General features: G+C 62.7%; 55 protein-coding genes and 1 pseudogene (1 of these 56 only partly in view). 28 read left to right on the plus strand and 28 right to left on the minus strand.

Going from position 1 to position 55,461, the window contains the following annotated elements; genetic code table 11:
- The 10 genes from AC07RZ_RS06025 to AC07RZ_RS06070 all read left to right on the plus strand — a co-directional run.
- A partial coding sequence (locus AC07RZ_RS06025) for an ExbD/TolR family protein (protein ID WP_494667278.1) occupies positions 1 to 237 on the plus strand: 237 nt, incomplete at its 5' end.
- 174 nt (positions 238 to 411) lie between these two features.
- Positions 412 to 1,317 (plus strand): glucosamine kinase nucleotide-binding domain-containing protein, encoded by a 906-nt coding sequence (locus tag AC07RZ_RS06030; protein ID WP_494667279.1) that lies wholly within the window; start codon positions 412 to 414, stop codon positions 1,315 to 1,317.
- Entirely contained in the window at positions 1,311 to 2,045 is a 735-nt protein-coding gene (locus tag AC07RZ_RS06035; protein ID WP_014006962.1) for a GntR family transcriptional regulator, read from the plus strand. Before AC07RZ_RS06030 ends, AC07RZ_RS06035 begins: the two co-directional genes overlap by 7 nt.
- Complete coding sequence (gene nagA, locus AC07RZ_RS06040; protein WP_494667280.1) at positions 2,042 to 3,208, plus strand: N-acetylglucosamine-6-phosphate deacetylase; 1,167 nt, start codon at positions 2,042 to 2,044, stop codon at positions 3,206 to 3,208. Before AC07RZ_RS06035 ends, nagA begins: the two co-directional genes overlap by 4 nt.
- A gap of 7 nt (positions 3,209 to 3,215) precedes the next feature.
- A complete protein-coding gene (locus AC07RZ_RS06045) occupies positions 3,216 to 4,226 on the plus strand; it encodes an SIS domain-containing protein (protein ID WP_144738642.1) in 1,011 nt (336 codons plus the stop codon).
- A gap of 72 nt (positions 4,227 to 4,298) precedes the next feature.
- Positions 4,299 to 5,849, plus strand: a complete 1,551-nt coding sequence (locus AC07RZ_RS06050; RefSeq protein WP_494667281.1) for a glycoside hydrolase family 3 N-terminal domain-containing protein — start codon at positions 4,299 to 4,301, stop codon at positions 5,847 to 5,849.
- A gap of 1 nt (position 5,850) precedes the next feature.
- Positions 5,851 to 7,161 (plus strand): MFS transporter, encoded by a 1,311-nt coding sequence (locus AC07RZ_RS06055; protein WP_494667282.1) that lies wholly within the window; start codon positions 5,851 to 5,853, stop codon positions 7,159 to 7,161.
- Between the two features lie 15 nt (positions 7,162 to 7,176).
- On the plus strand, positions 7,177 to 8,079 hold the full coding sequence (locus AC07RZ_RS06060; protein ID WP_494667283.1) for a glycoside hydrolase family 16 protein: 903 nt from the start codon (positions 7,177 to 7,179) through the stop codon (positions 8,077 to 8,079).
- 14 nt (positions 8,080 to 8,093) lie between these two features.
- On the plus strand, positions 8,094 to 9,257 hold the full coding sequence (locus tag AC07RZ_RS06065; protein WP_494667284.1) for a glycoside hydrolase family 18 protein: 1,164 nt from the start codon (positions 8,094 to 8,096) through the stop codon (positions 9,255 to 9,257).
- 133 nt (positions 9,258 to 9,390) lie between these two features.
- On the plus strand, positions 9,391 to 9,720 hold the full coding sequence (locus tag AC07RZ_RS06070) for a hypothetical protein (protein ID WP_144738638.1): 330 nt from the start codon (positions 9,391 to 9,393) through the stop codon (positions 9,718 to 9,720).
- 123 nt (positions 9,721 to 9,843) lie between these two features.
- Here AC07RZ_RS06070 and AC07RZ_RS06075 read toward each other — a convergent pair whose 3' ends face one another.
- Together AC07RZ_RS06075 and AC07RZ_RS06080 are read right to left on the minus strand one after the other, a co-directional pair.
- Complete coding sequence (locus AC07RZ_RS06075; RefSeq protein WP_494667285.1) at positions 9,844 to 11,115, minus strand: glycosyl hydrolase family 18 protein; 1,272 nt, start codon at positions 11,113 to 11,115, stop codon at positions 9,844 to 9,846.
- Positions 11,116 to 11,379: 264 nt separating this feature from the next.
- Positions 11,380 to 11,757, minus strand: coding sequence for a hypothetical protein (locus AC07RZ_RS06080; protein ID WP_494667286.1), 378 nt, complete (start codon positions 11,755 to 11,757; stop codon positions 11,380 to 11,382).
- Between AC07RZ_RS06080 and bcaP the strand changes: the two genes are divergently transcribed.
- Positions 11,756 to 13,159, plus strand: coding sequence for a branched-chain amino acid transporter BcaP (gene bcaP / locus AC07RZ_RS06085; protein WP_494667287.1), 1,404 nt, complete (start codon positions 11,756 to 11,758; stop codon positions 13,157 to 13,159). The genes AC07RZ_RS06080 and bcaP overlap by 2 nt on opposite strands.
- 631 nt (positions 13,160 to 13,790) lie before the next feature.
- On the opposite strand, the gene AC07RZ_RS06090 is transcribed toward bcaP, so the two are convergent.
- The 3 genes from AC07RZ_RS06090 to argA form a co-directional block, all read right to left on the minus strand.
- Entirely contained in the window at positions 13,791 to 16,553 is a 2,763-nt protein-coding gene (locus tag AC07RZ_RS06090; protein WP_494667288.1) for a M16 family metallopeptidase, read from the minus strand.
- Positions 16,554 to 16,750: 197 nt separating this feature from the next.
- A complete protein-coding gene (locus tag AC07RZ_RS06095; RefSeq protein WP_038487255.1) occupies positions 16,751 to 17,023 on the minus strand; it encodes an oxidative damage protection protein in 273 nt (90 codons plus the stop codon).
- 122 nt (positions 17,024 to 17,145) lie between these two features.
- On the minus strand, positions 17,146 to 18,456 hold the full coding sequence (gene argA / locus AC07RZ_RS06100) for an amino-acid N-acetyltransferase (RefSeq protein WP_092393506.1): 1,311 nt from the start codon (positions 18,454 to 18,456) through the stop codon (positions 17,146 to 17,148).
- Between the two features lie 173 nt (positions 18,457 to 18,629).
- Between argA and AC07RZ_RS06105 the strand changes: the two genes are divergently transcribed.
- Positions 18,630 to 19,139, plus strand: a complete 510-nt coding sequence (locus AC07RZ_RS06105) for a hypothetical protein (RefSeq protein WP_494667289.1) — start codon at positions 18,630 to 18,632, stop codon at positions 19,137 to 19,139.
- Positions 19,140 to 19,159: 20 nt separating this feature from the next.
- Here AC07RZ_RS06105 and AC07RZ_RS06110 read toward each other — a convergent pair whose 3' ends face one another.
- Complete coding sequence (locus AC07RZ_RS06110; protein ID WP_494667290.1) at positions 19,160 to 19,504, minus strand: copper-binding protein; 345 nt, start codon at positions 19,502 to 19,504, stop codon at positions 19,160 to 19,162.
- Between the two features lie 404 nt (positions 19,505 to 19,908).
- Here AC07RZ_RS06110 and AC07RZ_RS06115 point away from each other — a divergent pair.
- Positions 19,909 to 20,142, plus strand: a pseudogene (locus tag AC07RZ_RS06115) (nickel/cobalt efflux protein RcnA); the annotation flags it as partial.
- 22 nt (positions 20,143 to 20,164) lie between these two features.
- Here AC07RZ_RS06115 and AC07RZ_RS06120 read toward each other — a convergent pair.
- The gene (locus AC07RZ_RS06120; protein ID WP_494667498.1) at positions 20,165 to 21,289 is read right to left on the minus strand and encodes an MFS transporter; all 1,125 of its coding nucleotides are present in this window, start codon (positions 21,287 to 21,289) and stop codon (positions 20,165 to 20,167) included.
- Positions 21,290 to 21,517: 228 nt separating this feature from the next.
- Between AC07RZ_RS06120 and AC07RZ_RS06125 the strand changes: the two genes are divergently transcribed.
- Positions 21,518 to 22,111, plus strand: coding sequence for a glycine zipper 2TM domain-containing protein (locus AC07RZ_RS06125; protein WP_494667291.1), 594 nt, complete (start codon positions 21,518 to 21,520; stop codon positions 22,109 to 22,111).
- Positions 22,112 to 22,174: 63 nt separating this feature from the next.
- Here AC07RZ_RS06125 and AC07RZ_RS06130 read toward each other — a convergent pair whose 3' ends face one another.
- From AC07RZ_RS06130 to AC07RZ_RS06160, 7 genes are all read right to left on the minus strand, one after another.
- A complete protein-coding gene (locus AC07RZ_RS06130; RefSeq protein WP_494667292.1) occupies positions 22,175 to 22,522 on the minus strand; it encodes a copper-binding protein in 348 nt (115 codons plus the stop codon).
- Between the two features lie 26 nt (positions 22,523 to 22,548).
- Complete coding sequence (locus AC07RZ_RS06135; protein ID WP_494667293.1) at positions 22,549 to 23,034, minus strand: cupredoxin domain-containing protein; 486 nt, start codon at positions 23,032 to 23,034, stop codon at positions 22,549 to 22,551.
- A 43-nt stretch (positions 23,035 to 23,077) separates the two neighbouring features.
- The gene (locus AC07RZ_RS06140; RefSeq protein ID WP_144738630.1) at positions 23,078 to 24,469 is read right to left on the minus strand and encodes a copper oxidase; all 1,392 of its coding nucleotides are present in this window, start codon (positions 24,467 to 24,469) and stop codon (positions 23,078 to 23,080) included.
- Between the two features lie 33 nt (positions 24,470 to 24,502).
- The gene (locus tag AC07RZ_RS06145; RefSeq protein ID WP_494667294.1) at positions 24,503 to 25,918 is read right to left on the minus strand and encodes a TolC family protein; all 1,416 of its coding nucleotides are present in this window, start codon (positions 25,916 to 25,918) and stop codon (positions 24,503 to 24,505) included.
- Between the two features lie 128 nt (positions 25,919 to 26,046).
- A complete protein-coding gene (locus AC07RZ_RS06150; RefSeq protein WP_494667295.1) occupies positions 26,047 to 26,478 on the minus strand; it encodes a hypothetical protein in 432 nt (143 codons plus the stop codon).
- A 47-nt stretch (positions 26,479 to 26,525) separates the two neighbouring features.
- Complete coding sequence (cueR, locus tag AC07RZ_RS06155) at positions 26,526 to 26,915, minus strand: Cu(I)-responsive transcriptional regulator (protein WP_494667499.1); 390 nt, start codon at positions 26,913 to 26,915, stop codon at positions 26,526 to 26,528.
- A gap of 4 nt (positions 26,916 to 26,919) precedes the next feature.
- Positions 26,920 to 29,349, minus strand: coding sequence for a heavy metal translocating P-type ATPase (locus tag AC07RZ_RS06160; protein ID WP_494667296.1), 2,430 nt, complete (start codon positions 29,347 to 29,349; stop codon positions 26,920 to 26,922).
- A gap of 201 nt (positions 29,350 to 29,550) precedes the next feature.
- On the opposite strand from AC07RZ_RS06160, the gene AC07RZ_RS06165 reads away from it, so the two are divergent.
- A complete protein-coding gene (locus tag AC07RZ_RS06165) occupies positions 29,551 to 30,156 on the plus strand; it encodes an amino acid synthesis family protein (protein WP_494667297.1) in 606 nt (201 codons plus the stop codon).
- Between the two features lie 112 nt (positions 30,157 to 30,268).
- Positions 30,269 to 30,466, plus strand: a complete 198-nt coding sequence (locus tag AC07RZ_RS06170; protein WP_494667298.1) for a heavy-metal-associated domain-containing protein — start codon at positions 30,269 to 30,271, stop codon at positions 30,464 to 30,466.
- 89 nt (positions 30,467 to 30,555) lie between these two features.
- On the opposite strand, the gene AC07RZ_RS06175 is transcribed toward AC07RZ_RS06170, so the two are convergent.
- From AC07RZ_RS06175 to AC07RZ_RS06185, 3 genes are read right to left on the minus strand one after another with little or no spacing between them, the layout of a single operon-like run.
- The gene (locus AC07RZ_RS06175; protein WP_494667299.1) at positions 30,556 to 31,224 is read right to left on the minus strand and encodes an alpha/beta hydrolase; all 669 of its coding nucleotides are present in this window, start codon (positions 31,222 to 31,224) and stop codon (positions 30,556 to 30,558) included.
- Positions 31,225 to 31,272: 48 nt separating this feature from the next.
- On the minus strand, positions 31,273 to 32,238 hold the full coding sequence (locus AC07RZ_RS06180) for an MBL fold metallo-hydrolase (protein WP_494667300.1): 966 nt from the start codon (positions 32,236 to 32,238) through the stop codon (positions 31,273 to 31,275).
- Positions 32,231 to 33,247, minus strand: a complete 1,017-nt coding sequence (locus AC07RZ_RS06185) for a TRAP transporter substrate-binding protein (protein ID WP_494667301.1) — start codon at positions 33,245 to 33,247, stop codon at positions 32,231 to 32,233. Before AC07RZ_RS06185 ends, AC07RZ_RS06180 begins: the two co-directional genes overlap by 8 nt.
- Before the next feature lie 276 nt (positions 33,248 to 33,523).
- Between AC07RZ_RS06185 and AC07RZ_RS06190 the strand changes: the two genes are divergently transcribed.
- Positions 33,524 to 34,159 (plus strand): hypothetical protein, encoded by a 636-nt coding sequence (locus tag AC07RZ_RS06190; RefSeq protein ID WP_494667302.1) that lies wholly within the window; start codon positions 33,524 to 33,526, stop codon positions 34,157 to 34,159.
- Between the two features lie 3 nt (positions 34,160 to 34,162).
- Here AC07RZ_RS06190 and mog read toward each other — a convergent pair whose 3' ends face one another.
- Positions 34,163 to 34,795 (minus strand): molybdopterin adenylyltransferase, encoded by a 633-nt coding sequence (gene mog, locus AC07RZ_RS06195; RefSeq protein WP_494667303.1) that lies wholly within the window; start codon positions 34,793 to 34,795, stop codon positions 34,163 to 34,165.
- Positions 34,782 to 35,381, minus strand: coding sequence for a ribosome biogenesis factor YjgA (gene yjgA, locus AC07RZ_RS06200; protein ID WP_144738622.1), 600 nt, complete (start codon positions 35,379 to 35,381; stop codon positions 34,782 to 34,784). Before yjgA ends, mog begins: the two co-directional genes overlap by 14 nt.
- Positions 35,382 to 35,457: 76 nt before the next feature.
- On the opposite strand from yjgA, the gene pmbA reads away from it, so the two are divergent.
- The 8 genes from pmbA (at position 35,458) to tal (ending at position 44,494) form a co-directional block, all read left to right on the plus strand.
- Positions 35,458 to 36,822 (plus strand): metalloprotease PmbA, encoded by a 1,365-nt coding sequence (gene pmbA, locus AC07RZ_RS06205; protein ID WP_144738621.1) that lies wholly within the window; start codon positions 35,458 to 35,460, stop codon positions 36,820 to 36,822.
- A gap of 70 nt (positions 36,823 to 36,892) precedes the next feature.
- Positions 36,893 to 37,177 carry a hypothetical protein gene (locus AC07RZ_RS06210; RefSeq protein ID WP_494667304.1) on the plus strand — a complete coding sequence of 95 codons (285 nt, stop codon included), beginning with the start codon at positions 36,893 to 36,895 and terminating at the stop codon, positions 37,175 to 37,177.
- A 96-nt stretch (positions 37,178 to 37,273) separates the two neighbouring features.
- The gene (locus AC07RZ_RS06215; RefSeq protein ID WP_494667305.1) at positions 37,274 to 38,821 is read left to right on the plus strand and encodes a sugar ABC transporter ATP-binding protein; all 1,548 of its coding nucleotides are present in this window, start codon (positions 37,274 to 37,276) and stop codon (positions 38,819 to 38,821) included.
- A 64-nt stretch (positions 38,822 to 38,885) separates the two neighbouring features.
- On the plus strand, positions 38,886 to 39,872 hold the full coding sequence (locus AC07RZ_RS06220) for an ABC transporter permease subunit (protein ID WP_342830355.1): 987 nt from the start codon (positions 38,886 to 38,888) through the stop codon (positions 39,870 to 39,872).
- Positions 39,873 to 40,014: 142 nt separating this feature from the next.
- On the plus strand, positions 40,015 to 40,902 hold the full coding sequence (locus AC07RZ_RS06225) for an ABC transporter substrate-binding protein (protein WP_342830373.1): 888 nt from the start codon (positions 40,015 to 40,017) through the stop codon (positions 40,900 to 40,902).
- A 74-nt stretch (positions 40,903 to 40,976) separates the two neighbouring features.
- Complete coding sequence (locus AC07RZ_RS06230; RefSeq protein WP_494667500.1) at positions 40,977 to 41,966, plus strand: LacI family DNA-binding transcriptional regulator; 990 nt, start codon at positions 40,977 to 40,979, stop codon at positions 41,964 to 41,966.
- A 37-nt stretch (positions 41,967 to 42,003) separates the two neighbouring features.
- On the plus strand, positions 42,004 to 43,476 hold the full coding sequence (gene xylB / locus AC07RZ_RS06235; RefSeq protein ID WP_494667501.1) for a xylulokinase: 1,473 nt from the start codon (positions 42,004 to 42,006) through the stop codon (positions 43,474 to 43,476).
- Between the two features lie 52 nt (positions 43,477 to 43,528).
- The gene (gene tal / locus AC07RZ_RS06240) at positions 43,529 to 44,494 is read left to right on the plus strand and encodes a transaldolase (RefSeq protein WP_494667306.1); all 966 of its coding nucleotides are present in this window, start codon (positions 43,529 to 43,531) and stop codon (positions 44,492 to 44,494) included.
- Here tal and AC07RZ_RS06245 read toward each other — a convergent pair.
- Both AC07RZ_RS06245 and AC07RZ_RS06250 read right to left on the minus strand, forming a co-directional pair.
- A complete protein-coding gene (locus AC07RZ_RS06245) occupies positions 44,491 to 45,807 on the minus strand; it encodes a hypothetical protein (RefSeq protein WP_494667307.1) in 1,317 nt (438 codons plus the stop codon). The two genes, tal and AC07RZ_RS06245, sit on opposite strands and share 4 nt — an antisense overlap.
- A complete protein-coding gene (locus tag AC07RZ_RS06250) occupies positions 45,804 to 46,763 on the minus strand; it encodes an ABC transporter ATP-binding protein (RefSeq protein WP_494667308.1) in 960 nt (319 codons plus the stop codon). The genes AC07RZ_RS06245 and AC07RZ_RS06250 overlap by 4 nt, the downstream gene beginning before the upstream one ends.
- Before the next feature lie 193 nt (positions 46,764 to 46,956).
- On the opposite strand from AC07RZ_RS06250, the gene AC07RZ_RS06255 reads away from it, so the two are divergent.
- The 3 genes from AC07RZ_RS06255 to AC07RZ_RS06265 all read left to right on the plus strand — a co-directional run bounded on the left by AC07RZ_RS06255 (position 46,957) and on the right by AC07RZ_RS06265 (position 48,731).
- Complete coding sequence (locus AC07RZ_RS06255) at positions 46,957 to 47,514, plus strand: hypothetical protein (protein ID WP_494667309.1); 558 nt, start codon at positions 46,957 to 46,959, stop codon at positions 47,512 to 47,514.
- Between the two features lie 177 nt (positions 47,515 to 47,691).
- The gene (locus AC07RZ_RS06260) at positions 47,692 to 48,216 is read left to right on the plus strand and encodes a hypothetical protein (protein ID WP_092393524.1); all 525 of its coding nucleotides are present in this window, start codon (positions 47,692 to 47,694) and stop codon (positions 48,214 to 48,216) included.
- Complete coding sequence (locus tag AC07RZ_RS06265) at positions 48,216 to 48,731, plus strand: hypothetical protein (RefSeq protein WP_494667502.1); 516 nt, start codon at positions 48,216 to 48,218, stop codon at positions 48,729 to 48,731. Before AC07RZ_RS06260 ends, AC07RZ_RS06265 begins: the two co-directional genes overlap by 1 nt.
- Positions 48,732 to 48,733: 2 nt before the next feature.
- On the opposite strand, the gene AC07RZ_RS06270 is transcribed toward AC07RZ_RS06265, so the two are convergent.
- The 7 genes from AC07RZ_RS06270 to argH all read right to left on the minus strand — a co-directional run.
- A complete protein-coding gene (locus tag AC07RZ_RS06270; protein WP_494667310.1) occupies positions 48,734 to 49,222 on the minus strand; it encodes an AmiS/UreI family transporter in 489 nt (162 codons plus the stop codon).
- Between the two features lie 162 nt (positions 49,223 to 49,384).
- On the minus strand, positions 49,385 to 50,122 hold the full coding sequence (locus AC07RZ_RS06275; protein WP_494667311.1) for an ABC transporter ATP-binding protein: 738 nt from the start codon (positions 50,120 to 50,122) through the stop codon (positions 49,385 to 49,387).
- Positions 50,119 to 50,880: an ABC transporter ATP-binding protein gene (locus AC07RZ_RS06280; RefSeq protein WP_494667312.1), complete on the minus strand. Its 762-nt coding sequence runs from the start codon at positions 50,878 to 50,880 to the stop codon at positions 50,119 to 50,121. Before AC07RZ_RS06280 ends, AC07RZ_RS06275 begins: the two co-directional genes overlap by 4 nt.
- Positions 50,880 to 51,749 carry a branched-chain amino acid ABC transporter permease gene (locus AC07RZ_RS06285; RefSeq protein WP_254784898.1) on the minus strand — a complete coding sequence of 290 codons (870 nt, stop codon included), beginning with the start codon at positions 51,747 to 51,749 and terminating at the stop codon, positions 50,880 to 50,882. Before AC07RZ_RS06285 ends, AC07RZ_RS06280 begins: the two co-directional genes overlap by 1 nt.
- Positions 51,750 to 51,780: 31 nt before the next feature.
- Complete coding sequence (locus tag AC07RZ_RS06290; RefSeq protein WP_494667313.1) at positions 51,781 to 52,662, minus strand: branched-chain amino acid ABC transporter permease; 882 nt, start codon at positions 52,660 to 52,662, stop codon at positions 51,781 to 51,783.
- Between the two features lie 97 nt (positions 52,663 to 52,759).
- Positions 52,760 to 53,917, minus strand: a complete 1,158-nt coding sequence (locus AC07RZ_RS06295) for an ABC transporter substrate-binding protein (RefSeq protein ID WP_494667314.1) — start codon at positions 53,915 to 53,917, stop codon at positions 52,760 to 52,762.
- Positions 53,918 to 54,283: 366 nt separating this feature from the next.
- A protein-coding gene (argH, locus tag AC07RZ_RS06300) for an argininosuccinate lyase (protein ID WP_494667315.1) crosses the window boundary here: on the minus strand, positions 54,284 to 55,461 show its 3' portion. Its footprint extends 217 nt past the window's final position; 1,178 of the gene's 1,395 nt are visible here — the last part of the coding sequence; its start codon lies beyond the right edge, outside the window; its stop codon occupies positions 54,284 to 54,286.

Consider the following 55,461-nt stretch of genomic DNA (forward strand, 5'->3'; position numbering starts at 1 on the left):
GACACGGTGGATATCGATCCGACAGGAACCGTGATGTGGAACGGCACGCCGATGGCGAACCGTGCGGAACTGGAAGACCGCTTGAAGACGGTGGTCGCGGGCGGCAATATCGATGAAGTGCACCTGCGGCCGAACAAGCTGGTGGAGTACAAGTCGGTGGCCGCCGTGATGGCGTCGGCGCAGCGGCTGGGCGTCACCAAGATCGGCATCGTCGGCAATGAGCAGTTCATGGAATAGCGGATAGTATCTTTTTGACCAGAAAATGCCTGGCTGAAGGGCCTGTCCGGTGGATTTGCCGATACCACTTAATGACCGATTGACAGCCGCTTTCTGTCCTCATACAGTAAATCCAGTTTGTTAGCGCTAATAAGAACAATGCCAGTGGCAGATGAAAGCGACGGATGCAACAACATGATTGAATACCTGATCGGTGTCGATGGCGGTGGAACCGGCACTCGCGTGCGCCTGGCGCGTAATGACGGCGCGCCGCTGGCGCTTGGCAGCGGCGGGCCTTCCGGGCTGATGCATGGCGTGGAACAAGCCTGGTCGGCCGTGCTGGAAACGCTCAACGCGGCATTTGCGAGCGCGGGCCTGGTGCGGCCGGCGCTGGAAAAAATGGCCATCGGCCTGGGGCTGGCAGGCGTCAACAACAAGCAGTGGGCCGCCGATTTTGCGGCAAGGAATCCGGGTTTCGGCGACGCCGTGCTGGAAACCGATGCCTTCACCACCCTGGTCGGCGCCCATCAGGGACGTCCCGGCGTCATCATCGCCATCGGCACCGGCAGCGTCGGTGAAGTACTGACGGCGGACGGCCGGCGGCGCGAAGTCGGCGGCTGGGGTTTCCCTGCCAGCGACGAAGCTGGCGGCGCCTGGATCGGCATGCGCGCCATCACGCATGTCCAGCAGGTGCTGGACGGCCGGGCGCCCGGCAGCGATTTTGCGCGCGCCCTGATCCATTTTTGCGAACGCGGCAGCAACCCCCGTTTCGATAGCCATCGCGACAGCATGTTCGCCTGGCTGGCCGGCGCCAGCCAGACCCGCTACGCCCAGCTGGCGCCGATCGTTGTTAGCCACGCTGGCCGCGAACCGGCGGCGCGCCAGATCATGCTGGCGGCGGGACAGGAAGTCGCCAGGATCGCCGCTGCGCTCGACCCCTCGGGGCAGCTGCCGGTTGCCTTGTGCGGCGGCCTCGCCGCGCATCTGCAAGAGTACCTGCCCGCACAGTTGCTGGCGCTGGTCGTCAAGCCGCACGCCGATGCGGCCGCGGGCGCGCTGCGGTTGATCGATGAAAGATTAAAAGGGAAAAAAACATGCTAGCCCAGATAGAAAAACTCAAGCCGGATGCCGCTAGCGACACGCCTTTATACCTGCAGCTGGTAAACCGGCTGTCAGAACAGATCAACAGCGGCGTCTGGCAGCCGGACGAAGCTTTGCCGTCCGAACGCATCCTCGCCGATTCGCTCGAAATATCCAGGGTCACGGCGCGCAAGGCGATCGATGTATTGTGCGAGCGCGGCATGCTGATCCGCAAGCGCGGTTCCGGCACCTACATCACGCCCAAGCTGGAGCAGCCGCTGTCGCGCCTGACCAATTTCAGCGAAGAGCTGCGCCAGCGCGGTTTCCGGCCCGGTTCGCAATGGCTGCTGCGCGAAACCGGCATCGCCGTCGCCGAAGAAATCCTGGCGCTGGGCTTGTCGCCGAATACCGTGGTGTCGCGCCTGAAGCGCCTGCGCACCGCGGACGACGTGGTGATGGCGATCGAAACCACCACCATCCCGGCGCACTACCTGCCGGATCCGAAAGCGGTGACGGATTCGCTGTATGTCCACCTGGAGACGCTGGGCGTGGCGCCGGTGCGCGCCCTGCAGCACATCCGCGCCATCAACGCCAGCGCCGACCAGGCCAAGCTGGCCGATATCAAGACCGGCGCCGCGATGCTGCACATCACGCGCGTCGGCTACCTGGAAAACGGCACGGCGATCGAGCTGTCGCATTCGTATTGCCGCAGCGACTACTACGACTTCGTCGCGGAGTTGCGTCGATGACGGGTCAACGCCAACCGGGCGGCGACTCAGCAGGCGATCCAGGCGAAGGTTTCAAAGGCGAGCTCAAGGGCAACATATTGACGCCGCAAGGCTGGGTCAGCGGCGTCCTGCGGTTCGACGGCCGCATCATTGCGATTGAAGGCGTGGAGGTCGATCCCGGCAACAACCTTGATCCTTACATCCTGCCCGGCTTCATCGATCTGCATGTGCACGGCGGCGGCGGCAAGGACATCATGGATGGCGGCGACGCGGTCTATGTGATCTCCGCCATCCACGCGCGCCATGGCACCACCAGCATGCTGGCCACCACCATGACGTCGCCGCTGAGCGACCTGGAGCAGGCGCTGGAAGCCTGCGGCCATGCCTGCCGCCAGCGCCGCGCCGGCACCGCGCGGGTGCTCGGCGTGCACCTGGAGGGGCCGTACATCAACCCCGGCAAGCTCGGCGCCCAGCCCGATTTCGCCCAGGAAGCGACCCTGCAGAAAGTGGCGCGCCTGAGCGCCATGGCGCCGGTCAAGCTGATCACGGTGGCGCCCGAGATCGCCGGCCACCTCGAGGTAGTGCGCACCCTCAGCGAATCCGGCATGCGGGTGCAGATCGGCCATACCTTGGGCAGTTATGAAGAGGGCGTGCAAGCGCTGGAGCACGGCGCTTCCGGCTTCACCCACCTGTTCAACGCCATGACCGGCTTCCAGGCGCGGGCGCCCGGCATGGTGGGCGCGGCGCTGGCGCACGCCCGCTATTCGGAACTGATTCCCGACTTGCTGCATGTGCATCCCGGCGCCATCAAGGCAGCCTTGCGCGCCATTCCCCGGCTGTATTGCGTGACCGATTCGACCGCCGCCACCGGCATGCCGGACGGCGATTACATGCTGGGCCGCCAGCAAGTCCACAAATGCATGGGCGGCGTGCGGCTGGCCGACGGCACCCTGGCCGGCAGCACGCTGACCATGGACCAGGCCTTGCGCAACCTGGTCGGGCTCGGGCTCAGCCTGGACGACGCATCGCACCGGGTATCGACTTATGCCGCGGACCATCTCGGCCTGGAGCAGCGCGGCCGGCTGGCGAACGGCTGCCATGCCGACCTGGTGGTGCTGGACCGGCAACTCAACTTAACCGCGGTTTATGTAGAAGGGGAACAGATTGATCTCACAGAAGTTTAGTTCGCTCATGTTGCAGGAAGCGTGTTCCGCGGCGGAACATGTGGCCCTGCAATTGCAGCGCGACACAGGCAGCTATGCGGCGCTCGGCGCCCGGCTGCGCAGCGCGCAGCCGGCCAACGTGCTGACTGTCGCCCGCGGCAGTTCCGACCATGCAGCGAACTATTGCGCTTACCTGATCATGGCGCGCCTTGGCCGCATCGTGGCTTCGTTGCCGATGTCGCTGGTGACGCTGTACAAATCGCCGCTGCTGACGCGCGATGCGCTGGCCATCGCCATTTCGCAGTCGGGCCAGAGCCCGGACGTGATCGAACCTATCCGTTATTTCCGCGAAGGCGGCGCCACCACCGTCGCGCTGGTTAACGATGCCGCTTCGCCGCTGGCCAACAGCGCTGAATGGTGCTTGCCGCTGCATGCGGGACCTGAGCTGAGCGTGGCGGCGACCAAGAGTTTCATCACCAGCCTGACCGCGGCGGCGCGCCTGGTGGCGCACTGGCAAGGTGACGCCGAATTCCTGGCGCAGATCGAGGCCCTGCCGGCTGCGCTGCAGCTGGCCGCCGAAACCGACTGGTCGGCCGCCATCGAAGTCCTGGCGCCGGCTTCGCGCATCATGGTGGTCGGGCGCGGCACCAGCTTTCCGGTGGCGCTCGAAGCTGCCCTCAAGTTCAAGGAAACCTCGGTGCTGCAAGCCGAAGCGTTCAGCGGCGCCGAGATCAAGCACGGCCCGATGGCCTTGATCAATGAAGGTTATCCCTTGCTGATTTTTGCCACGCGCGGACCGGCCCAGGCCGGCCTGGTCAAGCTGGCCGAAGAAATGCGCGGACGCGGCGCGCGCGTATTGCTGGCGGCGCCGGCCGATGTCAGCGAACGCGACCTGACCTTGCCGCTGGCGCCGACGCCGGACCTGGACCCGATCGTGGCGATCCAGGCTTTCTATGTCATGGCAGCCGAGCTGTCCATCGCCCGCGGCCTTGATCCCGACCGGCCGCGCCATCTGAGCAAAGTGACCAAGACCAACTAATCGATTGAATTTAAGCGACTGAATTTAAGCGGCTGAAACCGCGCAGCCGCGCCGCACAGATGGAGCAGCACTATGAGCAGCACCGATAGCAAATTCGATCCCCAAGACAGGCTGAGCGCGGCGCGCCGCATCGCCGGGCAACTGATCATGATCCGCATGCCGGGCACGGTGCTGGATGAGGACACCGCGCAATTCTTGCGTGACAACCATATCCGCGCGGTCTGCCTGTTCCGCCAGAACATGGTGAACGCCGGACAGCTGAGCAAGCTGACCGCTGACTTGCGGGCAATAATGGGACCGAATGCATTGATCGGCATCGACCAGGAAGGCGGCGCCGTGGTGCGCGCTACCTGGCTGCCGGCGCCGCCGGCGGCGATGGCGCTGGGAGCGGTCGACGATGTGGCGCTGGCGCGTGCTGTCGGCGCCGCTGTCGCGCGCGGCATCAAGTCGCTCGGTTTCAACTGGAATTTCGCGCCGGTGCTGGACCTCAACAATAATCCAGCCAATCCGGTCATCGGCGAGCGTTCTTTCGGCGCCGATCCGCAACGCGCCACCGAGCTGGCGCTGGCATGGATGGAAGGCAGCCTGGAAGAGGGCGTGGCTTGCTGCGTCAAGCATTTCCCCGGGCATGGCGATACGCACGTCGACTCCCACCGCGACCTGCCGACGGTAGCCAAGCCGCGCAGCGCGCTGGACCTGCTGGAGCTGGCGCCGTTCAAGGCGGCACGGCGGGCGCCGGCCATGATGAGCGCGCACATCGTCTATCCGGCGCTGGACCCTGAATATCCGGCGACCTTGTCGCACAAGATCCTGACCGGCCTGCTGCGCACCGAATGGGATTACCGCGGCGTCGTCATTACCGACGGCATGGACATGCACGCGATCGCCGGCCGTTATGGCGTCGGCAATGCGGCCGTGCGCGCTTTGGCGGCGGGCGCAGACATGGTCATGGCGCTGGGCAACCGCCGCACGCAGGAGGAAACCCTGGTGTCTCTGACGATGGCGCTGGCTACCGCCGATGACCGCGGCGAGCTTGGCAGCGCCGCACTGGCCGCCAGGCTGGGACGTTTGGACCGCCTGGCCGCAGCTTATCCCTGCGCAGCCGGTTCCTACCTCACTGAATCCGCCGATGAACGGCTGATGGCCGACGCCTGGCGCCGCGCCCTGACCGTGGCCGGCCAGCCGCAGCGCTTGGCCGACGGCGCAAAAATCCGCCTGGTGGCCTGCGCCGACGCCGCCGGCGACGGCGTCGCCGAAGCGGGCCTGCCGGCCGAGGCGGTGGCTGCCTTGCTGGCGCGCCGCTACGACGTCGACCTGGTGACTTTCGACGACGAGGACAGCCTCGACTGGGCCGCCTTGCCGGCCGACGGCAGGATCGTGATCCTGGCCTCGACCACGCGTTTGCGTTATGGCGAAAACGCCAGCAAGAACTGGCGTCCCGACCTGCACCTGGTGCTGTGGAATCCGTTCCAGATACTGGATATCGCAGCGCCGGCGCTGATCACCTACGGCTTTGCCGCGGCGGCGCTGGAAGCAGTCGCCGGCTGGCTGGCGGGCAACCTCGACGCACACGGCAAGATGCCGGTGCCGGTAACCAGCAACCCTACCCACGGCGATCGCTGACATGAGCATCCAGGAGAAACCCGAGCACCATCCCGCACTCTGGGTGCCGACGCTGTATTTCGCCGAGGGCCTGCCGTATTTTGTGGTGGCGACCATCGCCGGCCTGATGTACAAGAGCATGGGCATGGCCAACGACCAGATCGCGCTGTGGACCGGCATGCTGGGTTTCGTCTGGGTCTTCAAGCCGCTCTGGAGTCCGTTCCTGGAAGCGGCGCGCAGCAAGAAATCGATCGTGCTGCTGTTCCAGTTTTTTGGCGGCGCCAGCCTCGGGCTGGTGGCGCTGGCGCTGCACCTGCCGGATTATTTTGCGGTCAGCATCGCCTTGCTGGGACTGGTGGCGATTGCCTCCGCAACCCATGACATCGCGGCCGACGGCTTGTATATCGCCAGCCTGAGTTCGACCCAGCAGGCCACCTACGCCGGCTGGCAGGGCGGCTTCTATAATGTCGCGCGGTTTTTCTCGCTGGGCGGCTTGGTGGTGCTGGCGGGCTATTTCGAGAAACGCATGGCGGTGGCGCAAGCCTGGAGCCTGATTTTCGGCATGCTGGGGCTGAGCATGCTGCTGCTGGCTATCTATCATTTGTGGGCCTTGCCGGCCGGCCGCAATGTGGCCCGTCCTGCCGATGGCAAGGGTGCGATGAGAGGCGTCTGGCTCACCCTGCGCGACGTGATCATCGATTTTTTCCGGAAACCGGGCATCTGGCTGGCGATCGCCTTCATCATCCTGTTCCGCGCCGGCGAAGGCCAGATCACCACCATCGGCCCGCTGTTCCTGCGTGCCGCGCGCGCTGAAGGCGGACTGGGGCTGGCGACGGCGGAAGTCGGCGCCGTGTACGGCACGCTGGCGACCGTGGCGTTCATTGCCGGCAGCCTGCTGGGCGGTTATTTCACGGCCTGGCGCGGCCTGCGGCGCAGCATGTTTTTCCTGATCCTGGCGATGAACTTGCCGAACCTCGCTTATTTTTTCCTGAGCACCGCCATGCCTAGCAGCCTGGGGGTAATCGGCGCCGCCCTGAGCCTTGAAATGTTCGGCTACGGTTTCGGTTTCGTCGGGCTGATCCTGTTCATCATGCAGGAAGTCGCGGTCGGCAAATACCAGATGGCGCACTACGCGCTCGGCACCGGCATCATGCAGCTGGGCTACGTGCTGTTCAAGATGGTCAGCGGCGCGGTCCAGGGTGCGCTCGGTTACCAGCATTTCTTCCTGTGGGTGCTGGTTTCCGCGATACCGGTCTTGCTGTTGTCGCGCATCGTGCCGATCGGACGCCATGAGCGTGCTGCCGAAGCGGACGCGCAGCCGGCGGCGGTCTGAGCGATGCGGCATTTTTTGCGATACCCTTTGGCCCTGGCGTCATTGCTGGCAGCGGCCAACGCCATGGCTGCCGGCACGGCCGGCATGTTCTTCGATGACTTTCACTACGCCGATACCGCCGCGTTGACCGCGGGCGGCTGGAAGATCCGCGACCAGCAAGGCCATCCCGGCATCGCGCATGGGCAGTGGGGGCCGGGCACCATCAGCCTGGTCGACGATCCGCAAGCCGGCGGCCAGCGGCTGCTGCGCCTGAGCGCGCGCACCGACGGCACGGCTGAAGGCACTTACCAGGCGCAGCTTTGCCACCAGCGTAAATATTTCGAAGGCACTTACGCCGCCCGCATCCGGTTTACCGATGCGCCGCTGCAAGGACCCGGCGGCGACCTGGTGGTCGAATCCTTTTACACCTCCAGCCCGCTCAAGCACGATTTCGATCCGCAGTACAGCGAGCTGGACTGGGAGTACCTGCCCAACGGCGGCTGGGGCAATCCGCACAGCAGGCTGTACAGCGTGTCCTGGCAGACGGTGCAGATGGAACCCTGGAATGCATTCAACCAGGTGCATGAGGAACAGCGCGCGCTGGGCGGCTGGCATACCGTGCTGATGCAAGTGGCGGGCGGCAAGGTCCGTTATTTCCTGGATGGGGTGCAGCTCGACGAGCACGGCGGCCGCAATTACCCGGCGCAGCCGATGTCGATCAATTTCAATTTGTGGTTTTCGCCCAGCGGCGTGCTGCCGGACACCAAGGTTGATCGGCGCTACGAACAGGACCTGGCCTGGGTCATGCACGCCAAGGACCAGCTGCTGTCGCCGGCGCAGGTCGAGGCGGCAGTCGGCGCTTACCGCCGCGGCGGCGTGCACCATGTGGACACGGTCGCAGCCATGGCGCCGCCGTTGCCGTCCAACTGCGATTTTTAGGATAAGCGAGAGACATGATGAAACTGATGCGGTTACCGATGCTGCTGGCAGCGTTGTTGCCAGCCGTGGCCATGGCGGCGCCTTACAAGGTGGTGGCATATTACTTGCCGTCGCAGCAGCGCCAGTACTCGGCGGCGGATATCGACGCCAGCAAGATGACTCACCTGAATTATGCATTCGCGCTGATCAAGGATGGCGAGATCGTCGCCGACCAGTCCTCCGGCACCGACCAGAGCGCGCGTGACTATATCGTGCTGCGCGGCCTCAAAAGCCGCTCTCCCAAGCTGAAGACCTTGATCTCGGTGGGCGGCTGGGCCGGCTCCAAGGAGTTTTCCGACGTGGCGCTGACACCGCAGTCGCGCCGGAAATTCGCCGACAGCGCCGTAGCTTTCCTGCGTAAAAACGGTTTCGACGGCGTCGACATCGATTGGGAATTCCCGGTTGCCGGCGGCGACGCCGCCAACATCATGCGGCCGCAAGACAAGCAGAACTACACGCTGCTGCTGCAAGCGCTGCGCGAGCGCCTCGACAGCGCCGGCAAACAGGAGCGCCGCAGCTACCTGCTGACTGCCGCGATCGGCAATAACCAGGGATTTTTCCAGAATACCGAAATGGCCAAGGTCGCCGCGATCCTCGACTGGGTCAACATCATGACCTACGACTTCAGCGGGTCATGGAGCAAATTCGCCGGCCACGTTGCGCCCCTGTACAACGATCCGGCGCTGGCGCGGCCCGGCGCCGACCCGAAATTCAATGTCAGCAGCACGGTCGAGATGGCCCTGCAGGCTGGCATCCCGGCGCGCAAGCTGGTGCTGGGCATGCCTTTCTACGGCTATAGCTGGAAGCAGTGCGGCGCGCAGCTGCACGGACAGCACCAGGACTGCAACGGCAAGGGCCGCGGCGGCGTCGAGCCGGGGGAACTGGATTTCGCCGACATCAGCGCCACCCTGGTGAACCGCAGCGGCTTTACCCGTTATTGGAACGACGCCGCCAAAGTGCCTTACCTGTTCAACCCGGACACCGGCGAATTCGTCAGCTACGACGATGTCGAATCGATCGACTACAAGATCAAGTACCTGAAGCAGATGGACCTGGGCGGCGCCATGTTCTGGCAGCTGTCCGCGGACCGCGATGCGGTGCTGCTCGATAAAGTGGCGGCGGACCTGCTCAAGCCGTAGCCTTGCTTGCGGATCGTTTCCTGGAAAAGCGCCGTCGTTGGCAGCTGCACGGCTGCATAGTAGAATCGTCCGGGCAGGGTGATCGCATCACCGCAAGCCCAACGCGGCCTATCCTTGAAAGGAATCCAAGACAATGACCAACCAACACATCAGCCACATGACGGCAGCGGCAGTATTGAGCGTGACGCTGGCCGGTTGCGCCGCCGACTCAGGCTCGGCGCCCGCGGTTACGCCCGGACCGCAGGGAACGCCGGGCTCGGCGCAAGGCTGCAAGGCAGATAAAATGGAAGACAGCGCGCTCATCGGCAAAACGGAGAGCGAGGCAACGGCGCTGCTGGCCGGCTGCCGCTGGCGCATCGGCGAGCGCGACGGCGAACAGTTCATGGGCACCATGGACTATTGGGAAGACCGGCGCACGCTGGGCATCGCCAACGGCAAGGTGACCTGGGTCAAGCGCGGTTGATGCATGGTCGAGGATGGCGCGCCTGAGTGCGGCCATCGATAGTCTTCAAGGTTGAAAAAAAGCCCCGTCCAGATCTGGACGGGGCTTTTTGTTTGACGCCGGCTTGAGCCGGCCCTGCTGTGCTTACAGTCCCAGTTTCGAGATGAAGGCGTTGGTGAAGCCCAAGGTGCCTGCCTGGCCATACGTGTTGCAGGTAGGCGATGCCGAGCCTGGCGCGCAATCGCGGTCGCGATCGAAGGACCAGAAGTGGATGCCGCCCAGGCCATTCTGCTGCGCGAAGTTCACCAGCGTCGTGACATCGGCGATGGAGAAGGTTTCGTCGGTGGTGTCGTTGCCGCCGATCATCGGCGTCACTTCGATCTGCTTGTACGGTACGCCGTACTGGTTATGCAGTTCGATTGCCGATTGCACCGCCGATGCACCCATGTCGCAGCCGCCGCTGCTGTTGAGCATGCAGTTGCCGCCGGCCGAGCTGCCGTAGTCCATCGCCATCAGGTTGATGGTGTAGTTGGTCAAGCCGTAAGCCTGGATCGCCTGCATCACTTGCACGCCGTAGTAGCCGAGGCTAGGCGTTACATGGCCGCCCAGCGTCGCCAGCGTGAAGCTGAAACGCAGGTTCGGGTAAGCCGCTTGTGCGTTTTTCACGCGCAGCACCAGGTTGTTGATGTCAGCCGTGCTCTGGCCTGCTTCAATATCGAAATCTATGCCGACCAGGTTGGCCGAATAATAGGTCTGGATAAATTTCTTGAAGTCGGCATCGTTGCCGCAAGTGAAGGAACCTGCAGCGCCGCCGGTGGAAACAATGTACTTCTTGCCGGCGTTGACGAACGATTGCACGTTGGCTGCCGCGAAGGCCGATGCCGATACGCCGCCCCAGTTTTCGCTACCGCAGGCGCCGGTCGCAAAGGCCCAGGTCAGGGTCGTCAGCTTGGCTGGCATGGCGCTCAGCACGGTCTGCGTGCTGCCGGTGACAGCGGTGCTCATCGCATAGGTATTCCAGTTCAGGTTGATGTTGCCATCCTTGTACGGACTGAAAACGAAACCGGCCGGCGTGGTGCCGCCGCCTGGAGGAGGCGGTGGTGGTGGCGGAGGAGGCGGCGGCGTCACGACGCCGCAGCTTTCGACGATGGTCCATGGCTGGCCTGTGCCCGGGCCGCCGTTGTTGGTCGAAGGATTGTTCCCCTGGGTCCACCAGTTGGCTTTGTAGTTGACGCCGTTGTAGCTGACCGTGGCGCCGCCGGTATAGGCCGTGCTGGCGACCCAGGCTGGATAACAGGCTACCGTGGTCGCTGCTTGCGCGCTTGCTGCCATCAGCGGGCTGGCCTCGGCGCTGCCGGTCATGACGGCGCTGCAGGCCAGGGTAAGCATGAGGCCCTGTATGAGTTTCAGTTTCAATTTTCTCTCCTGAGAAGGTTGGTCGGGCAGCGTGGGGAGGCCAGCTGCCGGTAGGCACGGACTTGTTATGCAATGTGAACCAAAACCGAAGCTGTTAAAAAATCACTGCGGATGCCGTTGGACCAGGTTGCCGGAAACAGACGGCATCTCATCCGCCATCTTCATTATTTCCATATGGAAATATCGAATTAAGGGCACTTTAAGATTGCAAAAAGTGGCTGTCAATCTGTATCTAACTGGTATTGCATTAATAAATTTGTGGTCTCATTTTGGTGCGCTCCATATACATCTAATATATTGTTTATATTCATTATTATTGAAATTGTGTAGACTGTTTTTTTGATAAGTGGACTGGTCGCTTTTTTTCGGTCCGAGGCCGGGAAATAGCCGTTTTGCGATAAATCGACTATCGATATGCGGCGGACGGAAGGCGGCGGCAGGGCGGCCGGCCGGGAGTTCTGCCAGAGGAAATCCGTATGCGGGTAAATGTGAACTGCCATGCACGCCTGGCGGTTTTCCGGTTCGGCTAGCGCCACCAAGTATAATTATTGTCTTTTTTGCCATTTCCAGGATTGTCGATAGGAAATTCCCGCTACCGTTTGGCTGGGGTGGCTTTATCGTTTTTGAAGGAGGTTGTTGCATGAGTTTATTTCGTACCAAGGATCTGGATAAGATGATCCATTCCAGCCGCACCAATACCGGCCTGCAGCGCACGCTGGGGGCGATGGACCTGACCTTGCTGGGCGTCGGCGCGATTGTCGGCACCGGCATCTTTGTCCTCACCGGCAGCGGCGCCCTGCTGGCCGGTCCCGGTCTTTCGCTGTCGTTCATCCTGGCCGCGGTCGCCTGCGGTTTCGCTGCGCTGTGCTATGCCGAGTTTTCGTCGACGGTGCCGGTCTCGGGTTCGATCTATACCTATAGCTATGCCACCATGGGCGAAATCGTGGCCTGGATCATCGGTTGGGACCTGATGCTGGAATACGGGCTGGCGACGTCGGCGGTGTCGGTCGGCTGGTCGGGTTACATGCAGTCGCTGCTGTCCGGTTTCGGGATCGCCTTGCCGACTGTGCTGACCGCGGCGCCGGGCGCCGTTCCTGACGTGACCACCTGGTTCAACCTGCCGGCGTTCTGCATCCTGCTGGTGATTACCGGCCTGCTGTCGATCGGCATCCGCGAATCGGCGCGCGCCAACAATGTCATGGTGTTCATCAAGGTGGCGGTGGTGCTGCTGTTCATCGTGGTCGGCGCCGGCCATGTGCAGCCGGCCAACTGGCAGCCTTACCTGCCGTTCGGCTATAACGGCGTGTTCAATGCGGCGGCGATCGTGTTCTTTGCTTTCATCGGGTTCGATGCGGTGACGTCGGCGGCGGAGGAGGTCAAGAATCCGGCGCGCGCGCTGCCGGTGGGGATCATTGCTTCGCTGGGAATCTGCGCGTTGCTGTATGTGGTGGTGGCGGCGATCATGACTGGGATTGTGCCGTTTGCGAAATTCGACGGTGTCGACCATCCGGTTTCGCTGGCGTTGCAGTATGCGGGGGAGAACTGGGTTGCGGGTTTTGTCGACCTTGGAGCGATTATCGGCATGACCACGGTGATCCTGGTGATGACTTACGGCCAGACGCGGATCCTGTTCGCCATGTCGCGCGATGGCTTGCTGCCGAAGAAGCTGTCGAGCATTCATCCGCGTTTTGCTACGCCGTTCTTTACTACCTGGCTGGTGGGGATCGTGTTTGCGTTCATTGCGGCGCTGATTCCTTTGAACATCCTGGCTGAGCTGATCAATATCGGGACCTTGATGGCGTTTTCGCTGATTGCGGTGGCGGTGCTGGTGTTGCGCAGGACGCGGCCTGATTTGCCGCGGGCTTTCCGGTGTCCGGGGGTGCCGTTTGTGCCGTTGGCGGCGATCGGGTTTTGCGTGTTCCTGATGTGTCATCTGCAGGCGGTGACCTGGATGGCGTTCCTGTGCTGGCTGGCGATAGGCTTCGCAATATATTTCGGCTACGCCAGGAAACGTTCGCTGCTGCATCCGCCACAGCAACAGTAGTAGTTAAATGGGGTCGGAGTTTTTTTTCGCGGTTTTTTGCGAAAATTACTCTGACCCCATTTAACGGGCCACAGGGTACGTTCGGCGGCGTTCGACGGCCTTCGTTCGTCGTTACCTAAAACGTTTTCTACTCCGTGGATGCAAGCCGGGGGCGGCCCGGCAGCCGCTCACTTTCTTTTGCTTCGCCAAAAGAAAGTAAGCAAAGAAAAGGCGACCGCAAAGCCGTTGCCCTCCCTCCGGTCGGGTCCCCAAATGAGCCCGCGGTCAGCCGGGTGGGAAGACAAACTCGCCTTCGGCTCAAACATGTCTTCCCACAATTCCCGGCTGACCGCTGTCGGGGACCGGAGGGAAGGCAACGTCCCAATGCGGAATTCAAAAGCAACCCCAACGTCAAAAACAACTTCGACGTCAAAAACAACTTCAACCCCAACTTCAACCCCAACTTCAACGGCAACTTCAACGGCAACTTCAACGGCAACTTCAACGGCAACTTCAACGGCAACTTCAACGGCAACTTCAAAAGCAACTTCAAAAGCAACTTCAAAAGCAACTTCAACACCAAAAAAAAACCGCTGCCGTACTCGCTATCAATTCGGCGAGTGCGGCAGCGGTTTTGTGGGATTGCTAGCTCTTACTGCTTTGCCGCCACGGCAGCATTTGCCTTGGCCTTTGCTTCATCCCGCACAATCACCACGCTGATGCGGGCCGGATCGATGTATTTGCGGAAAGCTGCGTTGACCTGTTCTACCGTCAAGGCGCTGATCTTGCCTTCTACCTGTTTGCTCCAGGCGAAGGTGCGGTCGATGTCCAGCAGCCTGGCCCAGCCGGCGCTGAGGGCGCTGTCTTGGGCGCGGGCGTTCTGGTTTTCCTGCAGGATGCCGGATTGGGCGCGGGCCAGTTCTTCTGCGCTGAAACCTTCCTTCAATGCGCGCGCCAGTTCTTCCTTGACTGCTAGGTCGACCTTGCCCAGGTTTTGCGGGGCGGCGATGGCTTGCACCGAGAACCTGCCGGCGCGGCTGATGGAGCTGATGTCGAGCGACGAACCGATGCCGTAGGACAGGCCTTCTTTCTGGCGCACGCGGTCGATCAGGCGCGATTTCAGGCCGCCGCCGCCGAACAGGTAGTTGGCCACCATCATGGCCGGGTAGTCGGCGTCGTCGTCGCGCATGTCCAGGTTCTGGCGCGCCACGTAGAAGCCGTTTTCCTTGTCCGGCGAGTTGATGGTTTTCTGCAGCGGCGCCACGTCGAAATTCTGGCGGATCACGCGCTGGTAAGGCGCTGCGCTTTTCCAGCCGCCGAATTCGTCCTGGACGACCTTGGTGACGGCGGCGACGTCGAAATCGCCGACGATCGCCAGCTCGCCTTGCGAGGCGCCGTAGAAGTCGTGGTGGAAGGCGCTGACCTCAGCCAGGGGAGTGGCCTGGATCGCCGCGATCTGCTGGTCCACGGTCTGCGCCGCCAGCCAGTGGCCTTGCGGATATTTGTTGAAATGCTGGGCGATGGCCTCGGCGGCCAGCGTATTCGGCTCGTTGCGCGACGCCTCCAGCCCGACCAGGGCTTCCTTGCGCAAGCGTTCGTATTCGGCCGGATCCAGGCGCGGCTGCTTGAGCACGCTGGCGACCAGCTTCAAGGCCGCCGGCAGGTTGCTGCGCGTGGTCTGGAATTGGGTCGGGCTGCCGCTGATCTTCAGCTTGGAAAACTCGTCGGCCAGCTGTTCGCGCGTCAGCGTGGTGGTGCCGCGCATCAGCATGGCGTCCATCAATTCGGAAGCGGTCTTTTTCCCGAACAGGGTTTTTTCATCGCCCCATTGCAGGTTCAGCTTGACCGTGACGGTTTCGCCGCGTGTCTTTTTCGGCAGCAGCGCGAGCTTCAGTCCGCCCACCTGCGAGCGCTGGGTGCGGGCGTCGATATTGGCTTGCGACGGATCGAAAGCTTCGCCGTCGGCGACCGCCTGCTGCGGCTTGTAGTCCTTGAACAGTTCAGGCAGGCCTGGCGCCGCAGGAACGTCGGCGCGCTGCAGCTGGTCTTCCGGCAGGAACAGGCCGACCGTGCGGTTGTCGCGGGTGAAGTAATGCGCCGCCGCTGCCGCTACTTGCGCGGAGGTGACCTTGTTGGAACGGTCGCGGCCCAGGAACAGCAAGCGCCAGTCGCCCAGCGCGATGCTGCCGGACATGGCGACGCCGACTTTCTGCGGATCGTTCAGCAGCTTTTCGAAGCTGTTGGCGTTGTCCAGGCGCACACGCTCCATTTCTTCAGGAGTCGGCGGGACTTTGGCGAATTGTTCTACGCCTTCGATCAAGGCCTGCCGGACCGGTTCGATCGGCTCGCCTTTCTTGACGACTGCCGCGATGATCTCCAGACCCGGTGCATAACCGGTCATTTCATAGTTGAATATGGCGGTAGCCTTGCCGGTTTCCACCAGCGATTTGTGCAGGCGGCCGTTGGGCGTGTCGGCCAGGATCGTGCCGGCGTAGGACAGGGCGTCGCTGTCGGCATGCAGTTCACTCGGAATCTTGTAGGCAACGGCAACGATCTGCACGTCGCCCTGGCGCCGCACGGTGACGCTGCGTTCGCCGTCCTGGGTCGGTTCCACGGTCCAGAAATCGCGCATCTTGCGGGTCGGCTTGGGCAGCTTGCCGAAAGCCTGGCTGACCCAGGCCAGGGTCTTGGCCGGGTCGAACTTGCCGGCGATCAGCAGCACCGCGTTGTCGGGCTGGTAGTAGGTGCGGTAGAAGGCTTGCAGGTTTTCTATCTTGACGTTCTCGATATCGCTGCGGTTGCCGATGGTCGGCTTGCCGTAGTTGTGCCAGTCGTAAGCCACGCCTTGCAGGCGCTTGAACAGGACGCCGTACGGCGAATTTTCGCCTTGTTCGTATTCGTTGCGCACCACCGTCATTTCGCTGTCCAGGTCCTTCCTGGCGATGAACGAATGCAGCATGCGGTCGGCTTCCATGTCGATCGCCCATTTCAGGTTGTCGTCGCCGGCCTGGAAAATTTCATAGTAGTTGGTGCGGTCGAGGTTGGTGGTGCCGTTGAACGACATGCCGCGCTGGCTGAAATCCTTGGGAATCGCAGGGTGGGTTGGGGTGCCCTTGAACATCAGGTGTTCCAGCAGGTGCGCCATGCCGGTTTCGCCATAGTTCTCGAAACGCGAACCGACCAGGTAAGTCATGTTGACGGTTACCGTGGGCTTGGAGGCGTCGGGGAACAGCAAGACCTTGAAGCCGTTGGCAAACCGGTATTCGGTGATGCCTTCGGCGGACGGGCCTTGGGTCACGCCGGCCGGCAGCGCGGTCGCGGCCTCGGCGATGCCGGTGAAGCCGATGCCGCAGGCAGCGGCCAGCACATAAGACAGCAAGCGGTTGGACCAGGAACGTTTACGGAATAGATGCATGAAATTTCCGATCTGTGGAGAAAAGAATGGACGAAAAAGCGGACGAAAAAGCGCGCATATCCGGCGAAGGATAGTCACTTGGATCTGGTGTGGGGCAACAGCGCATGGGCCGCGACAGGATGCTACCTCCGGACAAATCAATCTTGCTTATTTTGCCACAGAGGTAGAGGGGAAGAGAGATATTCTGGAGAGGCAGCTTATTCGGTCGGCGGCACGTAGCCGGTAGCGGCATCGGCGCCGTCGCCGAAGAAATGCTTTTCCATCTGCGCCGCCAGGTACTTGCGGGCGCGCACATCGGCCAGGTTCAGGCGGTTCTCATTGACCAGCATGGTCTGGTGCTTGAGCCAGCCGGCCCAGGCTTCTTTCGAGACGCTTTCATAGATGCGCTTGCCCAGTTCGCCTGGATACGGCGGGAAGTCCAGTCCTTCGGCTTCTTTGTCTAGCTTGATGCAATGGATGGTGCGTGCCATGGTTTTTCCTTGTAGATATTGCGGGCCGTGCTGCCACAGGCCCGCTTGTAAGATCGGTTGAATAGGGGATAGTTCGCCGGCGCCTGATCGTGGTTTAGGGAGCTTGATTCAGGGTCCCGGTTTTATAGGGTCTTGATCAATACCAGCGATTTCCGTTGCCAGTTATACATGTGCTGGCGATCCTTGGGCAGGTCGTCGACGGTGGCATGGACGAAGCCGCGCCGCAGGAACCAGTGCGAAGTGCGGGTGGTCAGCACGAACAGCTTGGTGAAGCCGGCAGCGCGGGCCCGGCTTTCCATGTGTTTCAGGATGCGCTCGCCGTCGCCTTGCGCCTGCACTTCCGGATTGACCGTGAGGCAAGCCATTTCCGCCATCTTTTCGGTCGGGAAAGGATACAGGGCAGCGCAGCCGAAGATCACGCCGTCATGCTCGATCACCGAAAAATAGTGGATTTCGCGTTCGATCAGTTCGCGCCCGCGCTTGACCAGGGTGCCGTCGTTTTCCAGCGGTTCGATCAGCTTCAGGATGCCGCCTACGTCTTCAATCGTGGCTTCGCGCAGGCTTTCCAGGTTTTCGTAGGAAATCATGGTGCCCACGCCATCGTGGGTAAACAGTTCCAGCAGGACCGAACCGTCGGTGGCGAACGGCACCACGTGGGCGCGCGGCACGCCGGCGTTACAGGCCTTGATCGCGTGCTGCAGGTAGAAGGCAGAATCGGCCGGCAGGCAGCCGCTGTCCAGCACCGCTTGCGCCTGGTGCGAAGACAGTTCGCGGATTTCGGTCTCGCCGGCGTCTTTCATCAACGGCGTTTCGCTGATGAAAATCAGCTTTTCGGCGCGCAGCGAAATCGCCGCCGCCACCGCCACGTCTTCCATGGTCAGGTTGAACGCTTCGCCGGTCGGCGAGAAACCCAGCGGCGACAGCAGCACCAGGCCGCCGGCGTTGAGGATCGGATGGATGGTGTCGTAGTCGATCTTGCGCACCACGCCGGTCAGCTGCAGGTCGGCGCCGTCGATCACGCCCAGCGGACGGGCAGTGACAAAGTTGCCTGAAATGATACGGATCGCAGCGTGCGCCATCGGCGTGTTGGGCAAGCCCTGGCTGAATGCGGCTTCGATATCCAGGCGCAGTTCGCCGGCGGCTTCCTTGGCGCATTCCAGCGCGGCGGTGTCGGTAATCCGCAAGCCGTTGTGGAAGCGCGCTTCCACGTTGCGCAGCGCCAGCTGTTCTTCGACCTGCGGCCGGGAGCCGTGCACGATCACTACCTTGATGCCGAGCGCATGCAGCAGCGACAGGTCTTGCGCCAGCACCGGCAAGGCGCCGGCGGTGACCAGTTCGCCCGGAAACGCGACCACGAAGGTCTTGCCGCGAAAGGCGTGGATATAGGGCGCGACCGAGCGCAGCCATTGTACGAATTCGTTGGGATTTTCCATTTCGCACATTATATACGTGATAAATGCAGGATAAATACCGGACATCGTATCGGCGGCAGGGATTCCGCGCTTTGCCGGCAGTTTTATTGCCGGCGTAGGGCGGGCGCAACGGGCCGGCCAAGCTTTCAGCGCTGCAAAGCCGCCCGCGGTGCGATAATCCGGCCATGACAAACATGATGACAACACCGTCCATTACCGTGGAATTCGAAGCCGGCGAGGTGCAACAGCTGTTGCAGCACGCCGAAGCGGCCACCGCACACCTGCCCTGCATGGGCGACCAGTTTGTCGCCAGATATTATGCCGGCGGCAAAGTGATCACCAAGAACGACTGGCCGGACATCAGCCAGATCGATGTCGAGAAGATCCCGCCGGCGCTGTTCCTGGTCAACGATTCCTTCCTGATGAGCAATGGCATCGATCCTCTGCAGGCCATCGCCTGCGTATACAAGAACGGCCATGTGGCATCCGAGCAGCAGAACGAAAGCGATGCCTTTGCACTAGGTTCGGAAGAGCTGCCGACCGTGACCCGGATCCTGGCCAGGGATTTTGCCGGCATCGAGACCGCGCAGAAAATCCGCATCACTTTCCAGCACGATCCGCGCAAGGGGCCGCAGGTTTCATTGGAAGTGATCCAGCCAGACGGCGAGGCGGGAGCAGCCCGGATAGTCAACCGCCGTCCTTGAGGACGGCGATCCAGGGGAGATCAGCCGGCCAGCTCCAGGCTGACTATGGTCAGCGCGCCTTCGACCTTGTCGATGGCGAACCGGACCTTGTCGCCGGGCTTGAACTGCGCCAGCATGGCCGGATCGCCAGCCTTGAACAGCATGGTCATGGCGGGCATGCCGAAATTCGGGATTTGTTCGTGCTTGAGGGTGATCTTGCCGGTACCGGCGTCGAGCTTGAGGATTTCGCCGCTCACCATCGGCAGGGCAGTCTGGTCCGCCGGGGTGGTCTGCATTTCGGTGGTGTCGCTGGTGCTGGCCATGCTGGTCAGGGGCAGGCCGACGATCAGTGTGGTGAGGATGACGATTATCTGCAGGTATTGCATGGTCAGGGTCCTTTAAACTGCGCGATTCGATATCGCATTGCTAGGATGGCATAGGGCTTTCCGGGAATGATTTGTGGCATATGCGGGCGACCGGGCGCTTATCAAGCGTCGCCCTGAGGTATCGATACTCGGGTATGCGGGATAAAAAGTACCGGTTTTTTACAGCTCGTTACGAAATGCCAAAATGCTATTCTTGAAATGTTCGGCCTGAAATCCTGCCTGAAATCAACCTTCTTCCGAGCTGAGGCGCTGGCGTCGCGGCCTGGACGATGTGGCGTACCTGGCGCCAGCTGCGTTTTGCCGGGCATGGCCGTGGACATGATCATGGCAATGCGCGCGACGAAACCAAGCGTATCGACACCGGCCACGGCGTGGTGCGACTGGAACTATGCCGGGCTGGACGTTGCCTGCCGCTGAAAAAGATCGCGCTCGGCGCTACGCTGGTCCTGTGCTTCAGCATCGGCCTGACGCTGACAATGGTGCTGTCTGGCGCACTGGCGGCCCTGAGCGTGAAACATGTTTCCAGGCGCTGGAGCGGGTTTGGCGAGATTGCCCGGAAGGCGCCTTATTTTTCCGGCGCGTCGATCTTGCTGGTTGGTTTCTATGTCGGCTATCGCGGCTGGATCGCGATGCCTTGACAGGCGCATTCGCGGCGCAGGATCAGTTGTTGGCGCGCTTGATTGTCCCGGCGAGGCCTGCAAGCGCGGCCGCGCAAAACCCCGCGCCCGCAAAGAAGGTAAAAGATGCTCCCAGCCTGTCCCACAACAGGCCAGCCAGGAGGCTTGCCAGCAGCATCGCGATTCCGCTCACCAGGTTGAAGAAGCCATACGCGGTGCCGCGCAGGTCGGCCGGTGCGGCGTGCGCCACCATCGCCGCCAGCAGGCCTTGCGTGATGCCCATATGGATGCCCCAGAGAGCGACGCCGGCCAATACCACGCCCCAATGGCTGCTGCTTGCCAGAACCAGGTCGGCCAGGATAAGGACGGCCAGGCCGAGCATCAGCAGCGTTCTGTGATCCATCCGGTCCGAGAGCTTGCCGAACGGATACGCAGACAGGGCATAGATGACGTTCATCGCCACCATGACCAGCGGCACCAAGGCAAGCGGAATGCCACCCTGTTGCGCGCGCAGCACCAGGAACGCTTCGCTGAACCGGGCTAGCGTGAATACTGCGCCGATGCCGACTACCCACCAGTAAGAGGCGCCAAGCCGCTTCAGGTTGTCACGCCGGATCGGGTTGCTGCGCCTTTCTGTTTTCTGAGGTTCTGGCTCGCGCAAACCGAGGAAAAGCAGCACTACCGCCATCAAGCCGGGAATGACCGCGAGCCAGAACACTGCCCGAAAATCGTTGGCCCAGAGCAGCATCAGGCCGACCGCCAGCAAGGGACCAAGAAATGCGCCGACCGTATCGAGCGACTGGCGCAGGCCGAATGCCGCTCCCCGCAATTGCGGCGGAGTGATGTCTGCTACCAAGGCATCCCTTGGCGCGCCGCGTATGCCCTTGCCTACGCGGTCCAGGAGACGGGCTGACAGCACCATGCCCATGCCTGGAGCGAGGGCGAACAGCGGCTTGCTCAGCGCCCCCAAGGCATAACCGAACACTGCCAGTCCTTTGCGCTTTCCCAGGTAGTCGCTCAAGGTCCCCGAAAACACCTTGACGATCAAGGCGGTGGCTTCCGCCAGTCCTTCCACCAGCCCCACCGCGAGGGCACTGGCGCTGAGCGTGGTGACCATGAACAGCGGCAGCAGGCTATGGATCATCTCGGAAGAAATATCCATCAGCATGCTGACGAATCCAAGCACCCATACTCCAGCGGGAATCTGGTGCAGGACGGTTTTCCTGTTATCTGTTTTCAAGTCGGTGCTCCAGGGAGACAGGTGGCGGGAATCGATTTCAGCCGGGACAAGGCTACACCATGTTTCAATTCGAAACATCTGATACACAATCCGTATGTGCTGTCCGCAAGGCCGTGGGTAGAATCAACTCAACATCAACGGTCTAAGGAGAATCAAATGGAAGCCAGCACAACCACCGCACGTTTGCACCCATTGGTCGCCGGCGCCGCCGGCTCGCTCATCTTGGTGAGCCTGCTTGGCGTCGCGGCGATTACCGGTTTCCTTCCGAGTTCCCGCGGCACTCCGGCCGCGGCGCAATCCCCGGACATCGCACAGGCAGCGCAACAGCCGCTTGCCGGCAACGGCGCCGCAGCACCGGCAGCCGTTGCTGCGGCGGCCGGCGCACCGGTACTGGTGCAGACCGCAAACGGCTATCAATACATGCAGCCGGTGGCGGCGCCTGCCGTCGCGGGATACCAGGTTGAACCGGCCAATATTGCGCCCAAACAGAAAACCATAGTGCATCACGTGTATCGCACCAGCAGCCCTTCGTATGCGCAGAATGCACCGGCGCCGCAATACCAGGCTCCGGCTGAACCGGCCCGTCCGGTATCGCAGGTCAGCCCGCTGGGGATCGCTACCGGCGCGGTAGTCGGCGGATTGCTGGGGAACCAGGTTGGCAACGGCCGCGGCCGTACGCTGGCGACAGTCGCCGGGGTTGTCGGCGGCGGTTACCTGGGCAATACGGTTGCCAAGAATTACGGCTACTGATCCAGATGCCGCGGTCTGACAAAAAGAGCCCATGCGGGCTCTTTTTCTTTGTGCTGATGACGCTTACTCGACAACCTGCATTTTTGTGACGGTCAACGCGCCGTTGGCTTTTTCAGCGGTGAAGCCGATCTTGTCGCCCGGCTTCACCTGGTCCAGCAGCGCAGGATCGCTTACGCGGAAAACCATCGTCATCGGCGGCATGCCCAGGTTCGCCAACGGGCCGTGCTTGATGGTGATCTTGCCGGCTTCCTTGTCGATTTTCCTGACTTCGCCGCTCGACATGGCCGCGGCATCGGCGGGCGCCGCCGTGGCCTCGGCCTGGCTTGCTTCTTGTGCGGTTGCGGAGGATGCGTGGAACGAGAGCGCCAGCGGCAACGCGCAGGCTGCAATTAAAATGGAACGGGTTTTCATGGGTTTCCTTTGTCTGTTTGAAGAAATTATCTGACGACGATGTTGCCGCGCATGCCGGCTTCAAAATGACCTGGCTGCAGGCAGGCGAAATCAAACCTGCCGGCCTTGTTGAACTGCCATATCAATTCGCCGCTTTTACCTGGATCGAGCGATACCTGGTTAGGATCCGAGTGCTCCATTTCCGGGAATTTCTGCATCAGCGCGGCATGCTCCTTCAATTCCTTGATGGATCCCAGCACCATTTCATGCTTGACCTTGCCGGAGTTCTTGACGATGAACCTGACGGTATCGCCGCGCTTGACCGAGATGGCCGCCGGCGTGAAGCGCATCGTGTCGTTCATGTCGATTTCCATGGTTTTCGACACTTTGCCGGGGTCTCCCGGCTTGCCCATCGACGACGCATGTTCGTCATGGGTTTGCGCCGCGCCGCTGCCGGCCTCGTCGCCATGGGCGAGGGCGTTGGCTGACAACAGCGATAGGGCCAGGCTTGAGGCGATCAAAACGGATTTCATAAAAATTCCTTTCAGTTAAAAAGAGAGTGTTGTGTTGCTGTGGTTAATGGTTGTCATGCGAGCCGGGTTTGATCACTTTTAGAACCTTTTCACCCGGCTTGGCCGCCATGCGCCTGGCGTCCGGCGCCCGGGCCGCCTCCGGCATGGCCGCCTCGCCGCCTTTCCATTCGTAGGCCAGGGTGCCGGCAGGGTGCCTGTACCAGCCGGGATCCTTGTAATCGTTGCCGGCCAGGCCCTTGCGCACTTTCAGCGTGGTGAACATGCCGCCCATCTCGATGCCGCCGAACGGGCCGCTGCCGGTCATCATCGGCAGGGTGTTGTCCGGCAGCGGCATTTCCATCTCGCCCATGGCGCCGCCGGTTTCTCCCATCGCCATGTAGTCCGGCACCAGCTTGTTGATTTTTGCGAGGACGTCGCGCTGGTCGACGCCGATCATGGTCGGCACGTCATGGCCCATTGCATTCATGGTGTGATGCGATTTGTGGCAATGGAAAGCCCAGTCGCCGAGTTCGGTGGCGTCGAATTCAATGGCGCGCATCTGGCCGACGGCGATGTCGGCGGTGACTTCCGGCCAGCGCGAAGCCGGCGGCGTCCAGCCGCCATCGGTGCCGGCGACCACGAATTCATGGCCGTGCAGGTGGATCGGATGGTTGGTCATGGTCAGGTTGCCGACGCGGATGCGCACCCGGTCGCCCTGGCTGCACACCATTGGGTCGATGCCCGGGAAGGCGCGGCTGTTGAAGGTCCACAGGTTGAAGTCGAGCATGGTGCTGGTTTTCGGCGTGTAGCTGCCGGGATCGATGTCATAGGCATTCAGCAGGAAACAGAAATCGCGGTCGGCGCGATGCTGGCTGGGGTCTTTCGGATGCGTGATCCAGAAACCCATCATGCCCATCGCCATCTGCGTCATTTCATCCGCATGCGGGTGATACATGAAGGTGCCCGGGCGTTTTGCGATGAATTCGTAGACGAAGGTCTTGCCCGGCTGGATGCCCGGCTGGGTCAGGCCGGTGACGCCGTCCATGCCGTTCGGCAGCCGCTGGCCGTGCCAATGCACGCTGGTGTGCTCGGGCAGCTTGTTGGTGACGAAGATCCGTACCCGGTCGCCTTCGACCACCTCGATGGTCGGGCCGGGCGACTGGCCGTTGTAGCCCCACAGGTTGGCCTTCATGCCCGGCGCGATTTCGCGCACCACCGGCTCGGCCACCAGGTGGAATTCCTTGACGCCGTTTTTCATGCGCCAGGGCAGGGTCCAGCCGTTCAGGGTGACCACCGGATTGTAGGGCCGCCCGTTGGGTGGAGAAAGCGGCGGCTGCGTGGCCGCGCCGGCCATCGTTACGGCTTCGGGCAGGGTTGCCGCACCGGCCCGGCTGACCAGGCTGGCGCCGATGGCGACGGCGCCGGCGCCGCTCATGAAATTTCTGCGTGACACCATGATGTCTATCCTTGTATTTGCATTAAGCGTTGGTTAGTCGGCAGCCGCGACGGCGGAAGTGCCGGGTTTGCTGTCGGCCGCTGTCGATGAACGGCCGGTTTGCGCCATTCTCAGCGCCGAGTCGGCGATCCAGAAATCGCGCAGCGCTTCGATTGCGCCATTGACGCTCCGGGCTTGCTCTCTGGCGTCCGCGAGCAATGTGAAAACGCCGATCAGCATGCCGTTGTAGCGCAGCATCTGTTCGTCCGAGATGCGTTTCTTGAGCGGCACGATTTCATCGCGGTAGCGGCGCGCGATATCGTAGGAGCTGCGATAGGCGGCATACGCTTCCCGTACTTCGGAGCGGGCGTTGACGGCTAGCTCCGCCGAACGGTTCACGGCTTCCATGTACAGCGCTTCGGCTTTCGCCACCCGTGCGCCGCCCCAGTCGAACAGGGGAATCTCGAGCTGGATCGAATAACCGTTCTCGCGCGACGGGCCTTGGTTGTAGTTGTTGTGCATCAGGCCAAGGTCGAGGATGTTGATGAAACGCGTCGCCTTGGTCAGCCCCAGGGAGCCGGCCAGGCCGGACAGCTCGCGCTTGGCCATCATGATGTCGAGCCGGTTTTGCATGGCTTGCGCTTCGATGTCGGCGATCTCTTGCGGCGCTTTCGGCAAGTCCGGCAACCGCTCCGGTAGCTGGAACGCGGCCTGCTTGCCCCACAGACCGAGCAGGCGGGTCAGCTTTTCGCGTTCGGCTACCTGTGCCTGCGCCGCGCGCGCCAGCTGCACCGTGGCGTCGGCATGGAACGACTGCTCGCGCGCCTGTTCCAGCCTGCTCCAGTTGCCGGCCGCCGCCATCTTGCGCGCCAGTTCGGCGCCGGCCTCGGCGGCAAGCTTGACCTGTTCCATGTATTTGACGGTTTCCTGCGCCGCCACGGCGGAGAAATAGGCGTGGCGTGTTTCGTCGGCGACCGCCAGTGCGTCGCCGGCGGCGCGGAATTGCGCCTGCTCGAAGCGGCGGCGCTCGATCTTGCTGGCGAACGGCATGGTCAGCAGGCTCATCACGGGCAGCATCAGGGAACGGTCGATTTCGATATCGTCGCCGCGGCGCAGGCGGCCGAAGGAAAACGACGGATTGGGGATGCGTCCGGCTTGCACCAGGTCCGCTTCGGCGATGCCCAGCCCGCTGTAGCTGGCTTGCAGGCCCTTGTTGTTGAGCAGCGCGATCTTGACCGCATCGTCGACGCTCAGCGGTTTGGCCAGCAGCGGCGCGATGGTATCGGCGACGCTGGCGGCGTCGTCTTCCGACTTGACCCATTTGATGTCCTGGCCGCTGCGTTCCTTGACCAGCGCCTGTACCGGCGAGTAGCCGCCGTCTGGCGACAGCGAGGCGCAGCCGGCCAGGACGAGCGGAAGCAGCACAGTGGCGGCGCGGATCGCGCGCCTCGTAGTGAGGGTAAAAATCATGATGTCCTCGATGATGCAATGCGAATGGAATGCGGACGCGCAGGCAGGCGCACGCCGCAAGCGGCGGCAGGATTCAGGCGTTACGGCTGCAGGCGGCGATGGCCCGGGACCGGTGCTTCAATCCTGGATCAGATGGCGAGGGAATGCGGAGGCCGTTCGAGGCCTTCCGGGAAGTACGCGGTGAATTGCTGGTCTGGCTGCGCGCCTGTTTCCAGCCCGGCCGGCAGCGGCGCCACCGGATCGAGCGCAGGAGGAGCGCTGATGGCGCTGCTCAGGCAGCAGGATGCGCAGGCGCTGCATTTGCCGGCACCGTCGTGGTGATGGGAATCACCTGCAGGCGAATCGCTGCTTGATGCCTGGGAAGCATCGGCAGCATGATGCTGGCTTGCCGCAAGCTGGTCATGATGATGGTGTTGCTGTCCCTGCACCTGATGCATGTCGTGCCGGCTGGCCGGCTGATGTCCCGTGCCGCAATCGAGCATGGCGGACGATGCAAAGCCTTGCATGGGCAGAGCAAAGGCCAGGAGCCAGAGGATTGCGATCTTGAGGAAACGGGACATGGACGCCAGTATAAGTCAGAAATAAAAGGCTAACAATGCAAGGGATGTCATTGCCGGGCAAGGCCTTCAAGGATAGGGCAATCCGGGCGGTCGTCGCCGTGGCAATGGCAGGCCAGCTGCTCCAGCGTCGCTTTCATGGCTTGCAGTTCCTTGATCTTGTCGTCCAGTTCGGCAATATGCGTCAGCGCCAGCTGCTTGACCTTGCTGCTGGGACGCGACTGGTCCAGCCAGAGGCCGATCAGTTCGGCGATCTGCTTCATCGAGAATCCCAGCAGGCGGCCCTGGCGGATGAACCGCAGCAGATGGATATCGCGCTCGGCATAAGTACGGTAGCCGCCGTCGCTGCGGCTGGCTTTCGGGATCAGGCCGGTTTCTTCGTAGTGCCGGATCATCTTGGCCGAGACGCCCGAGGCTTGCGCGGCATCGCCGATATTCATGGCGTTAGTCGACATGTGTGGTTTCCTTTGCAGAAGCAGGGCGCCAGCGGCGCAGCAGCAATGCGTTGCTGACCACGCTGACGCTGCTGAACGCCATTGCGGCGCCGGCCAGCACCGGGTTGAGGTAGCCCAGGGCTGCCAGCGGAATGCCGACCAGGTTGTAGATAAAGGCCCAGAACAGGTTCTGGCGGATCTTGCTGTAGGTGCGGCGCGAGATGTCGATCGCGTCCGCCACCAGGCCCGGGTCGCCGCGCATCAGCGTGATGCCGGCGGCCTGCATGGCGACGTCGGTGCCGGTCGACATGGCGATGCCGACATCGGCGGCGGCCAGCGCCGGCGCATCGTTGATGCCGTCGCCGACCATGGCGACCACGGCGCCGCCGGCCTTGAGGTCGGTGATCACCCTGGCTTTCTCGGCCGGCAGGATTTCCGCGTGGATTTCGCTGATGCCCAGCTGGCGGCCGACGCTATTGGCGCTGCCGTGGTTATCGCCGCTCACCATGGCGACCCGCAGCGACAGGTGCTGCAGCTGCCGGACCGCGGCCTTGGCGGTTGGCTTGATTTCATCGCCAAAAGCCAGCAGGCCGGCCAGCGCGGGCGATCCATCGGTTCCTGCGGCGAGCCAGGATACGGTGCGGCCCTCGGCTTCCAGCTGCGCGGCCTGGCTCGCCAGAGGGGCGAGGTCGACGCCCAGTTCCTGCATCCAGCGCGAACTGCCCAGGTAGCACTGGCGGGCGCCGACGCTGGCTTGTATCCCGCGCCCGGCGACGGCCTGCACCTTGCTGGCGCTGAGCACGGCCGGCAACCCTTTTTGCTCGGCGGCGGCGATCACGGCGCGCGCCAGCGGATGTTCGCTGCCGCGTTGCACCGCCGCGGCCAGCGCCAGCAAATCATCGCTTGCATCCGGCGCGCTCGGCAGCAAGGCCAGCAGCGCCGGATGGCCGATCGTCAGGGTTCCTGTCTTATCAAAAGCCACCACGCTGATGCGATGGGCGATTTCCAGCGCTTCGGCATCCTTGATCAGGATCCCGAAGCGGGCTGCGATGCCGGTGCCGGCCATGATCGCGGTCGGCGTCGCCAGCCCCAGCGCGCAAGGGCAGGCGATCACCAGCACGGCTACCGCGTTGAGCAAGGCTTGCTGCCAGTCGCCGCTGCCCAGGCCCCAGCCCAGCAAGGTGAGGGCGGCGATCAGCAGCACCACCGGCACGAACACCGCGCTGACCTGGTCGACCAGGCGCTGGATCGGCGCCTTGGCGGCCTGCGCGTGTTCCACCATGCGGATGATGCGCGCCAGCGTGGTTTCGGCGCCGATCGCAGTGGTGTTTACCAGCAGCAAGCCGGCGCCGTTGATGGCGCCCGCGGTCACCCGGTCGTGCTGCTGTTTTTCCACCGGCAGGCTCTCGCCGGTCAGTAGGGATTCGTCGACCTGGCTGCTGCCTTCCAGGACTACGCCGTCGACGGCGATGCGTTCGCCGGCGCGCACCACCACGACATCGCCGAGTTGCAGGGCAGCGATGGCAATGTCGCGGTCGAAGCCGTCGCGCCGCACAGTGGCGCGTTCCGGCCGCAATGCATTGAGCGCCCGGATGGCGTCGGCAGTCTGGCGCTTGGCGCGGGTTTCCAGCCATTTGCCGAGCAGCACCAGGGTGATGACCGCCGCCGACGCTTCAAAATACAGGTGCGCCATGGCGCCGTGCCCGGCCGCCAGCAACAGGTACAGCGACAAGCCGTAGGCGGCGCTGGTGCCGAGCGCCACCAGCAGGTCCATGTTGCCGCTGCCGGCCTTGAGCGCGCGCCAGCCGGCCCGGTAGAAACGGGCGCCGAGCCAGAACTGCACCGGCGTCGCCAGCGCCAGCTGCCACCAGCCGGGCAGGGCCCAGCCGGCGCCGAACGGCATCAGCAGCATCGGCAGCACCAGCGGCAGGGTAAACAATGCCGCAACGGCGACTGGCCACCAGCTCGGCAATACGCTCTTGGCGGCCGATGCTTCTGGCGTCGATTTGGGCAGCGAAGCTTCATAGCCCGCCGCCTTGACCGCCGCGATCAGTTTGTCGACCGGCACTACGCCGGCGGTGCCCAAGGTGGCTTTTTCGCTGGCCAGGTTGACCGCCACGGTCTGCACGCCGGCCACCTTGAGCAAGGCTTTCTCGACCCTGCCGACGCAGGAAGCGCAGTTCATGCCTTCGATATCCAGCGTGATTTCCTGCTGCCTGACCTGGTAGCCGGCTTTTTCCACCGCGGCCACCAAGGGACCGATGGTGCTTGAACCGTCGGCCTGCACGGTGGCCAGTTCAGTCGCCAGGTTGACGCTGACCTCGCGCACGCCGGCCACCTTGCGCAGCGCCTTTTCGACATGGGACACGCACGACGCGCAGCTCATGCCGTCTATCGGTAACTGGAATTCTGTCGCTGGGACTGCGCTGGTGCTGCTCATGGCGGGCTCGGTTTGCATGGTGGCGATGACTGCATGATCCACCTTCCCATGATGGGAAGGTCAAGCACAATTTTAACAGCCTGTCTTTTGCGCTGCCAAAAGCTCTACCGCATATACGCAATGCGCTATGCGGCAAGGGGCTGCGGCAAGCTAGGATTCCTGTCCGCTCGATTTTCTTCAACAACTTGCCAGGAAAGCACCATGACCAAACCAGCCAATTTCGAGAATTACCATATCCGCAAGTGGTACACCCAGATCGACGACACCCTGGCCAACGAAAGCGGCGTGCTGGCCGACGGCAGCCCGCTGCGCAAGATCGTGATCGCCGCCGCCATCCACAATCCCTATGCCGGCCGTTTCAGCGACAGCCTGGAGCTGATCCTGGCCGATTCGCCGGCGCTGGGCCATGAGTTCGGCCGCCGCATCGTCGCCGCGCTGGGCCAGGACCAGGTGGAAAGCTACGGCAAGGCGTGCATCGTCGGCATCGGCGGCGAATACGAGCACGGCAACGCCTTCCTGACGCCGGCCATGGTGATGCCGATCCGCGCAGCCATCGGCGGCGGCAAGGCCTGGATCCCGTCTTCCGGCAAGCGCGGCGTGCCGGGCGCCGAGCTCGATATCCCGCTGGCGCACAAGCATGCTTTGTACGTGCCGTCGCATTACGACACCGTCACCACCCAGTTCTTCGATGCGCCGAACGCCGATGAAGTCGTGGTGGCGTTCGCCGTGGCGACCCGCGGCCGCCTGCATGCGCGGCTGGGCGGCTTGAAAGCCAGTGAAATCGAAGGCAAGAACGGCTTGAACTAAGCGGTTTGCGGCGGCTGCCGGGGATCTCGGTCATTTATTGTCGGCTGGTGCTTGACCTTGCTACGATGGGAAGGTTTATAGTTGAATCAGGTAACCAACGGAGCAAACGGAAATGATCGAATTCAATGTGCAGGACATGACCTGCGGCCACTGCGCCGGCCGCATCACCAAAGCCATCAACGGCGTCGATGCAGACGCCAAGGTGGAGATCAAGATAGAAGGGCGGACGGTGTTGGTTGACAGCAAGGCGAGCGCAGCCGAACTGGCCGAAGCAATCCGCGATGCGGGATACACGCCGCAAGTGGCCTGATATTTTCCCTCCATGGAAAAAGCCGAGGGGCTAGCCCGCACAGCGAGCTAGCCCCTCGGCTTTTCTCATGGATTGGCCAGGCGCCGGGTTCAGGCCAGCACGCGGCGCAGCCAGTTGCCGATGTCGGCAACTTCTTCCGCGCACACCGAATGCGGCATCATGTATTCATGCCATTCGACCTGGTAACCCAGCTGTGCCAGCAAGTCGCGCGATTTTTCCGCGCGGTCGATCAGCACTACCGGATCGCCGCGGCCATGGGCCTGGAAAATCGGCGTGTGCTGGTTGGCGGCATGGCGTTCGGCGGCGGTCTTGTCGCTCAGCGGCAGGTAGCCGGACAGGCACATCAGGCCGGCCAGTTTGTGCGGATAACGCAAACCGGTCTGCAGCGCCATCGCGCAGCCTTGCGAGAAGCCGGCGATCACGATCTTGTCGGCAGCGATGCCGAGCGCGATCTGTTGCGCGATCAAGGCTTCGATTTCGATTTGCGATTTGCGCAGGCCGGCTTCATCTTCGCGCCGGATCAGGTCGGTGGTCAGGATGTCGTACCAGGCCGGCATCACGTAGCCGTTGTTGATGGTCACCGGGATGGCCGGCGCGCTCGGGAACACGAAGCGGATGCCGGGGCAGCCGTCCAGGTCCAGTTCTTTCACGATAGGAACGAAGTCGGAGCCGTCGGCGCCGAGGCCGTGCATCCAGATGACCGCCGCGGTTGGCGTTTCAGAAGTAGCGATTTCCAGGGTTTCGAGGGTGCTTGGCATGGGGTGGTCCGGATAGAAAGATGGTTGGAAATTGGGGAAGCGATGGCGTCAGATCACCATCAGGTCTTGGCCGACAATGATTTCACCGCTGAATTGCTTGCGTGCCTCGGCCGACCACATGTCGTCGCTGATGGCCGGGTCGCCACCGGGCACGAAATGGCTCAGCACCAGCGTCTTGACGCCGGCGCGCGCCGCTACCTGGCCGACCTGGACGGTGCTGGTATGGCTCTTGACCAGGTGGTCGAGCAGGGTCGGCGCGTTGTCGACGGTTTTCATCAGCTTCTCCAGCGCCGGCAGGTACATCACTTCATGCACCAGCACGTCGGCGCCCTTGGCCAGCTTGATCAGGTTCTCGCTGTAGGCGGTATCGCCGGAGAACACGACTGAGCGGTCCTTGGTGTCGAAACGATAGGCGAAGGCGGGCTTGAGCGTGTAGTGGTCGACCAGCGCGGCGGTCACCTTGACCTGGTCGTTTTCCATGACCACGCGTGGGCCGTCGAATTCGTGGGTGTTGATCAAGGGGCGCAATGGCGGCCGGCCTTCTTCGTGCATGCGGGTGGCGATGTCGATGGCGTTCATGTGGACAAAATCATTCATCATCTGGCGCATTCCCGGCGGCCCGTACAGATGCACAGGCCTTGCCAGGCCGGTGGCCCAGGCCAGGAACACCAGGTTGCCGAGGTCGGCGTTGTGGTCGGAATGCTGGTGGGTCAGGAAAATGTCGCGTATCTGCGGCAGCTTGATGCCGGCCTTGGTCAATTGCAGGGCGACGCCATTGCCGCAGTCGACGACATATGGCTGCCCGTCTACCAGCAGCACATTGGCCGGCGCCGCGCGCAAGGCCGACGGCGTCGGTCCGCCCTTGGTGCCCAGCAGGATCAGTTGCGTGCCCTTGTTGGAGGCAGTCGTCTGCGCTTGCACCGCCGGTAGCCAGGGCAAGGCGGCGGCACTGCCCGCGGCCAGCGCGAGCCGCATGAAATCACGGCGCGAAGCGCGGGAGCGAGGCTCATTCATTGTCTGTTTTTCCCTTCAGGCACAGTCCGACGATATCGGCGGCGTTAGCTTTTTGCTGCCAGGCCGAGACCTGGTTTTTTGCGGCATTGCGTAGGCTGTCTTGTATCTCCTGGGCCGGCGCAAGGTCCAGCGTCATTTTATGGTCGCGCATGCGGCTGTAGTTGCCGGCGATGCGATCCTTGACGCTGCTCCAGGAGCCGGCGGCGGTGCGCTGGGCCGCTTCTGTCAGTATCGCCTGCTGTTCCGGTTTCAGCTGCTGCCAGACGTCCTGGTTGATGACGGTGTAGCTCAGCGGGATCGAGTAGCTGATCGCGCTGAAATTGCCCAGCTGGTCCCACAAGCGGTTGCCGGCGCCGCCGTCGCCCGACGACAGCACCGCATTCAGCTCACCGGCGGCCAGCTTGGCCGGGACCGCGGAAAACGGCAGGTTCACGCTTTGCGCGCCGACCTGTTCAAATACAGCCCGGCTGTTTTCATCGTAGGTGCGGATCCGCAGCGCCCGCAAGGCCACCAGGTCGGTCAGCGGCGTGGCCGACCAGATGCCCGACGGCGGCCACGGCGTGACGTACAGCAGGTGTGCGTTGAGCTTGCGCAGGTGCTGCTCGGCTGCCGGCTGGGCGCAGCTGGCGAGCGCCCTGGCCTGGTCGAAGCTGCTGACCGTGAATGGCAGCGAGGACAGGAGGAAGAACGGATCGCTGGCGCCGACGATGCCGGCAAACAGCGTGGCCATTTCGACCTTGCCATCGCTGACGGCGCCGACCTGGGCGCTGCCCTTGAACGGGTTCTGGGTTTCCTGCAGGGTATCGATGGCGAGCGTGCCGCCGGCCAGCTGCTTGACGCTGGCCGCAAACTGCAAGTCGGCCGCGGCGGTGACGGAGGTCGCCGGATATTCGTTGATCAGGCGCAGGGCCTGGGTTTGCGCCAATAAAGGTGGGTTAAGCGCCAATGTCAGTATCGGCAGGAGCAAGGCTGTGATAATGCGAGATTTGGCGACGGCGGTTGGCAACATGATGCTGTTCGCTGAAAAATGGTTGGAGGACATCGAAGCTTGCTTAAAGATGGCGGAGCGTGCCCCTGCCGATAGGAGCAACAATATACCGGATACGCGCATTCGAAGCTATTTGGAAAGGTTCTCCGCTACGAATTTACGTTCAGCGTTGAATCAAGAGTCGAGGAATCCAGATTTTCGATTCAATCGTGTTTTTTGCGGGTTATAGTTGCCAGGCTCCTGGGGAGCAATATTTCCAACCAGAGTTTCACCGACTGCTATAGCTTGAGAGGCAAGATGAAATCATTGATGGTGGCGGTCCTTTATATACTCCTTACGGGCCAGGCTCTCGCAGAAGAAGCTGAGGTCAAAGTTTTTGCAATTCAGGGAGAGCGTCTGCAATACCAGCCGCCTCAGGGCTGGAAAATCGCATATATGGAAGGGACACCGGACGGCGATTATGTGATTGAATACCTTCCTGATGGCGAAAATCTGGCGTCCTGGCGGACCGGTTATCTTTCGATACGCCGTAAATCCTTACCTTCTGAAAATATCATGGATCAGATCAAGGCCAAAAAACTGCATTTGCCGGCGTTGGTGGTGGCACAGTTGCAGCAAGATGCAAAGCAAGGATGCCAAGGAAAGTTTGAAGCCATGAGTCACCGCGACAATACATACAATGATTTATATTTTTCGGTAAGCGGCGGTTTTTGCGGCAAATATGGCAGCGCAGCCCCATACGGCGAAGGCAGTATCGTTGCCGTTGTCGAAGCGAAGGCTAATTTTTTCACTATCCAGTATGGCTGGCGTCCCGCCAGCGATACTGATCTGAAAGATTATGCCTGGCGGATTACACCGGAAAACGCCGAGAAATATATCAAATCGATTATGCGAATGAGCGTTTGCGAAGATGCTGCGGCTTGCCAGCCTTAGAAATCACGGTAGCGGGTTTGCCGCAACTGTCGGGCGAATTGCGGATTTGGGCCGAAATGCCTTGCACAGCGCCTCGTTGGTCTCGATGTACGGACCGCCGATCAGGTCGATGCAGTAGGGCACGGCGGCGAAAATGCCGGATACCTTTTGTTTGCCGTCAGCGTCTTTCAAGCCCTCCAGGGTTTCCTTGATCGCCTTCGGCTGGCCGGGCAGGTTCAGGATCAATGCCGCATGGTCGGCGCTTTCGCGGATCACCGCGACTTGCCGCGACAGGATCGCGGTAGGCACGAACTGCAGGCTGATCTGCCGCATCTGCTCGCCGAAGCCGGGCATTTCCTTGGTGGCGACAGCCAGGGTCGCTTCCGGCGTCACGTCGCGCCGCGCCGGGCCGGTGCCGCCGGTAGTCAGCACCAGGTCGCAACGCTGCTGGTCCACCAGCTCGACCAGGGTTTGTTCGATCAGTGCGCGTTCGTCGGCGATCAGGCGGGTTTCGGCTTGCCAGGGAGTGCTGAGCGCAGCCGCCAGCCAGTCTTGCAGGGCAGGGATGCCCTGGTCCTGGTAGACGCCGGTGCTGGCGCGATCGGAAATCGACACCAGGCCGATCTTCAGGCTTGGCCCAGGACTAGTTGTGCTCATCTTGTTGGTCTTCGTCGTCCTGTTCCCCGTCGTCCGCTCCGGCGCCGGGTTTCTGCAGCTGTTTCAGCAGCTGGAAGATTTCGCGGTAAGCCTTGGGCGGCTTGTTCTCAGCCTGTTCCTTGCGGCCGTTGCGGATCAGGGTGCGGATGTGCTGCACGTCCAGCTCAGGATGCTGCGCCAGCAGTTCGGTCAGCGCGCCGTCGTCCTTCAGCAGGCGGTCGCGATGGCGCTCCAGCGCGTGCATGGCGGCGGTGTCGGCTTTCGACAGGCCTCTCCAGCTGTCCAGGGTTTTCTGGATTTCGGCGATTTCGTGCGGCTCCAGCGTACGCATTTTCTTGCCTACGTACTGGGTCTGGCGGCGGCGTCCTTCGTGGTCCTTGATCTGCTGGCATTCGAGGATGGCGTCGCGCACATCTTCCGGCATCGGCACCCGCTTGACGCGGTCGCGCGACTCGGCGATCAGCTCTTCGCCGAGCTTCTGCAGGGCAGTCATCTCGCGCTTGAGCTGGGACTTGGAGGGACGGTCGTATTCTTGTTCGAACTCGCTGGACTGAAAGCCGCAGGAGCCCCGGTTGGGATTTGGCATGATGTTAAGGGTACTTCCATACTGTAGACGACTGCTATGATAACCGTTTTATACCTTTTCCAAAGAAAACCGACCCATGAGCGACTCCGTATTTATCCATAGTCAAGAGCAATTGCAACAGTTGGCGCAGGATGTCTTGCGTTATGCGCGGGAAAAAGGCGCTTCCGGCGCCGCCGTCGAAATCAGCGAAGGCAGCGGCTTGTCGGTGGGCGTGCGCAAGGGCAGCGTCGAAACGATCGAGCAAAACAAGGACAAGGGCATGGGCGTCACCGTCTACCTGGGCGAGGAAGGCCATACCCGGCGCGGCAATGCCAGCACCTCCGATTTTTCGGCCAAGGCCCTGCAAGACACGGTGGAAGCGGCCTACAACATCGCCCGCTTTACCGCTGAGGACGATTGCGCCGGCTTGCCCGATGTTGATACTTTGGAAATGAATCCGCTGGACCTGAAGCTGTGCTCGCCGTGGCTGATTTCGGCGGAAGAAGCTGTCGAACTGGCAAAACGTTGCGAAGCGGCAGCATTTGCCGTCGACAAGCGCATCACCAACAGCGAAGGCGCCGGCGTCTACGCCCAGCAATCGCACTTCGTCAGCGCCAATTCGCGCGGTTTCATGGGCGGTTACCCGTTTTCGCGGCACACCATTTCGGTGGCGCCTATCGCCGGCAAGGGCGGCAACATGCAGCGCGACGACTGGTACTCGTCGATGCGCGATCCGCGGCAGCTGGCCAAGCCGGAAGCGATCGGCCGTTACGCCGCGGAGCGCGCGCTGGCGCGGCTGAACGCGCGCCAGCTGGATACCCGCAAATGCCCGGTGCTGTTCGAGGCGCCGCTGGCGGCCGGCCTGCTGGGGGCTTTCGTGCAGGCGGTATCGGGCGGCGCGCTGTACCGCAAATCGACCTTCTTGCTGGATACCCTGGGCAAACCGGTGTTTGCGCCGCATATCCAGATCGTGGAAGACCCGCACGTGATCGGCGCGGTCGGTTCGGCGCCTTTTGACGAGGAGGGCGTCAAGACGCAGAGGCGCGATGTGGTCAAGGACGGCGTGGTGCAAGGCTACTTCCTGTCGACCTATTCGGCGCGCAAGCTGGGCATGAAAACCACCGGCAATTCCGGCGGTTCGCATAACCTGAGCATGACTTCGTCGCTGACCAAATCCTCGGACAACTTCAAGGCGATGCTGAAAAAGCTCGATACCGGCCTGCTGGTGACCGAGCTGATGGGGCAGGGCGTCAACTACGTCACCGGCGACTATTCGCGCGGCGCTTCCGGCTACTGGGTGGAAAAGGGCGTGATCCAGTACCCGGTGGAGGAAATCACGATTGCCGGCAACATGAAAGACATGCTGGCGCAGATCGTCGCCATCGGCGCCGATTCGCTGATCCGCGGCACCAAGCAGACCGGCTCGGTATTGATCGAAAGCATGACCGTGGCAGGCAACTGACCGCGGGCTCCGGCGCCTTGTCGAGGCGGCTTTAACCAGTACTTGACACCTCCCTTGCGGAGGTGTTTTTTTGTCTCCATTTTTTGCCCCTATTGCTTGCATTGGTGTTTGCATTGTCAAAAACATCAAAAAAAGCAAGCGCTTGCGCAAGCGCTTGCTTTCCACTAAGATTGATCGCAAATCAGGTCGCGCACAGTATGTCGGCGCGGCCCAGGCAAAGATAAAAGACGCAAGGAGACAAATGAAAATCCCGCATCCAGGCGAGGCAGCGAGCCTCCGACCAGCATCTGAACCGATATCAATGATTGAGCGATCGCTCACGCTAAAGCCATTGCTGGCTGCGGCAGCCTATTGATTTTCTGGAAAATATCTGTCCTGTCATACAAACCGTTTATCGATTCGACGGCTTTTGAAAAAAAACTGATCGATCAGTCAAAACAAGGGGTTGTCCATGAAACCTGAAGCAGGCGCGACGCCAATCCTCGAGATGCGCGGCATCTCCAAGACCTTCAGCGGCTTGCGGGTGCTGAAAGAGGTCGACCTGACCGTGTACGCCGGCGAAGTCCATGCCTTGATGGGCGAGAACGGCGCCGGCAAGTCGACCCTGATGAAAGTGCTGTCCGGCGCCCACCAGGCCGACGCCGGCGGCGAGATCCGCATCGACGGCCGGCGCGTCGCCAGCTACGGCCCGGGCGCCGCCAAGGAACATGGCGTGGCGGTCATCTACCAGGAGCTGAGCCTGTGCCCCAACCTGAGCGTGGCCGAGAACATCTATCTCGGGCGCGAACTGAAGCGCGGCTGGAGCGTCGACCGCAAGGCGATGGAGGCCGGCTGCGTCGACGTCTTGAAGCGCCTGGGCGCGGAATTCAAACCGCAGACCAAGGTCAGCATGCTGTCGATCGCCGAACGCCAGCTGGTGGAGATTGCGCGTGCGATCCATGCCCATGCGCGGATCCTGGTGATGGACGAACCCACGACGCCGCTGTCTTCGCGCGAGACTGACCGTTTGTTCGCACTGATCCGCCAGCTGCGCCAAGAGGGCTTGGCGATCGTCTACATCAGCCATCGCATGGCTGAAATCTACGAATTGTCGGACAAGGTCTCGGTATTGCGCGACGGCAAGCACGTCGGCATGCTGGCGCGCGCAGAGCTGTCGGCCGAAGCGCTGGTGAAAATGATGGTGGGGCGCGATCTTTCCGGTTTCTACAAGAAGGAACATGCGCCCTACGATCCCGGCAATGTCGTCATGCGGGTGCGCGACATGGCCGACGGCAAACGGGTCCGCGGCTGCAGTTTCGACCTGCACGCGGGCGAGGTGCTGGGCATCGCCGGCCTGGTCGGCGCCGGCCGCACGGAGCTGGCGCGCCTGATCTTTGGCGCCGATCCGCGCATTTCCGGCACGCTGGAAGTGGCCGGCAAGGCCGTGACGTCGCTGCGCGGCCCGGTCGATGCGATCCGCGCCGGCGTCGCTTACCTGACCGAAGACCGCAAATCGCAAGGCCTGTTCCTGGACATGAGCGTGCGCGACAACATCAACGTCTGCGCCTGCGTGCCGGACGCCAGCCATGGCGGCGTGCTGGACCGCAGCCGCGGCGCGCAGCGCGCCGGCGCCGCCATCAAGGCGCTGGCGATCCGGGTGGCTTCGCCCAACATCAATGTCGGCGCGCTGTCGGGCGGCAACCAGCAGAAGGTGCTGCTGGCGCGCCTGCTGGAAATCAAGCCGCATGTGCTGATCCTGGACGAACCGACGCGCGGGGTCGACATCGGCGCCAAGTCGGAGATCTACCGCATCATCAACGAACTGGCCCAGGCCGGCATCGGCGTGGTGGTGATTTCCAGCGAGCTGCCGGAAATCGTCGGCACCTCGGACCGGGTGCTGGTGATGCGCGAAGGCGAGCTGGTGGCCGAACTGGGCGGCCGTTCGGGACGTGAAATCACCCAGGAAAACATTATCGAGCTGGCGACCGGCGCGCAGCAGGTGGAGCCGCAGGCGGCATGACCGGCAGGCGGCTTGAGCACGCAAGGCGGCAATCATGAATCAGAACAGCATGGAGACAAATATCATGGAAGCAAGTAGCAAGATCACGGCCGAGACCATCGGCAAGCGCGAACAGCTGCGCGATTTGTTGCGTACGGTCGGCATGCTGCCGGTGCTGCTGTTGCTGGTGCTGGGTTTCGCCCTGATGAGCGAAAATTTCTTCACGGTGCAGAACCTGTCGATCATCACCCAGCAGGCGTCGGTGAATATCGTGCTGGCGGCCGGCATGACCTTCGTCATCCTGACCGCCGGCATCGACCTCTCGGTCGGCGCGATCCTGGCGGCGTCGGCAGTGGTGGCGATGCTGGCTTCGCTGTCGCCGCAGTTCGGCATGCTGGGTATCGCCGCCGGCATCGGCTTCGGCCTGCTGTTGGGCCTGGCCAACGGCGTCCTGATCGCTTTCATGCGCTTGCCGCCGTTCATCGTCACGCTGGGCGCGCTGACCGCGATGCGCGGCCTGGCGCGGCTGCTGGCGGACGACAAGACAGTATTCAACGCGGAACTGCCGTTTGCCTTCATCGGCAACGATTCAGTGCTGGGCGTGCCCTGGCTGGTGATCATCGCCTTGCTGGTGGTGGCGGTTTCCTGGTTCATCCTGCGCCGTACCGTGATCGGCGTGCAGATCTACGCGGTGGGCGGCAACCATGAAGCGGCGCGCCTGTCCGGCATCAAGGTGTGGAAGGTGCTGCTGTTCGTGTATGCGGTGTCGGGCTTGCTGGCCGGCCTGGGCGCGGTCATGACTGCATCGCGCCTGTCCGCCGCCAACGGCTTGCAGCTGGGGCAATCCTACGAGCTGGATGCGATCGCGGCGGTGATCCTGGGCGGCACCAGCTTTACCGGCGGCGTCGGCTCCATCGGCGGCACCCTGGTCGGTGCGCTGATCATCGCAGTGCTGACCAACGGCCTGGTGCTGCTGGGCGTGTCGGACATCTGGCAATACATCATCAAGGGCATCGTGATCATCGGCGCGGTGGCGCTGGACCGTTACCGCCAGTCTGGCGCGCGTACCTGAGCCTGATCAAAAGATTTCTCGACCACCGGGTGCGACAAGCTGGTCGTTGTCCCTGGATTTTCATATGACCGGCAACAGGAGATCAAGCATGATGAAAAAAATCGCTATGGCCGCAATACTTCCGCTGACGCTGGCCTTGACCATGTCGGGCGTGGTGCAGGCGCGTGAGCTGAAGGCAGTCGGCATCACCGTCGGTTCGCTCGGCAATCCTTATTTCGTGACGCTGGCCAACGGCGCCAAGGCCAAGGCCCAGCAGATCAATCCCAACGTCAAGGTCACCGCAGTATCGGCCGACTATGACCTGAGCAAGCAGTTCACGCAGATCGACAATTTCATTTCAGCCGGGGTCGACCTGATCCTGCTCAATGCCACCGATCCGGTCGCCATCGAGCCGGCCATCAAGAAAGCGCAAAAGGCCGGGATCGTGGTGGTGGCGGTGGATGTCGGCGCCAAGGGCGTCGATGCCACGGTGCAGACCGACAACGAACTGGCCGGCAAGCTGGCCTGCAAATATCTGGTCGACAAGCTGGGCGGCAAGGGTAACGTGATCATCCAGAACGGGCCGCAGGTGACTGCCGTCACCGACCGCGTCAAAGGCTGCAAAGCCGTGTTTGCCGCCGCGCCCGGCATCAAGCTGTTGTCCGACGACCAGGACGGCAAGGGTTCGCGCGAAGGCGGCCTGAACGCCATGCAAGGCTACCTGACGCGTTTCCCGAAAATCGACGGCCTGTTCACCATCAACGATCCGCAGGCGATCGGCAGCGACCTCGCCGCCAAGCAGCTCAAGCGCAGCGGCATCATCATCACTTCGGTCGACGGCGCGCCGGATATCGAAGCGGCGTTGAAATCGGGCACGTCGATCCAGGCATCGTCCAGCCAGGACCCTTGGGCCCAGGCCCAGGATGCGGTGGCCATCGGCTACGACATCCTGAACGGCAAGCGTCCCGCCAAGCCGGTGGTTTTGCTGGCGCCGGTGCTGATTACTCATGATAATGTCGCTACCTATAAAGGCTGGTCCAGCCAGCGCTGACGTGAAAAGGCGGCTGCCGGAACCGGGTTGCCGGCAGCCGCCGGCCTAAAGCAAGGGGAGAACAATTGGCTACGATGGATGATGTCGCAAGAATCGCGAAGGTATCGACTTCGACGGTCTCGCATGTCTTGAACGGTACGCGCAAGGTGAGTCCGGCTACCGTGCGTGCGGTAGAGGCGGCGATCGAGGCGCTCGGCTACATCCCCAACACCCTGGCGCGCTCGCTGGCGCGCTCGACATCGAACACGATCGGCGTGGCGATTTCCGCGCTTTCCAACCATTATTTCAGCGAAACCGTGCACGCCATCGAGACCGAATGCGCCAGGCACGGCATCATGATGCTGTATGTCGACACCCGCGACGATCCGGAGCAGGAGCTGCGCGCGGTCAAGGCGCTGCACCACCGGCGGGTCGACGGCATCCTGCTGGCGCCGTCCGCCGATCCGCAGCACCTGGCGCTGGAATACCTGCGCGCCAACGAGATCCCGGCGGTGCTGGTGGACCGCCTGGTGGCGCAAGGTTTCGACCAGGTCGGTGTGGAAAACAAGAAATCCTCGCAGGAGCTGGTCAGCCACCTGGTCGAGCATGGCCATAAACGCATCGCATTGATTTCCGGCAGTCCGGGCCTGACCACGACCGACGAGCGGATTGAAGGCTACCGCGCGGCGCTGGACGCCGCCGGCCTGGACTTCGACCCGGCGCTGCTGGTCAGCGGCGAATCCAGCAGCGAGCCGGCAAGGCGGGCCACCCGCCAGCTGCTGACGCTGGCAGCGCCGCCGACCGCCATCATGGCCGCCAACAACCTGATGACCATCGGCGCCATGCATGCCTTGCGCGACGCCAAGGTCGATGTGCCGGAGCAGATCGCCCTGGTCGGTTTCGACGATTTCGACTGGGCCGATTTTTTCATTCCGCGCCTGACCGTGATGGCGCAGCCGGTCAAGGAACTGGGAATGCGGGCAGTCAAGCTGCTGCTGAAGCGGATCGAAGCGCCGGACGGCAAAAAACAAACGGTGCGGCTGGCGCCGACGCTGCGCATCCGCAACTCCTGCGGCTGTCTTTGATACTTTTTACTGGAAACGGATATCTATGGGTAGTCCCATTTCGCTAGGGATAGATCTCGGCACGTCGGAACTGAAAGCGGCATTGCTGGACGAAAGCGGCACGGTGCTAGCGCATGCCGGGGCCCGCCTGGCTATCTCGCGGCCGCAGGCCGGCTGGTCCGAGCAGGATCCGGAAGACTGGTGGCAAGCCTGCCTGGCGGGCCTGCATCAGTTGCGGCAGCAGCAGCCGGGCGCGTATGCCAGGGTGCGCTGCATCGGTCTGTCAGGACAGATGCATGGCGCGGTGCTGCTGGACCGGGACGACCATGTGCTGCGCCCGGCGATCCTGTGGGACGATTCGCGCGCGCTGGCGCAGGCGCAATGGCTGCAGCGCGCGCATCCCGCTTTCGCCGGCATCACCGGCAGCCTGCCGATGGCGGGCCTGACCGCGCCCAAGTTGTTGTGGCTGCGCGAGCATGAGCCGCAGCTGTTCAACCGGATTTCCTGCGTGCTGTCGCCCAAGGATTACCTGCGCCTGCGCCTGACCGGCGAGCGCATCAGCGACGTTTCCGACGCCGCCGGCACGCTGTGGCTGGACGTGCACAAGCGCGACTGGTTTGAACCCATGCTGCAAGCCACCGGGCTGGAGCTGCATCACATGCCGCGGCTGGTGGAAGGTTCGGCGGCGTCAGCCGACCTGAGCGCGGCCGCGGCATCGCAGCTGGCGCTGCAGCCGCCGGTGCTGGTGGCCGGCGGCGGCGGCGACAATCCAGTATCGGCGGTCGGCATCGGCGCGATCGAGGCCGGCCAGGCTTTCGTCACGCTCGGCACCAGCGCCGCCATGGTCGCGATTACCGACCATGTGGCCGGCAATCCGGCCAGCGCGGTGCACAGCTTTTGCCACGCGCTGCCGCAGCGCTGGTACACCATGGGCGCGATGCTGGCCGGCGCCAGCTGCCTGCGCTGGGCCACCCAGCTGCTGGGGCAGGCCAGCGAGCAGGCCTTGCTGCAACAGGTGCAAGAGCATTTGCCGCTGGACCAGCCGGCTCCCGCGGCGACGCCGTTGTTCCTGCCTTACCTGGCTGGCGAGCGCACCCCGCACAACGATCCGCTGCTGCGCGGCGGCTTCATGAACCTTGCGTATGAGACGACGCCGGCGATGCTCGGTTATGCGGTGCTGGAAGGCGTCGGTTTCGGCTTGCGCGATGCGATGGCCGCGGTGCAGTCGGCGGGCGCGGAAGTAACTACCTGTTCGCTGGTCGGCGGCGGCGCCCGCAGCGACTATTGGGCGCAGCTGCTATCGAACATCCTCGACCGCGAAATCCGCACCTTGTCGGGCAGCGAGCTCAGCGCCTGCATCGGCGCCGCCAAGCTGGGTTTCCTGGCGTATGGTTGCGGCCGAGACTTGCCGGGCCTGGGCATGCCGGTCAAGGCGCGCTTCGTGCCGGCGGCCGGCCAGCAGGAAATGTTGCAAGAGCGCTACCGCAAATTCCGCGGATTGTTTTCCGCTGCGCAGGCTCTGCACGACTGAACTTTGACGAATTTTTGACTTCTTACTGCATTCCCTAGCCACAAGGATAGACATGAACCAGCTGGACCAGCTCAAGCAATATACGACCGTCGTAGCAGACACAGGCAATTTCAAGCAGCTGGCGCAATTCAAGCCGCGCGACGCCACCACCAATCCATCGCTGATCCTGAAGGCCGTGCAGCAAGCCGATTATGCGCCGCTGCTGGCCGAGACGGTCGCCGCCCACGCCGATAGCGCGCTGGACCAGATCGTCGACCAGGTACTGGTGCGTTTCGGCCTGGAGATATTGCAAGTGGTGCCGGGCCGGGTCTCGACCGAAGTCGACGCCAGGCTCAGTTTCGACACCGCCGCCACGGTGGCCCGGGCGCGCCGCATCATGGCCTTGTATGAAGCCGCCGGCATCGGCCGCGAGCGGGTGCTGATCAAGATCGCTTCAACCTGGGAAGGGATCCAGGCCGCGGCCATCCTGGAGCGCGAAGGCATACGCTGCAACCTGACCCTGCTGTTTTCCTTTTGCCAGGCGGTTGCCTGCGGCGCCGCCAAGGTACGCCTGATCTCGCCGTTCGTCGGCCGCATCTATGACTGGTACAAGAAATCCGCAGGCAGCGCCTGGGATGAGTCAGCGAATACGCTTGGCAACGATCCTGGCGTGAAATCGGTGGTGCAGATCTACAGTTATTACAAGCGCTTTGGGATCGATACTGAAGTGATGGGAGCCAGTTTCCGCAACGTCGGCCAGATCGCCGCGCTGGCAGGGTGCGACCTGCTGACGATCAGTCCGGACCTGCTGGCGCAGCTGCAAGCCAGCGACGCTCCCTTGTCGCGCGCGCTGGACAAGGATGCCGCCGCCGCTGCCGACCTGCGCGAAATCAGCTACGACGAAGCCGGCTTCCGCTATGCGCTCAACGACGACGCCATGGCTACCGAAAAACTGGCGGAAGGAATGCGCGGCTTTGCCGCCGACGCCTTCAAGCTTGACCGCATCATCGAAGGCTTGCTGGCGTCGGCGCGGGCTTAAGCAGGCTGCGGCAAGTCGTCCTTCAAGGCTTGCCGGCGCCAGCGCCAGCCCAGCAGCGCCAAGGCCAGCGCGGCATGCAGCACCGCGATGCCAAGCATCTGCCAGCCGTTGCCGATGTGCAGCGGCATGAAAAATATGGCGAGCGCCTTCAAGCCCATCATGTTGCTCAGGAACGGCAGCAAGCCGTTGATGAGCGCCAGGTACAGGATGGTGGTGGCGCCGACCCGCTTGCTCTTGCCGGAAAAGGCGAAGAACAGGTAGACGCAGCAGTCGCGCAGCAGCAGCAGGGCCAGCGCCGGGGCCAGGAACGACAGGCCGGCTGCGGTTATCTGCAATTTGAACGGCAGTTCCTGGGCGCTGCTGAATTGCAGCAGCAGCGCCAGGCAGAAACTCAGGAGCAGCGTGGTCGGCCAGATCGGCAGGTTCTGGAACAGGCCATGCAAGTTGCCTGCCTTGGCCCTGGCGACAACCCGCTGCCACAGCGCGATATCGTTTTCTTCGGTGAACAGCGCAGCATAGGTCATGGCTAGCGCGAACAGCAATCCTATCCACAGCAGCCCGGCGCCGCCGCTAAAGCCGCCGACATAGGCCGCCAGCAGGCAGCAGGCTAGCGGCCAGGCCCAGGGAGCGGTGGTGATCTGCAAGGCGCTGTTCATGCTGCGCCAGGCGGCGAACACGGCGATGGCAGCGAAGAATGCGACGCTGGCCAGCAGGAAAGAACTGTAGGCGAACGGCTGGCCCCACCAGGAAATGGCAGCGTCGGTCGCGGAGCGGAACGGCGGCGCGAACATGACAGCGATCAGCACCACCGCCCAGGCGATGCCGCCGCGCTGCACGGCGCGTATGTCGCTGCGCATCAGGTGCAGGTTCAAGGCAATCGTCGCGGCATGCATCAGGATGCCCAGCGCGGCCAGGGTCAGGCCGCTGCTCAAGGGCATGCTGTGTTCGCGCACCAAGGCGGCAATCGCGAAAACCAGCAGGCACAGCAGGCCGCCATACCAGTTGAAGGCGGTGGCGCCGAACAGCTTGCCCCAGGTCATGGTCCAGGGATCGAGTGCGCTCATGCGCTGCTGGTCCCAGGTCTTGTCGCGGATTTCTTCGATCACGGCGTTGCTGGCGTTGCGGGTGCCCCACAGGCAGACGATGCCGCCGAACAGGACCAGCGCCACGCTGTCGAGCGGCACGCCGCCCGGCCAGTTGTCGTTGGCGAGGCTGAGCGTGAAAAAAACCAGTCCCAGGATGGCCGGCATGGCAATCAGGCGATGCAGGGAAAACTGCAGCCACAGGTTGCGTTTGAATTCAGGATTGATCATGATGCGCTCCCGCTGGCAATGTTTTGTCCGTTTTGTTCATAGCTGGCCACTGAGCGCAGGTAGGACTGCTGCAGGTTTTCCTTCTGGTCGGCGAAGCTGGAGACCTGCAGGCCGGCGGCGACCAGGCGCGCCAGCAATGCCGCCTGGGCGTGTTCGTCGCCGCTGAACATGAAATCGGCGCTGCGCTCGTCGCTGGCGCTGACCTGCAATGCCGGTTCGGCTGCCAGCTGCGCGTGCAGGCCGGGATTGGCTTGCGCCAGCGTGATCCGCAGCGACTTGCGCGGCGCCTGCGCGGTGCTGCCGTGGTCCAGCGCACGATATTCCAGCACCTTGCCGTCGCGCAGGGCCAGCATGTGGGTGGAGTATTCGTCCAGCTCGGCCAGGATGTGCGACGACACCAGCAAGGTCATGCCCTGCGCCTGCAACAGGCGGAACAGGCCGGCCAGGCTGGCGCGCGCTTCCGGATCGAGGCCGGATGCCGGTTCGTCCAGCAGCAGGATCTGCGGCCCGTGGATGATGGCCTGGCCGATCGCGACCCGCTGGCGCAGGCCGCGCGACAGCTTGTCGCATGTCTGCTGCAGGCGCTCCGTCAGTCCCAGCTGCTGCGCCGTGGTCTGTATCGCCTGCGGGATCGCCGGCGCCGGCAAGCCCTGGGCGGCGGCGGCATATTCAAAACACTGCGCCACCGTCAGCGACTGGTACAGGCCGTAGAAATCGGACAGGTAGCCCATGATCCGGTGCACTTCGCGCGGCCGTTCCAGCACATCCATGCCGGCCACGCTGATCGAGCCGGCGAGGGGCGTTTCCAGGCCGGCGATGCAACGCATCAGGGTGGTTTTACCGGCGCCGTTGGAGCCGACCAGCGCGGTCACGCTGCCGGCCTCGACTTGCAGGCTGACCTGGTGCAAGGCGCGATGGCCGGGATAATCGAAGGTAAGGCCAGAGATTTTTATCATGAAGGTCGGTCTTCCGGTGAAGGGGCGCAGGCGATAAGTTGCTAATAATAAAGCAACGCATAGAGGAATGCGCGCTAAATTGCGCCCGGCAACAGCGTGTATCAATAACCGGCCAGCTGTTACCAAATGATTCACCTGCCTCGCAGGGCGCGCAACTCCGGTTAAATAGTCAATTTATTTACAGGAGATTGCCATGCATGTTAACCAGTTGCGGTCCGCCTTGAAGTGGGGCTCGGCGCTAGTCTGCCTAAGCCTGGCGGCCTCGGTGCTGGCGGCGCCGGTGATGGATTTCCGTAGCGAAGACGTGCTGTCGGTAGCGGACGGCGTGAAAGACGAACTGCACCTGAACCAGAACCAGCAGACCTTGTGGCGCCAGATCGAAACCAAGACGCGCGGCATCCTGGGCGAGCGGGAAAAACGGCAGCGCGACCTGCAGGCAAACATGGCGAACGGCCTCAAGGATCCGGCTATCGACTTGCGCCAGCTGTCGGCGGCGATCGACGCCGAATCCGGATTGTCGGCCCAGGACGGACGCCAGCTGCGCGAACTGTGGCTGACCATGAACGATGCGCTCGACGACCAGCAGCGGCAGGCAGTGCGGCTGTTCCTGGCGGACCGGCTGCAGCGTGTGGACCAGGCTTCTTGCGAACGCAGCTCCGTGGTCGGCAAGGACAAGCCGTCCGGTAAAGGAGGGCACGGCGGCAAAGGCATGGGCGGCATGGGCGGCGCGAATGGCGGCGGCATGCAGTAGTTTTCCGCGATGGTTTTCCGTTCCGCCGCGATTTAACAATGGTTTGCAAATTACCAGCTTTTCATTCGAACTGAACCGAACTCCCGTCCTCTAAAATGTTCATAGCGAGTTTGCTGGAACTCTGGCTGGCCTCTGCCGATGCGGCTGCGGCCGGCGCTTTATATATTGGATGCGGTAATGCGGTTAAAGCAGATAAGTGGTTTGCTGGTGGTGGGCAGTGTGCTGGGGTTGAGTGCTTGCAGTTCGGTGGTGACCGAGGGCAGTTCGGCCGCGGCCGGGGTTGCCGGCACCGCGCTGGCGGGCAAGGTGACCAATAACGCCGCGGTCGCCACCGGCATCGGCCTGGGCGTGCAGGCTGCGGCGCGCGCCGGCGTGCAATACGAGCAGCGCCAGGTGCATGGCGAAGAGCAGGATGCGATTGCCAAGGCTGCCGGCGGCCTGGCTGTCGGAGCGGTCGCCAACTGGCAGATCCGGCACTCGCTGCCGATCGAAGACAACGAGCGCGGCCGGGTCACCGTCAGCCGCGTCATCGCCAGCCAGGGCATGAGCTGCAAGGAAATCGTGTTTTCCGTCGACGGCCTGGTGGACAAGGCGAGCAAGCCGACCAGCGAATTTTATGTAGCGACCATCTGCCAGGCAGGACCAGCCTGGAAGTGGGCGTCGGCCGAACCCGCGACCGAGCGCTGGGGAGCTTTGCAGTGATGCTGCGCTGCGGTTTTTTGCGCGGCGCCGCCGGTGGCGCCTGTTTGCTGGCGGCCGCGGCAGCATTGAGCGGCTGCAACAGCATCGGCGGTTTTGCCGGCGCCGCGGCCGGCGTCGCCAGCGGTGCTGTCACTTCCAATCCGGCAGTCGGCTATGCCATCGGCATAGGCGTGCAAGCCGCCACCGACGCCACCACCAAATACGTATTCCGCAACTGGCAAAAAGCCGAACAGGATGAAATCGCCGCTATCGTCGGCCAGCTGGATGTGGGCCAGGCGCGCAAGTGGGCCATCGTCCACCAGATCGCCTACGGCAACGAACACGGAGAAGTGCGTGTCACGCGCCTGATCGATACGCCGCTGGCCTTATGCAAGGAAGTGCTGCTATCGGTCGACAGCGGCACAGGCGCCGAGTTGAAACGCGCCTGGTATACCGCCAGCGCCTGCCGCAGCGACGATGTATGGAAATGGGCGGCGGCGGAGCCCGCGGTGGAACGCTGGGGCAGCCTGCAGTAGTTTTACCAGCGGCCGGCCAGCATCAGGAAACCCGGGATCCAGCAGGAAACGATGCCGATGAATGCAGTAATGTGGCCCAGGGAACGGATGGTTTTCTGCAGCGCCAATGCCAGGAAGAACAGGAACCAGAGCAATCCCCAGGTCAGCCACATCATGGTCGAACGCATGTCCTGCTCGACCGCCAGCCACGCCATCGGCAAGGTGTTGATGGCGACGAACAGGCAATACCATCCCAGTCCCTTGCCGTTCATGCCTTTCCATTGCACCACCGCCAGGTACAGGTAAGTGAAGGCAAACAGCAAGCCTGCCGCGACGCTGAGATAGCCGGCATTGTCGATGCTGCGCACCATTCCAATCAAGCTGATGGATAGCGCGAGGGCGCCGACCAGGAAATTGAAGACGGCGTTTTCACGCGCCTCGATGCGGCCGGTCAGGCCGACGCCGTTGACGACCAGCACGGCGCCGATGAACAGTAGAGCGATGCCCAACATGATGTAATTCCTTCTGCAAAACTGCCGATAGCGTTGTCGGACTATCCGGGCTTGCAGAGAAGATACGCGTTTCGCCGGTTTGAAGGTATGCCGGAAATGAATAAGGCCAATATGCATATCGGCCTTGAATTCGGATGCTGGATGGGTTTAATGCCCGGCGCGTCAGCCGCCGAGGTACGCTTCCAGCACCTTGGGATTGTGCAGCAGGTTGCTGCCGCTGTCGGCCAGCACGATCTTGCCGGTTTCCAGCACGTAGCCGCGCTGGGCGATCCGCAGCGCCTGGCGGACGTTTTGCTCCACCAGCAGGATGGTCAGGCCGGTGCGGTTGATTTCCTGGACGATGCGGAAAATTTCCTGCACCAGCAGCGGCGCCAGTCCCATCGACGGTTCGTCCAGCAGCAGCACGCGCGGCTTGGCCATCAGCGCGCGGGCGATCGCCAGCATCTGCTGTTCGCCGCCGGACAGGTTGCCGGCCAGGCCGTCCCTGCGCCGCTGCAGCACCGGGAACAGGGCATACACCCAGTCCAGGTCCTGCGCGACCTGCGCCTTGTCCTTGCGGGTGTAGGCGCCCAGCGCCAGGTTCTCGGCGATGCTCAGGGTGGTTAGCGTGGCGCGGCCTTCCGCCACCTGCACCACGCCGCTCTGGACGATCTTGTGCGGCGGCAGCCGGGTCAGGTCTTGCTGGCGGTCTTGCTGATTGAACAGCACCTGTCCGCGGGCCGGCTTGAGCAGGCCGGAGATGGCAAGCAGGGCGGTGCTTTTGCCGGCGCCGTTGGCGCCCACCAGCGCGGTGATTTCACCTTCGTTGAGCGCCAGGTCGATGCCTTTGACCGCTTCGATATGGCCGTATGAAACCGCCAGGTCCCGCACTTGCAGGATCGGTGTAGCGTTGCTTGTCATTCCGCGTCTTCCTTGCCCAGGTAGGCTTCGATCACTTCCGGGTTGTTCTTGATCTGGCCGGGGCTGCCTTCGGCGATGATGCGGCCGAAGTTGAGCACCGCGATGCGGTCGCACAGGCCCATCACGAAACGCATGTCGTGTTCGATCATGAAAATGCTGAAGCCGCGCTGCTTGATGTTCAGGATTTCCGTCATCAGCTCGGTTTTTTCGGCGGGATTCATGCCGGCTACCGGCTCGTCCAGCAGCAGCAGTTTCGGCTTGGTCGCCAGCGCCCGGGCGAATTCCAGCTTGCGCTGCTCGCCGTAGGACAGGCTGTCGGCCAGCATTTCCGCCTTGTGGTCCAGGCGCACCCAGGACAGCAGTTCCAGCGCCCGCTCGCGCGCCTGGGCTTCGATCTTCCTGAAGCTGCCGAGGTTGAACAGCAGGCCGCCGAAACCATAGTGCATGTGATCGTGCATGCCGACCACGACGTTTTCCAGCAAGGTCATTTCCTTGAACACGCGGATGTTCTGGAAAGTGCGGGCGATGCCGCGTTCGGTGATCTTGTGCGGCGCGACCTTGCCGATGTCGGCGCCGTCGAATTCGATGGCGCCGCCGGATGCGCGCAGCAGGCCGGTGATCAGGTTGAAGACGGTGGTCTTGCCGGCGCCGTTAGGCCCGATCAGGCCGAAGATGCCGCCCTGCGGGACGTTGAAGTTGACGTCCTGCAGTACCTGCAGGCCGCCGAAGTTCTTGCTGATATTCTTGAGTTGCAGCATCAGTTGTTTCCTCCAGCTGGAGCTTTACGCTGGAAAAAGGCGCGGATCCGGCGCGGGTCCCAGATGCCTTTCGGCAGGTACAGGATCACCAGCACCAGGATCAGGCCGTTGACTACCGCGCGGTAGCTGTTGAAGTCGCGCAGCGCTTCCGGCAGCAGCGTCAGCACCATGCCGCCGATGGTCGGGCCGACCAGGGTGCTGGTGCCGCCGAACACCGCCATGGTCAGGATTTCGACGGCGTTTTCGAAGGCATAGTTGCCGGGGCCGATGGTGAACGTGTAGTGGGCGTTGAGGCCGCCGGCCACGCCGGCGATGGCGGCGCCGATGACAAACGCCAGCAGCTTGTAGCCGGCGACGTTGACGCCCATCAGGCGCGCCGCCACTTCATCTTCCTTGATGGCTTCGAAGGCGCGGCCGATTTTCGAGCGGCGGATGCGCGCCAGGATATACAGCGTGGCCGCCAGCAGCAGGACGATGTGCCACCACTCGGTCTTCAGCGGGATGCCGTTCAGGCCGAGCGGGCCGCCGGTGATGTCCATGTTGAGCACGATCACCCGCACCACCTCGCCGAAGCCCAGGGTCGCCATCGCCAGGTACACGCCTGACAGGCGCAAGGTCGGGATGCCGATCACCAGCGCCACCAGCGCCGGCAGCGCGCCGCCGATCGCCAGCGCCGCCGGGAACGGCAAGCCGGTCTGCATGCTGACCAGCGAGGCGGCGTAGGCGCCGATGCCCATGAACGCGGCGTTGGCCAGCGACAGCAGGCCGCAGGACAGGGTGACATAGATCGACAGCGCCAGCATGGCGTTGACGCCGAGGCCGAAAATCACGGTGTTGTAGGTCGACCAGAAACCGTCCCACCAATCCATGAAACCTATGGTTGTAAACAATTCAGTCATGTCAGGCCTTCCTTTCCAGCACTTTGCCGAACATGCCGGAAGGTTTCACCAGCAGGATCAGGAACAGCAGGCCGAAGCCGACCGCGTCGCGGAAATCGCTGGAAATGTAAGCTACCGTCAACACTTCGGCGAAGCCGAGGAACAGTCCCGCAATCATGGCGCCGCGGATATCGCCCATGCCGCCCAGGATGATGACGGCGATGCCCTTGTGCAGCATCGGCTGTCCCATGAACGGCGTGATGGCGTTGAACGACAGTCCCACCAGCACGCCGGCGGCGCCGCCTAGTGCGGCCGCGGCGAATGAAGTCAGGTAGAACAGGCCTTCGACATTGATGCCGAGCAGGTAAGCCGCTTTCGGCGACTCGGCGATCGCGCGCAAGGCGCGTCCCAGCTGGGTACGGCGCATGACCGCCAGCAGCACCAGCATCAGGATGAAGGAAATCACGACGATGCCGATCTGCACCGCGGTGACATGCAGGTGGCCCCAGTTGTAGCTGTCCTCGGGAATGGTGCCCACCGGGAAGCGCTTGTTCTCGGCGCCGAACAAGCCTTGCGCCAAACTGGTAAGGATGGTGGCGACGCCGATGGTAGCGATCATGGGCGCCAGGTGCGGCGCATTGCGCGCCCGCAGCGGCTTCAGCACCAGGTAGTCGACCAGCAGCCCGATCAGCCCGGACGCCAGCATCGCCGCCAGCATGGCCAGCCACAACGGCAGCGCCAGGTGCTCCACCAGCAGCAGCGCAGCATAGCTGCCCAGCATGAAAATCGCGCCGTGAGATAAATTGATCACGCCCAGCACGCCGAAAACCAGCGTGAAGCCCAGCGCAAACAGCGCATACACGCTGCCCAGCGAAAGGGCGTTGATGAGTTGTTGTTCAAACATGGAAGATTTTCTTAAATTCAATTAGGGTCAGAGTCGAATATTTTCGTGTGGGAATATTCGACTCTGACCCTAATTAATATGCGACGGCGGGTTTGGCTTATTTCAGCAAGATGAACTTGCCGCCCTTGGCGATGTTGACGATCGCTTCTTGCTGCGCGTCGTAGCCGACTTCCTTGCCGGTTACCGGCGGCGCTTTGCGGAAGGCGAATTTGCCGGTGGCGCCGTCGATGGTGACTGCCGGCAGGGCCTGCTGCAGGGCGATGCGGTCTTTGTCGAGCGCACCGCTGAGCTTGATATTCTTCAGGGCGGCGGCGACGATGTGCAGGGCGTCGTAGGCTTGCGCGGCGAACTGGTCGGGATCGCTGCCGAACTTGGCCTTGTAGGCGGCGATGAAAGCCTTGTTGGCCGGCGTCAGGTTTTCCGACGACCATGGGCTTCCCATGATGGTGTCGTCGCCGGCGCCCTTGGCGATGTCGAACAGCTTCGGCGAATTCAGGCCGTTGCCGCCGATGAACGGCTGCTTCATGCCGAGCGCGCGGGTTTGCAGGATGATGTTGGCGGCTTCTTCCGTCAGGCAGGAGCAGACGATGGCGTCCGGACTGGAGGCCTTGATCTTGGTCAGCTGCGCCTTGAAGTCGACGTCGCCCTTGGCATACGCCTCGGTAGTGGTGACCGGGATCTTCTGGTCGGCCAATGTGCCCTTGAAGACGTCGTAGCCGCTCTTGGTGAACGCGTCGTCGTTGCCGTAGATGATGGCGACCTTCTTGATGCCGAAATGCTTGACCGCGGCGCGTGTGGTGACTGGCAGCACGTCGGCTTCCATCACGGAGTTGCGGAAGGTGAACGGGCCCATGGCGGTGATGCCGTCGGCGGTGTTGCTGGTGCCGAAGGCGACCACCTTGGCGGCGTTGGCGATCGGGTCGGCGGCGAAAGCCGAGTTGGACAGGGTAGGGCCGAACACCAGCAGCGCCTTGTCCTTGAAGATCAGTTTCTTGAAGACGTTGATCGCTTCTTCTTTTTTGCCCTGCTCGTCTTCGATCACCAGCAGCAGCTTGTTGCCGTTGACGCCGCCGGCGGCGTTGACTTCATCGGCGGCCAGCGAAAAGCCGTTCTTGATGGCGACGCCGTACTTGGCGGCCGGGCCGGTCAGCGCCGCAGCCAGGCCGAGCTTGACGTCAGCGGCATGCGCCGCGCTGGCCAGGCCGGTGGCGAGCATCAGCAACGGCAGTGTTTTCAACATGGTTTTGAATTGCATTTCGATGTCCTCCAAGAGACCGTTTTTTTAGGCGGCGTCGCTCCATGGCAAGAGGTCGGCCAGCGTTTTTATTTTGGCGCGCACGCAGGCGCGCCAAAGGTGAACAAAGTATAAGGGATTTTCGGTCAGAAATTCCTGGCACGCATCGTGGGGTTTCAGCGTTTGCGAAACACTACGCCTACTACTCGCGAGCCAGGTAAAAAATGGGTGTTTTACGCGGGGATGCAGCGACTTTTGGTCGGTTTTGGAGAGATATTGCGTGGTTTTTGGCAATTATACCCGGCGCTGGAAATTCGTGCCGGCCGCACTCATGCCAAATCGGCATGACGGGAAAGCATTGCGCTTCCCGCCATGCCGGCTGCTGCATCAGCCCAACTGCTGGCGCAAATGCTGGATCGCCAGGCGCACCTGGCGCGGCGCGGTGCCGCCGATGTGGTCGCGTGCGGCGACTGAACCTTCCAGGGTCAACACCTGGAAAATGTCGTCGTCGATCAAAGGCGAGAACGCCCGCAGCTGCTCCAGCGACAGGTCGCTCAGGTCGCAAGCCTGGTCGACGCAGCTGCGCACCGCATGCGCCACGGCTTCGTGGGCGTCGCGGAAAGGCAGGCCTTTCTTGACCAGGTAGTCGGCCAGGTCGGTTGCGGTGGCGTAGCCTTGCAATGCAGCGGCGCGCATCGCTTCCGGCTTGACCGTGATGCCGCGCGCCATGTCGGCGAAGATGCGCAGGGTGTCGGTGAGCGTGTCGACGGTGTCGAACAGCGGTTCCTTGTCTTCCTGGTTATCCTTGTTGTAGGCCAGCGGCTGGCCTTTCATCAGGGTCAGCAGGGCGATCAGGTGGCCGTTGACGCGGCCGGTCTTGCCGCGCGCCAGTTCCGGCACGTCGGGGTTTTTCTTTTGCGGCATGATCGAGGAGCCGGTGCAGAAACGGTCGGCGATGTCGATGAAGCCGATGCGCGGGCTCATCCAGATCACCAGCTCTTCCGACATGCGCGAGACGTGTGTCATCACCAGCGCCGCGGCGGCGCAGAATTCGATGGCGAAGTCGCGGTCCGAGACGGCATCCAGCGAATTGCGGCAGACATCGTCGAAGCCGAGCGTTTTCGCCACGCGTTCGCGGTCGATCGGGAAGGTGGTGCCGGCCAGCGCGGCGGCGCCCAGCGGCAGGCGGTTGACGCGCTTGCGGCAATCGAGCATGCGCTCGGCGTCGCGCCCGAACATTTCGATGTAAGCCAGCACGTGGTGGCCGAAGGTGATCGGCTGCGCAACCTGCATGTGGGTGAAGCCAGGCAGGATGGTGTCGGCGTGCTGTTCCGCCAGGTCCAGCAAGGCCAGGCGCAGGTCGCGCAGCAAGCCGCTGATGTCGTCGATGGCGCCGCGCAGGTAGAGGCGGATGTCGGTCGCTACCTGGTCGTTGCGCGAACGGCCGGTGTGCAGGCGCTTGCCGGCGTCGCCGACCAGTTCGGTCAGGCGCTTTTCAATATTCAGGTGGACATCTTCCAGGTCCAGCAGCCATTCGAACTTGCCGGCGGCGATTTCACCCTGGA

The organism is Collimonas sp. GW821-FHT07E08 (genome assembly GCF_059418905.1).

Coding starts and splice junctions, on each gene's coding strand:
- cueR (WP_494667499.1), bottom strand. CDS start 26,915: ATGAATATCGGCGATGCCGCGCAAGCCTCGGGCGTCTCGGCCAAGATG.
- AC07RZ_RS06120 (WP_494667498.1), bottom strand. CDS start 21,289: ATGCTGATGGATATTTCTTCCGAGATGATCCATAGCCTGCTGCCGCTG.
- mog (WP_494667303.1), bottom strand. CDS start 34,795: ATGAGCACAACTAGTCCTGGGCCAAGCCTGAAGATCGGCCTGGTGTCG.
- bcaP (WP_494667287.1), top strand. CDS start 11,756: ATGAGTTTATTTCGTACCAAGGATCTGGATAAGATGATCCATTCCAGC.
- AC07RZ_RS06105 (WP_494667289.1), top strand. CDS start 18,630: ATGATGACAACACCGTCCATTACCGTGGAATTCGAAGCCGGCGAGGTG.
- AC07RZ_RS06150 (WP_494667295.1), bottom strand. CDS start 26,478: ATGTCCCGTTTCCTCAAGATCGCAATCCTCTGGCTCCTGGCCTTTGCT.
- AC07RZ_RS06185 (WP_494667301.1), bottom strand. CDS start 33,247: ATGTTGCCAACCGCCGTCGCCAAATCTCGCATTATCACAGCCTTGCTC.
- AC07RZ_RS06250 (WP_494667308.1), bottom strand. CDS start 46,763: ATGATAAAAATCTCTGGCCTTACCTTCGATTATCCCGGCCATCGCGCC.
- AC07RZ_RS06030 (WP_494667279.1), top strand. CDS start 412: ATGATTGAATACCTGATCGGTGTCGATGGCGGTGGAACCGGCACTCGC.
- AC07RZ_RS06290 (WP_494667313.1), bottom strand. CDS start 52,662: ATGTTTGAACAACAACTCATCAACGCCCTTTCGCTGGGCAGCGTGTAT.
- AC07RZ_RS06230 (WP_494667500.1), top strand. CDS start 40,977: ATGGATGATGTCGCAAGAATCGCGAAGGTATCGACTTCGACGGTCTCG.
- pmbA (WP_144738621.1), top strand. CDS start 35,458: ATGAGCGACTCCGTATTTATCCATAGTCAAGAGCAATTGCAACAGTTG.
- AC07RZ_RS06295 (WP_494667314.1), bottom strand. CDS start 53,917: ATGCAATTCAAAACCATGTTGAAAACACTGCCGTTGCTGATGCTCGCC.
- AC07RZ_RS06090 (WP_494667288.1), bottom strand. CDS start 16,553: ATGCATCTATTCCGTAAACGTTCCTGGTCCAACCGCTTGCTGTCTTAT.
- AC07RZ_RS06070 (WP_144738638.1), top strand. CDS start 9,391: ATGACCAACCAACACATCAGCCACATGACGGCAGCGGCAGTATTGAGC.
- AC07RZ_RS06125 (WP_494667291.1), top strand. CDS start 21,518: ATGGAAGCCAGCACAACCACCGCACGTTTGCACCCATTGGTCGCCGGC.
- AC07RZ_RS06280 (WP_494667312.1), bottom strand. CDS start 50,880: ATGCTGCAACTCAAGAATATCAGCAAGAACTTCGGCGGCCTGCAGGTA.
- AC07RZ_RS06260 (WP_092393524.1), top strand. CDS start 47,692: ATGCGGTTAAAGCAGATAAGTGGTTTGCTGGTGGTGGGCAGTGTGCTG.
- AC07RZ_RS06095 (WP_038487255.1), bottom strand. CDS start 17,023: ATGGCACGCACCATCCATTGCATCAAGCTAGACAAAGAAGCCGAAGGA.
- AC07RZ_RS06035 (WP_014006962.1), top strand. CDS start 1,311: ATGCTAGCCCAGATAGAAAAACTCAAGCCGGATGCCGCTAGCGACACG.
- AC07RZ_RS06225 (WP_342830373.1), top strand. CDS start 40,015: ATGTCGGGCGTGGTGCAGGCGCGTGAGCTGAAGGCAGTCGGCATCACC.
- AC07RZ_RS06255 (WP_494667309.1), top strand. CDS start 46,957: ATGCATGTTAACCAGTTGCGGTCCGCCTTGAAGTGGGGCTCGGCGCTA.
- AC07RZ_RS06055 (WP_494667282.1), top strand. CDS start 5,851: ATGAGCATCCAGGAGAAACCCGAGCACCATCCCGCACTCTGGGTGCCG.
- AC07RZ_RS06265 (WP_494667502.1), top strand. CDS start 48,216: ATGCTGCGCTGCGGTTTTTTGCGCGGCGCCGCCGGTGGCGCCTGTTTG.
- yjgA (WP_144738622.1), bottom strand. CDS start 35,381: ATGCCAAATCCCAACCGGGGCTCCTGCGGCTTTCAGTCCAGCGAGTTC.
- AC07RZ_RS06140 (WP_144738630.1), bottom strand. CDS start 24,469: ATGGTGTCACGCAGAAATTTCATGAGCGGCGCCGGCGCCGTCGCCATC.
- argA (WP_092393506.1), bottom strand. CDS start 18,456: ATGGAAAATCCCAACGAATTCGTACAATGGCTGCGCTCGGTCGCGCCC.
- tal (WP_494667306.1), top strand. CDS start 43,529: ATGAACCAGCTGGACCAGCTCAAGCAATATACGACCGTCGTAGCAGAC.
- AC07RZ_RS06065 (WP_494667284.1), top strand. CDS start 8,094: ATGATGAAACTGATGCGGTTACCGATGCTGCTGGCAGCGTTGTTGCCA.
- AC07RZ_RS06050 (WP_494667281.1), top strand. CDS start 4,299: ATGAGCAGCACCGATAGCAAATTCGATCCCCAAGACAGGCTGAGCGCG.
- AC07RZ_RS06180 (WP_494667300.1), bottom strand. CDS start 32,238: ATGAATGAGCCTCGCTCCCGCGCTTCGCGCCGTGATTTCATGCGGCTC.
- AC07RZ_RS06220 (WP_342830355.1), top strand. CDS start 38,886: ATGGAAGCAAGTAGCAAGATCACGGCCGAGACCATCGGCAAGCGCGAA.
- AC07RZ_RS06145 (WP_494667294.1), bottom strand. CDS start 25,918: ATGATTTTTACCCTCACTACGAGGCGCGCGATCCGCGCCGCCACTGTG.
- AC07RZ_RS06110 (WP_494667290.1), bottom strand. CDS start 19,504: ATGCAATACCTGCAGATAATCGTCATCCTCACCACACTGATCGTCGGC.
- nagA (WP_494667280.1), top strand. CDS start 2,042: ATGACGGGTCAACGCCAACCGGGCGGCGACTCAGCAGGCGATCCAGGC.
- AC07RZ_RS06190 (WP_494667302.1), top strand. CDS start 33,524: ATGAAATCATTGATGGTGGCGGTCCTTTATATACTCCTTACGGGCCAG.
- AC07RZ_RS06080 (WP_494667286.1), bottom strand. CDS start 11,757: ATGCAACAACCTCCTTCAAAAACGATAAAGCCACCCCAGCCAAACGGT.
- AC07RZ_RS06045 (WP_144738642.1), top strand. CDS start 3,216: ATGTTGCAGGAAGCGTGTTCCGCGGCGGAACATGTGGCCCTGCAATTG.
- AC07RZ_RS06245 (WP_494667307.1), bottom strand. CDS start 45,807: ATGATCAATCCTGAATTCAAACGCAACCTGTGGCTGCAGTTTTCCCTG.
- AC07RZ_RS06170 (WP_494667298.1), top strand. CDS start 30,269: ATGATCGAATTCAATGTGCAGGACATGACCTGCGGCCACTGCGCCGGC.
- AC07RZ_RS06160 (WP_494667296.1), bottom strand. CDS start 29,349: ATGAGCAGCACCAGCGCAGTCCCAGCGACAGAATTCCAGTTACCGATA.
- AC07RZ_RS06135 (WP_494667293.1), bottom strand. CDS start 23,034: ATGAAATCCGTTTTGATCGCCTCAAGCCTGGCCCTATCGCTGTTGTCA.
- AC07RZ_RS06275 (WP_494667311.1), bottom strand. CDS start 50,122: ATGACAAGCAACGCTACACCGATCCTGCAAGTGCGGGACCTGGCGGTT.
- AC07RZ_RS06175 (WP_494667299.1), bottom strand. CDS start 31,224: ATGCCAAGCACCCTCGAAACCCTGGAAATCGCTACTTCTGAAACGCCA.
- AC07RZ_RS06165 (WP_494667297.1), top strand. CDS start 29,551: ATGACCAAACCAGCCAATTTCGAGAATTACCATATCCGCAAGTGGTAC.
- AC07RZ_RS06270 (WP_494667310.1), bottom strand. CDS start 49,222: ATGTTGGGCATCGCTCTACTGTTCATCGGCGCCGTGCTGGTCGTCAAC.
- AC07RZ_RS06130 (WP_494667292.1), bottom strand. CDS start 22,522: ATGAAAACCCGTTCCATTTTAATTGCAGCCTGCGCGTTGCCGCTGGCG.
- AC07RZ_RS06285 (WP_254784898.1), bottom strand. CDS start 51,749: ATGGATTGGTGGGACGGTTTCTGGTCGACCTACAACACCGTGATTTTC.
- AC07RZ_RS06215 (WP_494667305.1), top strand. CDS start 37,274: ATGAAACCTGAAGCAGGCGCGACGCCAATCCTCGAGATGCGCGGCATC.